Origin of the sequence: Chryseobacterium jejuense (genome assembly GCF_900100075.1) — a bacterium.
GTDB lineage: Bacteria > Bacteroidota > Bacteroidia > Flavobacteriales > Weeksellaceae > Chryseobacterium > Chryseobacterium jejuense.
In genome coordinates, this window is sequence record NZ_FNEG01000003.1 from 288,358 (window position 1) to 346,028 (window position 57,671).

The following is a 57,671-nucleotide window of genomic DNA, read 5'->3' on the forward strand; positions in this document are numbered from 1 at the left end:
GAAGAAGTAAATGAACTGGATAAAGTTCTGGATCAGAATGAAAGATTGATTGCTATTGCAGAATGTATCAATCTTCATAATAAAAGGGAAGGAATTATTTTTTCAACCCAATGGAGAGTAATTTTCATGGATAAAAAATTCCTCGGTGGAATGGTTAAAAATGAATATACCCATAAAGATATTACTTCTCTGGATCAGGTTGAAAATCTTTTATACTCCGTATTAAGAGTCAATACAAGAGGAGGAACTGTTGAGTTTAAACTGCATAATAAAAGTGATGGAAGAACATTCTGTGATACGGTGAACGGACAGATCAGAGAACCGGAAAGACCATCCCATCAGCAAGCCACGCAGCCACAATCATTCTTTCAAAATGTTCCGAGTCCGGCACCTCAAAGTATATCCAGCCAAAGTGCATCTAATACACCGAAAAGTTCCTCGGAAGATATTTTCGAGCAACTGGAAAAACTTGGAAAACTAAGACAGATGGGGGTTTTAAGTGAGGAAGAGTTCTCAATTCAGAAAGCGAAATTATTAGAAAGACTTTAAAAATGTAACAGACTCTGTAGGATTTTAATGATGATTTAAAATAAGTTAGTTAAAAATAGATCATGATTTAGAATCTGGATTGATACAAAACAGAACGGTAGTTGTTATCTTTTCTGATTTAAAAAACTTTTAAACATAAAACTAGAATGAACACAAGTTGTGCTCTTTGTGGAATACCTTTAACCCCTATGGATACCGTTTTGGGAGAAAATAAACTTTCAGATGGTGGAATATTATGCAATAAATGCCTGAATAAGGCAACGGCTGTTAATCAAGATCTGGTGAATGGTCTCATCAATTACAGCTTGACAGAAATAAGGGATTTAGTATGGAGTGAAAGTATTGAGGAAATAGAGGAAGTTGAAGAAGAGTCTATCGTAGAGACTTCAGTTTCCCGAACTACCATAACATTTTCTCATTCGGTTCGGTTTTCCATTGATAATGCCAAACCTAGAAGATCAGAAGAAATTAAAGATCAGATCTTTGATTTAGATGCTAAACTCAGTGCATCTGTGAACAACGAAGTGGATGAACTGGTGAATATTTTAAGTACATATGAAAAGCTTATTGCGATAGCTGATGCAAAGTATGTACATAACAAGATGAACGGCCTTCTGCTAGCAACACAGCATAGAGTGGTTTTTCTTAACAAAGGCTTTTTTGGAAATCTATATCAAAATGAATTTCAATATCAGGATATCAATTCTATTTTACATGACCCGGAAGAAAGTTCGAACCAGCTAAAGATGTTTATCAATGGATCTGAGGCTGATTTCATATTTAAAAATAAAAATAATGCCCAACTATTTTGTGATGCGATAAAAGATTATGCAAACAGTTCCAAAAACCAATTAAAACCAAGCGCAACACATCCGGAACCAAAATCTCCTATATTTAAACCAGAGCCACCACAAAAAGAAGACCCTTCAACAGTTTTTGATAAGCTCGAAAAATTAGGAAGATTGAAAGAAAGCGGAATCTTAACCGATGAAGAATTTGCAGAGCAGAAGAAAAAACTGCTGGATAAATTATAAAAAATAAAAAAATGAGTAATATTTGTTCATTGTGTACTACAGAATTAACCTCTATGGATAAGCTTTTAGGAGAAAATAAGCTTTCAGATGGCGGAGTATTATGCAATAAATGTTTAGATAAAATAAGTTACATCAATCAGGAAGTACTGTATAATCTTAATCAGTTCAATATTGATGATATCCATCGTATCGTTCAGAATAAAGATACAGAACAAAACTCCCTTGCAGTAACAACGCAGGAAAACCTTCCTATGGCTGTAGCTGAAGAACCTCAACATATTTCTAAGGAAGAATTTAAAAGGAGAAAACAAAAGATAATAGCTGAACTGGAAAAACTGAATGCCAACCTTTCCGTATTTACAAAAGGAGAGGTTAAAGAGTTGCCTTCTCTGATTCCCGAAGATGAGAAGATTTTAGGCATTACAGATGCTCAGTTTGTCAATACACTGGCTGCAGGAATACTGGTGGCAACCTCTAAAAGAATGATCTCTGTTTCAAAAGCAATGTTTGGAGCAGCTAAAATTAATGATTATTCTAATGAAATGATCAAGTCGGTAAGTTTTGTAACCAATCCGAGATCTCCAATCATTAAGCTACATCTTGACGAAAGAGTGGTAGAATTTGAATGTTTTATGGATAAAGAAGATGCTGAAAAGTTCTATGATATCATAAGACCTATTTATAATAATCCGGTACAGCAACCTCAGCAACAAACAGATCCTGTAAATACCAATACCAGTACAAATACAACCATAAATTCAACACTCTCACTTGATATTCTTGAACAGCTGGAAAAACTTGGAAAACTGAGAGAAAACGGAATCCTTACAGATGCTGAATTTACGGCGCAAAAAAAGAAACTGCTGGGATAATTAATATAAAACCTTTAACACCAAATCATGAAGGATAAAACGGAAATTGTAAAAAACTGGCTTAGAGGATGGTGCTTATCAAGAGAAGTATCCTTTCCTGTTCAGTATAAATCTGGATTTAATGTATTCGTGGGGGATGAAACACAGAAAGAACGATATGTTTTTCCTGAACTTAACGAAGATTTTTTTCAGCTTGCCCAGTCAATTAATGAACCCTGGGTCCATCTGAAAATAAGTACTTCTCCCGATCAGTTTATAGGAAGTATCCCTGAAAAATGGCAACTACAGGCTCAAGGATATCTGATGACTTGTTTTCACCCCATGATTTTCCCGGAAATCAGTCTGGCAGAAGGGTATCATTTGGAATTTTCAGAATACAATACAACTTTTGTGGTAAGAATTGTAGCAGAAAATGGTGAACAGGCTTCTATTGGTCGTGTTTCTCTGATAGATGATGTTGCCGTTTATGATAGGATTATTACCGAAATAAATCACCAAAGGAAAGGACTGGCCTCTTTTTTATTAAAAGAACTGGAGAAAATCGCCTTATCGAAAGGGTTTGCTAATAATCTTTTGGTAGCTACAGAAGAGGGGAAACTATTATATGAAAATTTAGGCTGGAAAGTGTATGCTTTGCATTCCTCTATTGTCATTCCGGCTTAAGGTGAATGTTTTTATTAAATTGAAAAGAAATAGTAATGTAAGCTCATAAACTATAACAATGGGATCAAGACTTAAAGAAATAAAAGAAGAACTCGAAAAACTGGATATCAATCCAACCATTTTTGCCAGAAAAGAGATTCATGCTCTGCCGGATATTCTTTCGGTAGATGAAAGAATCGCTTATCTTGTGGAAGGCAGAAATAAGACAACACAACACCATATTATCTTAGTGGCTACAGACAGAAGACTGATGTTTGTAGATAAAGAATTTATGTATGGATTAACGGTGGAGGATTATTCTTACACCAAAATAAGCTCAATACAATATGAAACAGCAATGATGCTGGCTTCTATAGATATTCAGGTGTCTGATGATCTGGTTGAGATTGATGGAGTAGGGAAATACGAAGCCAAACTTTTTTGCGAAAAAGTAAGAGACTTCATGTCCCGTCCTGAAGAATACATTAAACATACACCTGAGCCTAGTCATTTAGACCAGCTGGAGCAATTGGGAAGATTAAAAGAGAGCGGGATTTTAAGTGAAGAAGAATTTAATGAACAGAAGAAAAAAATTATAGACAAATTATGATAAAAGAAGTCGTTTTTAGAGCCTTAAACTGGAGGTGGTATTTTACCTCTTTAATTACATTATTTATAGGGATTTTTTGTTGGCTTCTGATCCTTATTTTACCAATTAGTAAGTTTACATGGAACTTTTTCTCGGTTACGCCATTTTTGGTGGCAGGTCTAAGTTTTATATTAGGAATTTCAAGGCTGTTTAAAAAAGATGAGTTTAAAAATGGCCTTTGGCAATGTCTTTTAAGCTTTATTATGTTTACCATCATTGGTGTACTGTTTGCTTTTTACCCGCCTAAAAGTCCTTATAAGCCTTATAATAATGATATTAAAAACCCAAAGAATGCAAAGTTTTCAATGCCTTTGAAGCAGTTTGTAGATGAGAAAGAACTTGTAGAGGTTACCCAGCCTGATATTCTTATTTATGATTACCTGCAGCCGGGATCTTATAAATACGATGTTTTCCTGAATAAAACAGAAAAAGGTAAGGTCTATTTAAAAGTGTATGATTTTAATACCAACAGGATTCTTTCTGAAAAAGAGATTAAAAAAGAATCGATGAGAAAGGTTTTTAATCCCAATGATGAACTGAAAGAATTTTCAAGTGGCAATGATGGTTTTACTGTTATAGAAGGAGATTGGGGAGACTATTATGGAAGCAGGATTGAAGTTTGGTTTCAGCCAGATGATTCCAGTGTACCCGAAAGAAAACTAATAGAAAAAAATTATATTATTCAGGGAAATTAAAGTATTACTATTTTCTGATTGATAAAAACAAAAAGTCATCGCAAACTACTACGATGACTTTTTTCTATATATGAATGTTAAAAAAAACTACTGTCTGTTTTTAGTTTAAAGAATCTTCGGCCTTTGTTTTTGCCTCATCTACTTTAGTTTGAACTTGGGAAGCAACATCGTTGGCTTTAGTCTTAATATCATTTCCCCATTTGTTAAGATTATCTTTTGCTGTATTAAGTTTATCCTTTACGGCTTGTTGATCTTCAGGACTTGAATTCTTATATTTCCAATAAGCCAAAGCACCTAATCCTAGTAAAGCTAATAAACCTTTTGTTTTGTTTCCCATGATTTCTATTTTTAAAAGATATTAATATTAAAATTTGTTATTAGTACATATGTAAAATACGTGCCAAAAAATTAGACAGAATTATAAAATAATGTTAAAATTAAGAAAAGATATCGAAATTTTCACCGTCAAAACTGGCGAAAACCATAGTAGGATAGGAGTCCTGGTGATAAACATTTCCGTCTTTATCAATGGCAATGGCGCCTGCAAATCCGTCAATTGTTTTAAGTTCATCAAAAGTCTTAGTGAAAGCTGTTTCAAGACTCATTCCATCTGTTACGCGGGTTACAATTTTTGTGGCAGTAGCATTGCTTACGATATCTTCTCCCACACCCGTGCAGCTTACTGCACAGAACGCATTGGCATAATTTCCAGCCACTGTGGCAGAATCTGAAATCCTTCCAGGGATCTCAAAGCCTTTTCCGCCTGTAGAAGTGGCAACAGCCAGTTTGCCATCCTTATCGATGGCTACACAGCCTACTGTTCCTTTTCCTCCATTACCAAGCTTGGCTTCATATTCCTTTCTCCTTTGTGGAATTTCTGTTGAGAAATTTTCAAATCCGTGCTCTGTAGCATAGCGTTTTGCTCCTTGTCCACCTAAGACCCGGTCATCTTCTCCAATAAGATTTTTTGCTACAAAAATGGGATTTTTTACATCCTGAATATTGATAACACCACTTAATTTTTGAGTTTCTCCATCCATAATAGCAGCACTCATACGGATCACACCATCACTTTGAATCTGTGAACCTATTCCGGCATTGTACAAAGGATCATCTTCCAATAAAGAAACGGCATAAGCCACCGCATCAAAGGCAGAATGAGTCTGAAGATAATGAAATGCCTTTTCAGCAATTTCTTTTAAAGAGTTTTGTTTTGCTGTTTTTACTTCATGGTTTTGGTCACTTTCTGAGAAAAAGCCTCCGTGAATGATGATTTTCATAGAATAAGAGTTGATGAATAATTTTTACGAAGGTAATTTATAAATAAAAGATAAAAGATAAAAGATAAAAGATAAAAGATAAAAGATAAAAGATAAAAGATAAAAGATAAAAGATAAAAGATAAAAGATAAAAGATAAAAGATCTTGTCGTTAAACAACTATTGCGTTTTTGCATATCCACACGGATACCAATATCAATAGGGTCGGGCTTTAGCCCGGCCGGCCAATAAATAAATTAATCATATTCCATTGGCTTTAGCCCAAACTTATTGTATCGTAAGCTGTGATCAAAGTGGTGAATTCAAAAAACAAAAAACGGAACCGAAGTTCCGTTTGTATAGTTGTGTTTGTTATTCTATTTATCCTGTGGAATAGGATTGAATTGTGAATTCTCAATGGTGAGAGTCTTAGTCGTAAGATCATAATGATCATTCATAGACATCACATGAACCGTTAAATTATCAATAGAAATAGGTTCTCCAAGATTGATATTTGTTAAATTAGTATCCTTAATAAACCTTCCATCTACCAGAATCACAAGTCCTGAGCCTACAGCTGTCATCACATCATTATGAATGAAAAGTCCGGTATCTTCTCCCAATCCGATTCCCAGCGTTCTAGGGTTATTTACCACCGCCTGGAAAAGACGACCGATTCTGCCTCTTTGTACAAAATGCGTATCAATGATAACGTTATCAATTAAACCTAGCCCTTGCGTTGTTTTAATTTCCCCTTTCAATAGAGCTTCAGAACTGCTTCCCTGATAAATCATATTTTCAGAGGCAGCAGCAGCACCGGCAGAAGTTCCGGAGTAAATAAAGTCCTGTTCCTGGTATTTTAATAGAATAGTATCGTGAAATCTTGTTCCCCCCAGAATAGAAGTCAGTCTCAGCTGGTCTCCACCGGTAAACATCATGACGTCTGCAGCATTTGCTCTTGCCACCATTGCATCAGAATTGGCTTCTTCACGGTTATGAATATCAAGAATATTTACGTTTTTTGCCCCTAGGAATTCGAAGGCTTTTTTATATTCTGTACCTACAATCTGAGGAATTTGAGAGGCTGTTGTTACAATTTCAATAACAGAATCTTCCTTATGCTTGGATTCGCTGATGATCTTTCGCAAAATTCCACGTTCAAAAAAGTTAAGATTCTTTTCAATATTCTGATCATAATCGGTTTCTGCAAAGCTTCCTTTGTTTACAGCGCCTCCGATAACAATTAATTTTCCTACAGGTTTACTCATGGTACAAAATTAAAAAATAATTAACATGTTTGGCGAAATTCGTGCCATCTTTAGTTGATTTTTAATGTTTTAGGAATGTTAATTAAATTTATTTTTTTTTTGATAAATCTTCATGCCTGCTATGGTTTTGTTTTGGGTTTTATATTATATTTGATTGTAAAATAAGTTATTGTTAACTGTTAAAATGCCAATAGACTATGAAAATCGAAAAGATTCAGGCACTGCGTGGTCCTAACATCTGGAGTATCAGAAGAAAAAAGCTGATACAGATGAGGTTAGACCTTGAAGAAATGGAGAATTATCCTACCAATAAAATTGATGGATTCAGAGAAAGAATTGAAAAACTGATCCCATCACTGATCACTCACAGGTGTTCAGAAGGAGTGGAAGGAGGCTTTTTCCATAGAGTGGAAACAGGAACCTGGATGGGGCATGTCATTGAGCATATTGCCTTGGAAATACAAACCCTGGCGGGGATGGATGTTGGCTTTGGAAGAACCCGGGAAACGAGAAGTCCGGGAGTGTATAATGTGGTATTCAATTATTTGGAAGAAAATGTAGGGATTTATGCTGCTGAAGAAGCGGTAAAGATCGCAGAAGCTTTAATTGAAGACAAAGAATATAATCTGAATGCCTGTATCCAGAAATTGAAAGAGATCAGAGAGCGGGTTCGTCTGGGACCATCTACCGGAAGTATTGTAGAAGAAGCTGTTTCCAGAAAAATACCATGGATCAGATTAGGAACAAATTCACTGGTACAGCTTGGATATGGGGTAAATCAACAACGTTTTCAGGCTACCATTACCGGAAAAACCAGCTCTATTGCTGTAGATATTGCCTGTAATAAAGAATTAACTAAAAGGATGCTTCACGATGCGGCTATTCCAGTACCTATAGGTGACTTGGTTGTTGATGAAGAGGATTTAGATAAGGTAATTAAAAAAATAGGCTATCCCATTGTTTTAAAACCTTTGGATGGAAATCATGGAAAAGGATCTTCCATTAATGTTAATGATTGGGAAGCAGCTAAAATAGGATTAGAACATGCTCAGAAATATTCAAGAAAAGTAATCGTTGAAAAATATATTACAGGATATGATTTTAGAGTGCTTGTAATTGATAATAAAATGGTTGCTGCAGCAAGAAGAGTTCCAGCTCATATTGTTGGCGATGGTGAACTAAATATTCAGCAGCTTATTGATAAAGAAAATAAAGATCCGCGAAGAGGGTATGGTCATGAGAATGTTCTTACGGAAATTGAAGTGGATAAAGATACTTTGGAACTGCTTGAAAAACTTCAATATACGCTTGGAACTGTTCCGCAAAAGGGAGAAATTGTTTATCTGAAGTCTACAGCCAATCTTTCTACAGGAGGAACGTCTATAGATGTTACGGATATGGTACATCCTGAAAATATTACCATGGCGGAAAGAATCTCCAAAATTATTGGATTAGATGTCTGCGGGATAGATATTATGGCGGAAAATCTTACACAACCATTAAAAGAAAGTGGCGGAGCGATCATTGAGGTTAATGCAGCACCCGGATTCAGAATGCACCTTGCCCCAAGTGAGGGGCTGCCAAGAAATGTTGCGGCTCCGGTTGTAGATATGTTGTATCCACAAGGAAAACCTTTTACCATTCCAATTATTGCAGTAACAGGTACCAACGGAAAGACCACCACCACAAGATTGATTTCCCATATTGTAAAAAGCAATGGCTATAGAGTAGGATTTACCACTTCAGACGGAATTTATATTCAAAATACAATGCTGTCAAAAGGAGATACTACAGGACCGATTTCAGCCGAATTCATTTTAAAGGACCCTACGGTAGAATTTGCTGTTCTTGAAACGGCAAGAGGGGGAATTCTCCGTTCAGGACTAGGATTCTCACAATGTGATATTGGGGTTTTAACCAATATTGAGGAAGATCATTTGGGAATGAATGATATTCACAATTTAAAGGATCTTACCAAAGTAAAACGCGTTGTTTTAGACAGTGTAAAGAAAACCGGCTGGAGCGTTTTGAATGCAGACAATGAATACTCCATGAAAATTGTGAAGGATCTTGACTCTAATGTTGCTATTTTCAGTATGGATGAGAATAATCCTCATATTGTAAAGTTTGCAAAAGAAGGAAGAATTACCTGCGTTTATGAAGAAGGTTTTGTCACCATTAAAAAAGGAGACTGGAAGATCAGAATTGGTAAGGCTAAAGACTTCCCGATTACCATGGAAGGGAAAGCCAGATTTATGATTGAAAATGTGTTAGCTGCTAGTTTGGCAAGTTATCTTCATGGATTTGGAATTGAGGATATTTCCAATTCACTACGAACGTTTATCCCAAGTGCACAGCTTACTCCGGGAAGATTGAATGTCTTTAAGTTTAAAAGCTTTAAAGTATTGATCGATTTTGCTCACAACCCGTCCGGATATGAAGCTATTGAAGATTATCTGAAAAACGTTGAAGCCACAAAGAAAATAGGTATTATTTCCGGTGTTGGAGACAGAAGAGATAATGATATCAGGGAATGTGGAAAAATTGCAGGAAGAATGTTCGATCATATCATCATCCGTAATGAAAAACACCTTCGGGGAAGAACCGAAGAAGAGATCAATGGATTGATTATTGATGGAATGCAGGCCTCAGGAAAAGATGTCAGCTACGAAATTATTCCTAAAGAAATAGAAGCATTAAAACACGCGATGGGAATGGCAGAAGACGGAACATTCATCACTGCTTTAAGTGACGTAATTTCCAATGCTATTGATCTTGTTCAGGAATATCAGGCAAGAGAATTGCTGGAAGACGATAAGAATGGATAAATAACACTTTATAAACTCATTAAAATTGCAATACGAAGTAAATAAAAACGTATTGCAATTTTTTTATACTCTTAGAACAGCAATTAATTTTAGAATATTTTTTTAATAATTGGATATAACATAAATATTTTTAACTTTTTTAAAAATGAAGAAAATAAAAAATTATTAACTTGCCATACGATCGGTTTTTATGAAAAAGGTACTATTTATTTTCTTCCTTTATGCTTCTGTACAGTCTTATTCTCAGAACTATACTCCGGCAAAGCTGGATAGTATTACGAGTATATATAAGAATAAAGGAGAATATGAGAAGGTTTTTCAATACAATATAGCCGCACTCCGATATTATAAAGAACAGGATAACCCTGAAGGTGAGGCTTTAGCCAATATCAATATTGCCAATGCACTTTCTACATTTGATGAGCATCAGAAAAGTCTACACTATCTGGATGAAGCCGGGAAAAAACTAAAATTGGTTAATAATAATGGATTGAATGCCAGATTGTGTAATGAAATTGCTAGAAATTATGCTTTCTTAGGTCTTTACAGTCAGGCCAATATTCAACTGAATAAATCTATAGAATATCTTAAGCATAGCCCTAATACAGAAGAGAACAGGAATTCCTTATTTTTTGTTTACATCTGGAAGTGGTCCAATTTTGAGGATTTAAAACTTCCCGATTCTATTAACGCTATGCGTAAAAAAGGATTAAAAGACTTCCCCAATGAACCTAAGATTTATGTAAGAATTGCAGAGCAGTTTTTGTCGAAAAAGCAACATCTTGATTCTGTAGAATATTACCTGAATAAAGCATCTGTACTGGCTGTAGAAAAAAACAGCTCACTCCACACGTATGGAGCTATTGCAACCAGACGTGGAAACCTGTACACTCTGAAAAAAGATTATCCAAAGGCTCTTGAATATTATCAGGAATCTTTACCCATTTATCTGAAAATAAATCGTGGGGCAGACATTATAGATACTTATAAAAAGATCTATCAAACTTATCTGGCTTTAAATGATATTCCAAAAGCAAATGAATATCTGGCAAAATATACCCAACTCAATGACAGCATTCATTCCGGAGAAAGAAAAGCTGTTGCTTCTGTTGTTAATAATCTTGCCATTGAACAGGAAAAAGAGAGAAAAAATCTTTATATCATGATTGTTGCTTTTGCTGGTATTGCTGTTGGATCTATTGTCACAATATTTATGATTCGTAAACGGAATAAAAGAAGAGATCGGTTGTTTGAAGAACAGAAGAAAATAATCGGAGAAAAAATAATGGAAGCGGACCAGTTGAAAAAGAAAGTAGATACTTCCATTAATGAATTGTCTAAAATGGCTACCTCCAATGATCCTTTTTTCATAAGCAAGTTTAAAGAAATGTATCCGGAATTTCATGAAAAGCTGATTTCTCAATATCCTGAGCTTACCAATCATGATATAAAATTTATTGCTTATTTGAGGCTTAATCTTACCAATAAAGAAATTGGACAATGTGGAAATGTAACAGTAAGAGCTGTGGAAACCAAGAAATACCGACTTAAAAAGAAACTCGAATTACCCTCTGATATGGATTTAGGAACCTGGGTATTAGAATTATGATGTAAATAAAAATGTCTCAGATATTTCTGAGACATTTCATTATTACTTATTATAATTTTTCAGACTTTTCCAAATAAGATAAGAGTTTATAAGCAATATCAATCCTTTCAGAGTTAGGATAGTTTTTATTGGCAAGAATTACGATACCAATTTTTTTCGAAGGAACATACATTACATAAGCTCCAAAACCATTTGTAGCCCCGGTTTTATTAATCAATACATCTGTTATCGGTTTTTGATGTGGTAGAATTTCCTTCACAGGATTGGGCTTAAAGGCCATGTCTGCCGAATTCCCTTTTTGAAGCTGTTCCAGTGTTACTGGGTAATGATATTGCTCCCAAATAAGATCCTGCGTCATTTCTGAAGTATTAAAGTAGCCCGTATGAGTATTTATTATTGCGGCAGATAATTTACTGTCAATGTTTCCTATTCCCATATTGGCATCCACAAACGTAATCATATCCTGTGTACATGATTTCACCCCATACGCTTCATTTGCCAAAACTCCGGGGGTTACACGTATTGGTTCATCATTTTTGTTATAACCGAATGCATATTGACCCACATTGGCTGCAGGTACCTCATAAAAAGTATTATTCAATCCCATTTTAGAAAATACATTTTCAGTCATTGCTTTTGTAAAGGGTTGTTGAAATGTTTTTCCTGCAATTACTCCTAATAGACCAATGCTTGGATTGGTGTATATCCTTTGGGTACTTGCCGAATAATCAGGTTTCCATGTTTTATAATAATGGATGAGCTGTTCATTATTCTTAATCTCCTCAGGCAATTGTAATGTAAATCCGCCTGCTGTGTGTGTACCCAGGTTGTAAAGTTTTATTTGATCAAAAGCTGTGTTCTTCAGTTCAGGCATGTATTTGCTTACGGGATCGGATAAATTAAGTGTTCCGTTAATTTGTGATAAACTGGCTAAAGTAGCCGTGAAGGTTTTGCTTACTGAACCAAGTTCAAATAACGTTGTATTGGTAACTTCTATCTGGTCTGCTTTTGAAGCCAGTCCGTAATTGAAAAAACGGTGTTTCCCATCTACTGTTATGGCAAGGCTCAACCCTGGAATTTCATTTTTTTCCATTATAGGTTTCACCAAAGCATCCAAATAATTATTAAGGTCTGATGTAGTCTCTTTCTTGGGACTATTACAGCTTGACAAAAAAGATAAACATAATACCCCAATAGATATGTTTTTTAAACTTCGCATAATTTTAAGATTTTATAATTGAATTTTTTACTATTAGAAATTTTCGAAAATTTTAAGCGAAAGTAAAAGGAATTTGTTGATAGTGTTGTACTACAATTGTACTACAATGATTTAATGTTTTGAATTTTAGGCTTTTGTAATTTTATTGAAGAGCTTTTGAAATAGCAATGAGTTTGTAGAAAAGAATTATCTGAAAGGAAATTATCTTTAAGAAAGAGCTGATGAATTGGTGTATGATGAATTGGCTATCTCAAAAGTATGATTCTGATGAAGGAAGAATCTCATGAGATAACATGAGATTTTTCACTACATTTCATTTCGTTCTGAATGACAGATGTCTAATGATTTCACTTTGAAACAATCTGTTTTATCTCAAATGATGATAATAAATGAATCTTAATCTTCAGCAAAAAACGCATTAGAACTCCCAATCCAAATCGCATCTTTTTTATTGAAATCCACATTTACCATGGCTGCTTTTGTCATTCTTCCCAGATTTTCCAGTAGAATAGGGCGGTCATCATTTTCTCGCCAAATATATAACAAACGGATTTCTGCTTTTGAAAATTCACCATTAATATCTTCAAATAAGGGTTCGTAGGTTACTTTTCTTTGCAGAATGTAATTTTCCTTATCTTCAATAGCCTCAGTGATTTCTTTCGTTGGATTTAAGTTAACACCACTTCCCGCAAATGAAAATAATGGTTTCAATACAAAATTTTCAAGGCTTTGGTTTTCCGGAAATTCATGAAGGAAGTAACTTTTAGGAACAAATTGATGTGTTAATAGCGGCAAAAGGAATTTTGAAATTTTAAAAAACCAGTTTGGATGAGTAATCCATTTTACATCTACTTCTTCACGGAAATCAAACTCTGTTTTAAGATCCTGAATTCTGTTTAGTTCATCAAATATGACACGATTATAGATTCTTTTGATCTCAATGAGTTTTCCATTGTTTTCGTAATAAAGCTTTTTCCCTTCCTTCTTTACTTTGGTCAGGCATACTGTTTTAATACCTAATAACTGTTCTGTCAAGGCAAAGTCAATAGCTGTTTTCTGTTTTTCAGGGAAGATCTCAAGAAGAATTACGTTTTCCGGATTTTCATCACCTACAATCAGATCTTTTAAATGCTGTTTAAAGTCTTCATGAGACATAGCGTTTTTGATGTCTGAAAGGAAAGGATATACTTCGCAGAACGTTTCTTCATAAATCTTTTGGAAGGCATATAGTGATGGGAAGGCCTGAAGTTCGATTAATTGCGGTTCAATGTCCCCGTTTTCATTTTTGCAGACTCCAAAATCAATGGTGAAAAAATGAGGCTGATCTGTATCGTTAGGAACTCTGCAATTATCAGGAATTGCATTCTGAAGGGTTTCCGCTGGAATCGCTTTAATTTGGTTAATGATACTTTCACTCGCGTCAAGCAATTTGCCTTCAAATTCTTTAGTAAGGAAAATTGGACTTTCTGAAATCCTGAAACCAGGCTCAATACCGCCTTTTTGTTTTAAAATTTCTTTAAGCTGTGTGTATTTTTCATCTGAAAACTCTTGATTGAACTGCTTTCTGTATTTTGGGATCATATTTTTTCTTTTGTGATGTTAAAAAAATCGAGCAGCAACGCCCGATTTGATATTATAAATGAATTTAACCACAAAAGTCACAAAAGCTATTATCTTTAAGAGCATAAAAAGAATGGACAATTATTTCACCTAAGATGAAAATCAAGATTTTCAAAAACGCTTACGTGTACTTTTAAAACAGTTAGTAGTAACTTAAAAAGAACTTAAGTGTCAAAACTTTTGTGACTTTTGTGGTTGATGTTAATCTTTTAAGCCAAAGACTCAACTTTCTTCAAAATGTTTTTTTTTGCGAACTGAAGAAATCTTGGAAGAATCTGGTGTCTGGTCAGGATGATTTTATCTTCATCATCTATTCTGTCCATCGTTTCGAGATACTTTTCCATGCCGAAGTTTTCAATCATGGCTTCTCTGTTCTTATCGTCTTTAAGATTTTCTATTAAAGCCTGAGGACTTGCTTCCGGATGAAACTGGGTTCCGAATATCTCATCAGAAAAACGAACAGCCATAACCGCTCTCTCCAGATTGATGTGTGGGCGGAACTTTTCAATAGCCATAACCGTCATTCCCAATTCCTCAAAACGATCATGATCCGGCTCAATGAACTGATAAGCTCTGGAATCTACCGCATAAAAAGGATTCTGAAGGTTTTTGAATAAAAATTCTTCTTTGCCTTCATCAGTTTTGTGTATTGGCATTACTCCAAAAGAATAGGATTTTCTTTTACAGATATTTCCTAATTTCCAGTGAATACTAGCCAATTGAAACGAATGACAGATCAGGAAAAGATATTTTTTATCTTCATTGTATTTATTATGTTCAAAAACGGAATCTAAAAAATAAGCAAACCTTTCTTCCCACTCAAAACCTTCGCGGTGTGGAGTACCTGGTCCACCTGAGGAAATAAAAATATCAAAGTCTCCAATCTCCGGCATTTCATCTTTAAACCTCACATCAAACGTCTTGATGATTACATTTTCTTCAGAGTTCTGCTGAAACGTTTCGGAAATTTCTTTAATGTTTCTAAAGCCTTGATTGACATGGTTGTTGTTCATATCCAGCAAAGCAATTCGAATATCTTTCATTACATCATATTTTTTGTAAAGTTACCAAAAATATTATGAAGCGGCTTCACCATGTGTTATACCGTACTCTGTTTCAGAGATCATATAATCCACAACCTTAGTAAGATCGCCGGTTTCCTTAAAGATCTGAAGTTGACGATCCGCACCCGTTCCGTTTTCAAGAATTTTCCAGGCATATTCAACCTCTTTTCGGCATCCTAAATCGTCTACCACATCATCAATAAATTCTAAAAGTTCTTTTAATAAAACAGGATAAGGAACAGATTCTTCTTTTCCAAAATCAATCAGATGAGCTTCAATACCACTTTTGGAAGCGCGCCACTTATTTTCATTTAATAAAAGTCTCCTGTAGCTTCTGAAACTTAGGTTTTGCTGATGAAGTTTGTAAATTTTAGCCACTAAACTCTGCATAATGGCAGCAAGACATACGGTTTCATCAATTCTTAATGGCATATCGCAAATCCTGAATTCAATAGTAGGGTAGAATGGATGGACTCTTAAATCCCACCATATTTTTTTAGCATTGTCGATGGTTCCTGTTTTTACAAGAAGATCAACATAGCTGTCAAACTCTGCTACTGAGTTGAAGTAGCTTGGAATACCGGTTCTGGGAAACTTAACGAAAATTTCCTGTCTGTAGGATTTAAAGCCTGTATACCTTCCAATCCAGAAAGGAGAATTGGTGGAAAGAGCATAGACGTGAGGCAGAAAGTAACGCATTACATTCTGAATTCTTACGCCTTCTTCACGGTTGGGAATTCCAATATGTACGTGAAGTCCGAAAATAAGATTTTCACGGGCAACATCACCCATATCATCTACAATTTTGATGTATCTTTCTCCTTGGGTAATACTATTGTCCGACCAATGTGAGAAAGGGTGAGTTCCGCCTCCGGAAACACGCAGTCCCTGTTCATGGGCTGTGTTGATGAGATGCCTTCTTAAATTGGTTAATTCCGCTCTGGCTTCCTGTATATTCTGACAGATTCCGGTTTCCATTTCAATCATGGATTCGTGCATTTCGTGCTTTAAATTTTCACTCAATACCGCTTTTCCACCTTCAATGATTTTTGATACGTGAGAAATCAGATCTCTGCTTTCAACATCAATGATCTGATATTCTTCTTCGATTCCAATAGTAAACTGATGATGCATTGTCTTGTGTTTTTTTATTCTTTTTCAATATTATTTTATGGAATCTTTCACGAAGGTTCCCCAAGTGATATTGGGTTTCCCAGGAACATATTCCTTGGCTTTTTCAATCGCCAGTTTAGCGGCATGTTCTATAATCCATGCAAAATTCTCTTCTCCTACTGAATTTCTGTCTGCATCGGGAGCAGGATTACAGAAATCGATAGCGTAAGGAATTCCGTCTCTTACAGCAAATTCTACGGTGTTAAAGTCATATCCTAAGGCCTCATTCATCTTAATCGTATAATCATGAATGGTTTTCAATAACTTTTCAAGTTCTTTACCTTGTGTCTGATGGGTAGTTGCATATCTCAGATGATGTGGATTTCTAGGCTCGTAAGGCATGATGTGAACATATTTTCGGCCTAAGCAATAGACTCTGTAGTAGTCGTCAAACACAATTTCTTCCTGAACCATCATCACCAGCTGTTCAGTTTCACTAAGCTTGTTCCAAAGGTCATCCGGATTCTCTACTCTGTATACACTTTTCCATCCGCCGCCATCATGAGGTTTCATATAAGCTGGAAATCCTACATAATTGAAAATATATTCCCAGTCATGAGGGAATTTAAGGTTCCTGAATGAGGTTTCCGAAGTGTCAGTGGGTCTTTCATGGGATGGAAGCAATACGGTTTTCGGCAACGGAATTCCTAATTTGCTCATGAGTGCATTATTGAAAAACTTTTCATCAGCACTCCACCAGAACGGATTGTTGATTACATAAGTGCCATTAAGTGCTGCATTTTTCAGATAAGCTCTGTAAAAAGGAACATCCTGCGAAATTCTGTCGATGATTACTGCGTATCCATAATCTGCACCCTGTTCAAGTTTGTCAATAGTAACAGGTTCAGCCACTATATCTCCACCACCCATTTCATTAACCTTGTCTATGAATGCCCAGGGAAATGTATCTTCCATACCGAATAGAATTCCTACTTTTTTTGTCATAATTGTTGTTTTTAATGGTATATATTTTTTTCTATTTTTCCTTTTTATGTGTATGATAAATGACTTTCAGTCTTATATTAACCACCCCGTCAAATCTTTGATTTGACACCCCTCCGGAGGGGGGAATATCACACCTTCAATGGTGATATTCGGCAAAATTGAAAATCTAAGATTTTCAAAAAGCTTAAGTGCACTTCTCAAACAGTTAGTAGTCCCTTAAATAACTTAAGTGTTAAAAACTTTTGTGCCTTTTGTGGTTATATTTCACCTAAGAGAAATAAGCTCCAATAAAGGTTGGGAAAACCATTCTCCACAATGGCCAATCATGACCAATCCATTTTCTTTCATCATACCAGAACTCAATGCCTTTTACCCTTAAGATTTCAGCCATTTCAATATTCTTGTCCTTACAGATATCCTGATCCGAAGTACTCAATACAATATGCATATGTTTGTATTTCCAGGCTTCGTCATTTCTTATAAATTCCCTTGGGCAGTTGAAATACACCAGATCATCGGAATAACCATCCATGAAATTCCTTATACTGAAAGCTCCCGAAAGACAAAACAGATGAGAAACCACATCCGGAAACCTAAAGGCAAAATTAGCAGCATGATAGCCTCCGAAACTGGCTCCGGCCACTGCTACACGATGGGTTTTATGAAGCTTTTGGATGTACGGAACAAATTCCAGTATCAAAAACTGTACATAGCGTTCATAGTTTTTAATTCTCTGCTGCGGAGAAATTTTTTCATCATAAAAGCTCCAGGCATCAATAGTCTGAATGTTATAAAGTTTTACTTTTCCCTGCTCGATAAACCAGTTGATACTCCCGTTAAGGTGGAAATCATGGTTTTGGGTATATTGCCCTTGGGAAGTGGGAAACATAATAATAGGATGGCCGTAATGTCCGGTCACTTCTACTTTAAGACTTGTCCCCAATATGTTGGAATAGTAATCTGTATGTTCTATATGAGGCATTTATATTTTTACTTTAGTGATTGTATATAGTTAACTGCTCAGTTTGCTGGCTTTAGGAGGTAGAATATTAAGCATTTCAGCATTAATCTTTTCCGCTGCGTTGTCTAGCCTTTCTTCTACTACAGAAGCCTCACTGGATTTGTAAACAATCCCGACATGATAATCTATGGGAAGAAACTTTACGGCTTCTTCACATTCAAATTTGCTGTAATCAGGTTCTTTATCCTTAATAAGAGCAACAATAAGTCCTGCATAATATCCTGTAGGAGGAGAAACATTATAGTTTTCATTCCTTAAAAGAGCATCTTCAATTTTAGCCCATTCTCTCCATATATTAATGTTGCTTGAAGCTTCTACTAAATCAGGAATATGAGCACCACCTACTCGTGAGGAAGTTTCCAGGAAATACCATTTTCCATCTTCTTTTCCGCGGATGAATTCTGTATGGGTAGCTCCGTTAAGAAGTCCGAAGTTAGAAAGTACTTTGGAATTGATTTCTTCCAGTGCTTTAAATTCCTCAGAATATCTTCCTAATGTTTTGGATCTGAAAACACCGCCTTCATGGGATACCTGCATCGGAGGAGCTAGATACTTTGATGCAGAAGTAAAGACAATTTCTTTGTTGAAGGTCAGGCTGTCCACATGATATACATCTCCCGGTTTAAAGCTTTCCAACAGGAAAAGATGACGTTCTTCACCAAGTACATCAAGTGCCTCATGAAGCTGTTCTTTGGTTGTAATCTTTTTGATTCCTGATGCAGATGCTTCTGAACGGGGTTTCAGTACCCAAGGTGCGGGAACTTTTTCTACAAATTCGTTCACTGTATCATCATTGAAAACGGCCGTAAATTCCGGAACATTAATGCCTGAATCTTTTGCTTTTTGGCGCATGGCCAGTTTATCTCTGAAATAACGGTGGGTAGTCTGTCCCATTCCCGGAATACGAAAGGTTTCCCGGATAAGGGCAGCCTTTTCCACATCGTAGTCATCAAGAGCGACTACAGCGTCTACTTTTCTGGTTTTCATCAGGTGTGAAAATCCCTGGATCAGATGTTCCAGATTCCATACCGATGGTTTGATTTCAGGCATATAAAATACCTCATCAATGGCATGCCAGGGCCAGTTTTTTTCTTTAAGATTTTCTGATGTTACTAAGATGATTTTATTACCGAGCTGCTTCATTTCATCCATGAAATCATAGCCCTTGTAATAGCACGAAATACATACTATAATTTTCTCCCCCATATAATGTTTTTTAAGTTTTAGTGAATTATCAAAAATAAAAGCAAATCTTTATTATTTGATTAATATCAAAAATTAAAATATGATATGCTTTTCTGAATCACTAATCAAGTATACAGAGAATTTTTGTAATAAACTAATTTTTAGTGATAATTTTCAATTAAATCCGTGAGCAATTGAACCCCATAACCAGTCGCTGCTTTTTCCTTAGCATACCCTACATTTCCAAAGGCTACTCCGGCAATATCTAAATGTGCCCATTTAGGGTGATTTTCAATAAAATGCTCTAAAAATTTGGCTGCAATAATACAGTCTCCAACAGGCTTTAGGGACATGTTTTTTAAGTCGGCTACATCAGATTGTATATCATCTTTCCAAACATCCCATAACGGTAGATTCCATAGTCTCTGGTTGGTGTGATCTCCGGTTTTTATCAAAAGGTTTTTAAGTTCCTCATTATTGGAAAATAGAGCTCCACAGGTATCTCCAAACATTCTTACTGAGCTTCCTGTTAAAGTTGCTAAATCAATCAGGAAATCTGTTTTGTAGTTTTTGGCTAAATAGGCGAGTCCATCAGCAAGAATCAGTCTGCCTTCTGCATCGGTATCCATCACTTCTATGGTTTTTCCGTTATAGGCAGTAATGACATCGCTTGGAAGCAAAGCTTTTTCAGAAATAGCATTGTCTGTAATAGGGAGAACAGCAACAATATTAACCGGCAGCTTCATTTCTGCCGCATAGATTAAAGTTCCTAAAACAGCAGTTGCCCCACCCATATCAGATTTCATATAATGCATATTGGTGAAGGGTTTCAGAGAAATTCCTCCAGTGTCAAACAAGACGCATTTTCCAACCAAACCGAATGTTTTGGCATTTTTAACCGTGGTTTTATATTCCAAAATGGTGAAAGCTGCATCATGAGCACTTCCTTGATTAACGGCAAGGTAAGCTCCAAGACCTAATTCTTCGCATTTCTTTCGGTTAAAAACAGTGTATTTTAATTCATATTTTTTAGACAGGTTTTTAAGATATAAACTGAAGGTATCCGGTCTTTTTAGATTGGCTGGCTTATTCATCCATTCCTGACAGGCAATTTGTCCGTTGCTTAAAGCATCAGCTCTCTGACTGATATCATCCTGCTTTTTCTGACTTAAATTTTCGAAATGAAGTTCAAACTTTGCATTCCAGAAAGGATGATTTTTTTCAAAAGGATAATTATAAGTCCCAATCAATAAACCTTTCACAAATTCTTCAAACTGTTTTTCATGGAGGAAATCTGCAAGTAATAAAGTAGGAACTGCTTGTAGTTTTTCCTTTTGAGTTTGAGAAAACTTCACAGCCACTTGCTGAAGCTCGAAATTCTGTAAAGTAGATTTTCCAAGTCCGATAAAGTAAGTGATTCCTTCTTCATGAGCATTGATGAAAACCTCATACTTTTTTCCTGTGAAGAAAGTGGCAATATTTTTATTGAAATTTTTACCGGTTTTGGTCCATTCCTCTTCTGTGAATAAATGGAAAATCTGAGTGTAGTTTTTATTTTTTTTGTTGATTAGTTTCATAAATTTAGTTCTTAATGCTTTGTTGTTGTGGTTTTACTTCTACGGGGTTTTCTGTGTTGTCATAGAACAGCCATTCAATAGCTCTGGGGAATTCCTGTGACCAGTAAAATTCACTGTGGGTTCCTTCAGGATTGATATTGGTTCTGAATTCAAAATCGAAAAGGTTCTTTTTCTCCCATCTTTTCAGATATTCTTCAAAAATATGAATTCTTTTGACCATTTTAGATCCTTCCTGACCGCCGCCATATAAGTATATTTTTGTTTTAAATGGAACCCGGAAGCTCATCATTGGAAAGTTATTGTTCGGTTCTACCCAAAGAGAAGGCGAGAATATTAATAATTTTGAATACACTTCAGGATAAAGAAATCCACTGTAGATACTGATTAATGCTCCTAGCGAGCTGCCGCCAATTCCGGTATTGTCGCGGTCTTTTTTAGTGCGGTAATTTTCATCCACGTAAGGCTTTAAAGTGTCGGTGATAAAGCGAATGTATTTCTTGCCTTCCGAGCCATTGGCCACATTGTCATTATCAAAGATGTATTCTTTAATCCGCTCTTCGCTCCCATGTTCTATAGCGATAACGATAACATCACCACGTCCATATTCTGCAAGAATAGAGAGTTTTTTATCAATTTCCCAGTTTCCGAAACCACTTCCCTCATTGAACAGGTTTTGAGCATCCTGAAGGTATAAAACAGGATAACTTTTATCCGAAGTATGATAATCATAAGGAAGCACTGCCCAGATTTTGCGGTAACGATCCAGTTGCGGGATGTAGAATTTTTCGGAAATCACTTCAGCTGTAGGGAAGAACTCTTTCTTAAAAGGTCCCCAGTTTAATCTCCATTTTTCTATGGTATCTGATGTTTTCTGTAGTGATTTTTTTGCTTTCCGGTTAGGGGTGATATTGCCATATTTATCCAGTTCTACGTTTTCCCAGCCTCCTTTGGTGAATTTGTACTCAATTTCATCACCAAGCTTTTCGTCTTCAATTTCTATGAAATAGTGACAGGAATCTGACTGTTGGAGCTGAAAACGATAGTCTTTGGGATTCCAATTATTGAAATTTCCAGTGATAAATACGGGTCTGTCATCTTTTTCATCAGTATAAAGTTCGAACCTCATCATAAGTGTTTAATAAATTGTTAGATTGCTAAATTTATAAAAAAAGATTGTTTGGGAATCATAAAAAAGTGAATTAAAAAATGATATATTTGATAGGAAACGAAAGAAGGAAACTAACTTGATAATTATTTGACGAATAATTAATCGCTAATGTCAGTATTTTTCGTAGTTTCAGACAAAATATAAATACAAACTGATCTTGATGAATTCTGTTAAAACCTATACGCTTTTCACCGATCATGATGTGTATCTTTTTAAAGAAGGTAGACATTATAAGCTGTATAGTAAATTTGGGACCCATTCTGTAGAAAAGGATGGTGTAAAAGGAGTTTATTTTTCAGTTTGGGCACCTCATGCTAAAAAAGTTTCTGTGATAGGAGACTTTAATAATTGGAATCATAAAGATCATATTCTGTTTCCAAGATGGGACGGATCCGGGATCTGGGAGGGCTTTATAGAAGACTTACCCTGGGGAACTTTATATAAATATGCTATTGAAACAGCAAGAGGAGAAATCTTAGAAAAAAGTGATCCTTATGCTTTAAGCTGGGAACAGAATATTCAGGCAGCGTCATTGGTTTCTACAACCTGGTATGAATGGAATGATAAGGATTGGATGGAGAACCGTGGAGGAAAAAACAGTCTGGATGCGCCGATATCTGTTTATGAATTGCATTTAGGTTCGTGGGTTAGAGAAGGTGATGATCCTGATAAGTTCTTGAATTATCGTGATATCGCAAAGAAACTCGTTCCTTACATAAAAGAAATGGAGTTTACCCATGTAGAATTTATGCCGGTGATGGAGTACCCCTATGATCCAAGCTGGGGATATCAGATCACGGGATTTTATGCGGCTACTTCACGTTTCGGTTCACCACAGGACCTGATGTTCCTGATTGATGAGCTTCATCAAAATAATATAGGCGTTATCCTGGATTGGGTACCATCCCATTTTCCGGGAGATGCCAATGGACTTCATCGTTTTGACGGTTCCTATTTATATGAACATGAAGATCCGAGAAAAGGATTTCATCCCGATTGGAAATCACATATTTTCAATTATGGAAGAAATGAAGTGAAATCTTTCCTGATTTCCAATGCGATGTTCTGGCTGGATCGTTATCATGCGGATGGCCTTCGTGTAGATGCGGTAACTTCAATGCTTCATCTGGATTATTCAAGAAATGAAGGTGAATGGGAACCTAATATATATGGTGACAATGTTAATCTTGAAGCGAAAGCCTTTCTACAGGAGTTTAATACAGCTGTTTACAAAGAATTCGGGAACAGTATTATAACGATTGCCGAAGAAAGTTCAGATTTTCCTATGCTTACCAAACCTGTTCATGATGGCGGAGTAGGCTTTGGAATGAAATGGATGATGGGCTGGATGCATGATACATTGGATTATTTCAAAGAAGACTTTGTCAACAGAAAGTTCCATCATCATAAACTTACATTTGCTTCCATGTATATGTATAATGAAAATTATATGATGCCTTTGTCTCATGATGAAGTGGTACACGGAAAAGCAAGTCTGATCTATAAAATGAAGGGTGATGAATGGCAGAAGTTCGCCAATCTTCGTACCTTGTATGTATATATGTATACCCATCCGGGCGCTAAATTGCTTTTTATGGGTGATGAATTCGGGCAAACCAGCGAATGGAATTTTACCCGAAGTCTTGATTGGCATTTGTTGGAATATCCCGTTCACAAAGGATTGCAGGATCTGGTAAAAGAGCTGAATCATTTATACAGAACTGAATCCGCTTTATATGAAAATCAGTTTGATAAACATGGATTTGAATGGATAGAAGCAGATGATCTGGAAAACTCAGTGTATGTTTATCTTAGGAAAGGAAAAAGAAAAGATGATGTCTTGATGACCATCTTAAATCTGGCTCCAAAAGTCTTGGATTACAAAATAAAGATTCCCAACGGAACCCACTGGGAAGTAATTTTTAACTCCGATGATGAAGTATACAGTGGAAGTGGAGTTATATCCGAGGTACTGGAAGAAAAATATGAAGACGGAACAGAGCATCAAAAGTTTATGACCATCAAATTACCGCCCCTGGCAGGAGTTATTTTGAGGCAGCAAAAAGATAAAAAATATAAATTACACAGAATTAAACACAGAAGATAAAAATGGTTATCTATCATTTAAGCACAGAATGTTATCCTATAGCAAAAGTGGGTGGACTGGCAGATGTTGTCGGGGCACTTCCGAAATATCAGAATAAAATAAAAGGAATAGATGCCAAGGTGGTAATGCCGTGGTATAACAAACCTTTTGTTCATGAACATGAATTCGAGGTCGTATTTGATGGATTTATTCATCAGGGATCCAATATGCTTCAGGTTCAGGTAATGAAGGAAAAGACCAATGTGCTGGGATTTGAACTGTATATGGTGAGAATTCCCGGGTTGTTGGATAGAGACAATCCTTATGGCTATCAGGATGAAAGTTTCCAGTTTTTGGCTTTTCAACAAGGTATTCTGCATTGGTTGTGTGCCATGGAATTAAAGCCTGATGTTCTTCATTGTCATGACTATCATACAGGGCTGGTTCCTTTTATGGTAGAACATTGTCCGGAATTTAGCTTTTTGCAGGGTGTAAAAACCATTGGAACTATTCATAACGGAGAATATCAGGGAATGATGAGCTGGAGTATGGCGAATTATATGCCTTCATTTGATGCCTATAAATGGGGATTAATGGATTGGAACGGTTTTATGAATCCATTGGCCAGTATGATTAAATGTTCCGATGCCTTTACTACTGTTTCTGAAGGATATCTGGAAGAACTTTTTATCAGCTTCCGCGGACTGGAAAGTCTAGTTCGCCAGGAATTTGGGAAAGCATATGGAATCATCAACGGAATTGATGCCGAAGTCTGGAATCCGGAAACCGATCCAATGCTGGATTTTAACTTTAACAGTAAAAATGCTGTAGCCCAAAAGAAGAAAAATAAAGAAAAGCTTTGTAAAGAATACGGCCTGAACCCAAAACTACCTCTGTTTGCATTCATTGGAAGGTTTGCTACAGAAAAAGGAGCAGATCTGTTACCGGATGTAGTATGGAAAAGCATAAAACAAAGCTATGGAGCTTTAAATATTATGATTCTTGGCTCAGGAAATACTTATATTGAGAATAAACTTAAGGAATACGACTATACCTATACCAACTTTGCTTTGGATTTAGGATATAAAGAACATCTTTCTCATAAGATCTATGCCTCGGCAGACTTTCTGTTGATGCCATCAAGAGTAGAGCCTTGTGGTTTAAATCAGATGTACTCTATGAGATACGGAACCGTTCCGGTAGTAAGGTATACTGGTGGATTGAAAGATACAGTAGAAGATATTTCAACCGGTGGAGCAGGACTGAATTTCACATATCCCGGTGTAGATGATATTGTACATGCGATGAACAGAGCACTTGGAATCTATAATCAGAAAGGAATCATGGAAGAACTTATTCATGCCAACATGAATTTTGATTTTGCATGGGAGAAATCTGCAGAAAAATATATAGCTTTATATAATAGCTGATATGACACGAGTTTTTTCTTTTTTATCAATCGTAATCCTGTTGTCTTCCTGTAAAAAGGAAGATGATGGACTTCGTAATGGCTACTTTTGGCTATATGGAGCAGGTCTTAAAGATATATATGAAGAAGAAGCAACGAGTGGTATCTCTGAAAAGTGGAAAATAAAATGGGTAGATGCCGGAGGCTGTACGATTGATTATGAAACTCTCAAAAAGATAACGGCAACCAATAAAAAAACTCGCGCAGCCATTGAAAATAAATATGGCAAAGGTTGGGATGTAAAATATAATAAAGATGTTGAGGATTTTATGATGAAGCGGGTGGATGTAATGGATGTACTTATTGTAAACAAACTCTTCAGAAGCAAGCTTAGAGATCATAATATTCCCATTGATGATGTAGATAAAGAAATAAAAGAGCTTAATGATAAGGGACAATATGAAGTAGCTGTAATTAATCCGAAACTGGAATATGAAAATAAAATATGTTTCAGAGTCAATGTAGATACCAACAACAGAACAGTAAACTTAATACAATAAAAAAACGCAATATATTTATGAACCGAAATGTAATCTCTATTGTACTGGGAGGAGGCAGAGGAACAAGATTATTCCCTTTAACGTATTCCAGATCAAAACCGGCAGTTCCTATTGCAGGAAAGTACAGGCTGGTAGATATCCCTATTTCAAACTGTCTCAATTCAGGATTGAATAAAATTCTGGTACTGACTCAGTTTAATTCAGCGTCTTTGAACTCGCATATTAAGAACTCTTATCACTTTGATATTTTCAGTCAGGGTTTTGTAGATATTCTGGCTGCTGAGCAAAATGTTGAAAATGACAGCTGGTACCAAGGAACCGCAGATGCCGTACGCCAATCCATGAAGCATCTTGAAAAATATAATTATGACTATATCTTAATTCTTTCCGGAGATCAGCTTTATCAGATGGATTTTCGTGAAATGCTAGATTTTCACATTGAAAGCGGAGGTGATCTTACCATTGCAACCATTCCGGTTAATGCGAAAGATGCCACTGGTTTCGGGATCTTAAAATCAGATGACGAAGGAAATATCACTTCTTTCTACGAAAAGCCGAATTATGATATGTTGGAAGGTCTGCAATCTGAAGTTTCAGAAGAAAATAAACACAGAGGTAAAGAATATCTGGCCTCTATGGGAATCTATATCTTCACCAAGACCATCCTTAAGAAAATGTTTGACGAAGGAGCAGGCGATGATTTCGGAAAAGATATTATTCCAAATTCTATTGGAAAATATAAGACATTAAGTTATCAATATGAAGGATACTGGACGGATATCGGAACTATAGAGTCGTTCTACGAGGCTAATCTGGACCTTTGTCTGGATCTTCCGCAATTCAACCTGTTTTCCTCTTCTCCAATCTATACAAGAGCGAGGATGCTTCCACCATCAAAAATCAATGGTTCTTATGTAAGTAAGGCTGTTTTCGGAGATGGATGTATCATCATGGCAGATAAAATTGAAAACTCCGTGATTGGAAACAGAACAAGAATAGATAAAGGGAGTACCATTGTTAATTCATACGTAATGGGAGCTGATTTCTATCAAAATACCACGGAAATCGTTCTGAACGACAGAGGTGGCCGCCCAAATATGGGAATCGGGAAATACTGCTATATTGAAAAAGCAATCCTTGATAAAAACTGCTACATTGGCGATAATGTAAAGATTATCGGTGGAAAACATATTCCGGATGGAGATTACGGAACCTATTCAGTACAGGATGGTATCGTAGTCGTGAAAAAAGGAGCAGTAATTGCACCAGGAACACATATTGGGTGATAAGTAAGGAAGAGGAGGCTGGAAGTTATTAAAGTCGAAGTGATAAATATATTTTTTCTTTATTGATAGCTTCGGAAATAATATTTTCAATCAAAGATTTATTAGTAATCATTTGAATAACAATAACTTCCAGCTTTCTGTACCCCGCTTCCAGTCTTTAACTAGGTTAATTATTGTTAAACCTACAACTAGAGTGATCGGCATATTGGTCACTTTTTTTATTTGTATTACTTTTGTGCGATGCGTATTTTTAAATATCTAACTGTACTTATTATTCTTTTGGGAGGGGCTTATGCCGCTTCCATGTATTATTTTGTGGATGAAAGTAAGAACTTTACCGTTGAAAAAGAGATTGATTATCCGGTAGATAAAGTTTTTGCTCAGTTTAATAATCTCCAGAGTTTTACAAGATGGAACAACTTTTTCACCAGTTCACAGTCTATGGATATAGATTATTATACGCCTTATGAAGGGCAGGGAAGTGCCATTAGCTATGTAGACAAGCAAAATGATACCGATGGTGAAATGTTCATCCGCTATGAGAATCTTAATAAGACTTTAAAATATCAGCTTTTTGAGGATGAAAATGAAAATCCAACATTGGTTGACGTTAAATTTAAGCCTGTTTCTGCAGAAAAGACCAAAATTACGTGGTACGTACATACTCCGAAACTTTCCGTTTGGAGAAGAGTGGAAAACTTCTGGACAGAGGATCGTTTTGCAGAAAATATCAGCAAAAGTATGATCAATCTTAAAAATTCACTAGGAAATAAGGTTGAAAAAGATAATCAGATGGCAGCCATCAAGTATGACAGTCTGATGGTGGAAAATGAAGAAGATAAACTGCTATTGGGGATCAATGTAAGTACAGCGAATAAAAAAGATGCGCTGTACAAAAATATCGTGATGAATTATAACAAAGTGTATAATTTCGTATCGATGGACCTTGGTAAAAAGGATGATGAATTTGGATATCCGGTTCTGATGACGGATGCAGATAATTACAAAGACAAAGAAGTTTCCTACTTCCTGGGAATTCCACTTTCCAAGAAAATCGGAGTGTCGGACAATAACTTTAATTTTAGGTCCGTAAATCCATCACAAAACTACGTAATGTACTACAAAGGGAGCTATGAAGGCCGAATTAAGGCAATTCAGCAGCTGATTCAGAAAGCCAAAAAAGACGAGATGCGCTTCGGAGATATCCGTCAGACCTTTATTGAACGCCCGATGGAAGGTCAGGACGTAAACATTAAGCTCTCATTATCAGTGTATAAGTAATTTTTTTAGAATAATTTTTTTCTTAAGTTTTTTTAACGGTTTCAGACTGTTCTAACTCGGTTTTTTTTATTAAATTTGAAGATTAATTCTACAAATAAATTTTAATAAATAGATAAACTGTAATAATGGACAGATTTTCATTCCTAAACGCAGCTCATTCTCAGTTAATTGAGGATTTATACCAACAGTACTTAAAATTCCCGGATTCTTTAGAGCCATCATGGAAAGCCTTCTTTCAAGGCTTCGATTTTGCTTTAGAGAACTACGGAGATGACGATAACATTCAATTTATTCAGGCTTCGGCCAACGCTGCTCCGGCAGTACAACAAATTTCTCAGGCGGTAACCAACGGAGAAGTTCCTGAACACATCAAGAAAGAATTTAAAGTAGTAAACCTTATCGAGGCTTACAGAACAAGAGGGCACTTGTTTACAAAGACAAACCCAGTTAGAGAAAGAAGACACTATACGCCTACTTTAGACATCGAGAACTTCGGTCTTTCTAATGCGGATTTAAATACAAAATTCAACTGTGCAGTTGAAACAGGGATGAAAGAGCCTGCTACTTTGGCAGATCTTATCAAGCACCTTGAAAATATTTACTGTGATTCTATCGGGGTTGAGTATACATACATCAACAACGTTGAAGAAAAAGATTTCATTAAAAAATGGCTTCAGGTAAACGAAAACCACCCAAGCCTTTCTGCGAATGAAAAAACAGAAATTTTATTAAAATTAAATCAGGCAGTAGCCTTTGAAAATTATCTTCATACAAAATTTGTAGGTCAGAAAAGATTCTCACTGGAAGGTGGTGAAACATTAATCCCGGCTTTAGATCAGTTGATCTCAAGATCTTCTCAGTTAGGAGTAGATGAAGTTGTTTTAGGGATGGCTCACAGAGGAAGATTAAATGTATTGTCAAACATCTTCGGAAAATCTTACAAGCAGATCTTCTCAGAATTCGAAGGAAAAGAATTCGAGGAAGATGTATTCTCTGGTGACGTTAAATATCACTTAGGATCATCTAAAAAGATCAAAACTGCTTCAGGAGAAGAAGTTTGCATCAACCTGACGCCAAACCCGTCTCACCTTGAAACTGTTGCCGCTCTAGTAGAAGGAATCTGCCGTGCAAAAGTAGACGATAAGTATAAAGACTATTCTAAAGTATTACCAATCATTATCCACGGTGATGGTGCTATTGCGGGACAGGGTATTGCTTATGAAGTAGCTCAGATGATGACGCTTGAAGGATACAGAACAGGAGGTACTGTTCATATCGTTGTAAACAACCAGGTATCTTTCACCACAAACTTCCTTGATGCAAGATCTTCAACATACTGTACAGACATCGCAAAAGTTACAGAATCTCCTGTAATGCACGTAAATGCTGATGATGCTGAAGCAGTAGTTCATGCAATCCATTTTGCTGCTGATTTCAGAGCGAAATTCGGAAAAGATGTTTACATTGATTTATTAGGATACAGAAAGTATGGTCACAATGAAGGGGATGAGCCAAGATTTACTCAGCCTAACCTTTATAAAGCGATCTCTAAGCACCCGAACCCAAGAGAAATCTATAAAGATAAATTAATCAACGACAGCGTTATTTCTAACGATATCATCAAAAAGATGGAGGTTGACTTCAAAGCACTTCTTGACAAAGATTTTGATGCTTCGAAAGAGATTGAGAAGAACGTAATGGATCTGTTCATGGCTGAAGACTGGACAAACTATCCGATTGGAAAGAGAGGATCTGTTCAGTTATCAGTTGATACAAAATATGATGTAGCAAAGCTGAAAGAATTAGCTCTTAAAATGTCAACACTTCCTGTTGATAAAAAATTCATCAATAAAATTACAAGACTTTTTGAAAACCGTATCAAAGCTATTGAAGGAAACTCATTAGATTGGGCAGTTGGAGAGTGGTTAGCTTATGCAACACTTCTTGTAGAAGGTCACAATGTAAGAATCTCTGGTGAAGATGTAGAAAGAGGAACATTCTCTCACAGACACGCTGTAGTAAAAACTGAAGATACAGAAGAAGAATATATCCCGTTAAGACACGTATCAGAAAGCAGATTTGATGTATTCAACTCTCACCTTTCAGAATATGGTGTTCTAGGTTTCGATTACGGATATGCAATGGCTTCTCCAAATACATTAACGATCTGGGAAGCTCAGTTCGGAGATTTCGTGAATGGTGCTCAAATCATCGTTGACCAGTACTTAGCTGCTGCAGAAGAAAAATGGAAACTTCAAAACGGATTGGTCATGTTATTGCCTCACGGTTCAGAAGGTCAGGGTGCAGAACACTCTTCAGCAAGATTGGAGAGATTCTTAACACTTTGTGCTAACGAAAACATGGTGGTAGCAAATATTACTTCACCTGCCAACTACTTCCATTTATTGAGAAGACAGTTGAAGTGGGCATTCAGAAAACCATTGATCGTAATGAGTCCTAAATCTTTATTGAGACACCCTAAGGTAGTTTCTCCACTTGAAGATTTTGCAACAGGTTCATTCCAGCCAATCTTAGACGACCCAACGGCAGATCCTAAAAAAGTAGAAAAATTAGTTCTTTGTTCAGGTAAACTATACTTCGAATTATTAGCGAAGAAAGAAGAATTGAACTGTGAAAATATTGCATTAGTAAGATTCGAGCAGTTATATCCGCTTCAAACGGATGCTATTGAAGCTATCTTCAACAAGTATGAGAACAGAACACAATTGGTATGGGCTCAGGAAGAACCAGAAAACATGGGAGCTTGGTCTTACATCCTAAGAAACTTCAGAGATACAGGAATCCAGGTAGTTTCTCCGGTACCAAGTGGTGCTCCGGCTCCAGGTAGCCACAAAATGTTTGAGAAAAACCAAAATGCAGTAATCAACAGAGTTTTCGATAGAGACGATGCTCCTGCAAAAAGACCCGTTACAGCTTAATTAAATAATAATCAATTAAAAAATAAAAAATACTCGATATGTCAGTTTTAGAAATGAAAGTTCCTTCACCGGGCGAATCAATCACAGAAGTTGAAATTGCAACTTGGCTTGTAAAAGATGGTGACTACGTAGAAAAAGATCAACCTATCGCTGAAGTAGACTCAGACAAAGCAACTCTTGAATTGCCAGCAGAACAAAGTGGTATTATCACTTTAAAAGCAGAAGAAGGTGATGTAGTACAAGTAGGTCAGGTAGTTTGTTTAATTGATATGGATGCTGCAAGACCAGAAGGTGCTGCACCTGCTGCTGAAGCTCCAAAACAGGAAGAAGCTCCAAAAGCTGCTGAACCTGCTAAACAAGAAGCTCCGAAACCAGCTGCTCCAGTTGCTGCGCCACAAACTTATGCCACAGGAGCTCCATCTCCAGCTGCTAAGAAAATCCTTGACGAAAAAGGAATGAATGCTGGCCAGGTTTCAGGAACAGGAAGAGACGGAAGAATCACTAAGACTGATGCTGAATTAGCGGCTGTTCCTGCATTAGGAGGAAGCCCTATGACTGCTACAGGTGCTAGAACAACTACAACAACTAAACTTTCAGTTTTAAGAAGAAAAATCGCTCAGAGATTAGTTTCTGTGAAGAATGAAACAGCGATGTTAACTACTTTCAACGAAGTTGACATGTCTGAAATCTTCAGATTAAGAAAGCTATATAAAGAAGAGTTTGCTCAAAAACACGGAGTAGGACTTGGTTTCATGTCTTTCTTTACAAAAGCCGTAACAAGAGCATTACAAATGTATCCGGATGTAAACGCATCTATTGACGGAGATTTCAAAATAAACTATGATTTCTGCGATATTTCAATTGCCGTTTCAGGTCCTAAAGGATTAATGGTTCCTGTATTGAGAAATGCAGAAAACATGTCTTTCAGCGGAGTTGAAGCAAACATCAAAGATCTTGCTACAAAAGTAAGAGACGGTAAAATTACTGTTGATGAAATGACTGGTGGTACGTTCACTATTACAAACGGTGGTACTTTCGGATCTATGTTATCTACACCAATCATCAACCCACCACAGTCTGCAATCTTAGGAATGCACAACATTATCCAGAGACCAGTTGCTGTTGACGGACAAGTGGTAATCAGACCAATGATGTATGTGGCTATGTCTTATGACCACAGAATTATCGACGGAAAAGAATCTGTAGGATTCCTTGTAGCGGTAAAAGAAGGTATCGACAATCCTGTTCAAGTATTAATGGGAGGTGACGAAAGAAAAGGCCTTGGATTATAGTTTTAAGTAAATTATAATGTAAATATATAATCTCGCCTTAAAAAAGGCGAGATTTTTGTATCTATTAAGAAAATACTACAATGATGTTTTCAAAAATGACTTCCAATATCAAAGTTTCAGTTATACCTGAATATGATAGTAAGAATAGTTATCCATCCGAAAACCGTTATGTTTTCAAGTACAATATCACTATAGAAAATGACGGAAGCTTTCCTATAAAAGTACTGAAAAGAAAATGGCTCATTTTTGATGTAGGATTTGGATACACAGAAATTATAGGCGATGGAATTATCGGCTTAACTCCAGAGATAGGAACCGGTGAAAATTTCGCTTATTTCTCTAATGTAATGCTTCGTTCCGGAGTAGGAAATATGAATGGAAAATACCTCGTTAAAAACCTGGAGACACAGGAGACTTTTGAGATTGATATCCCAAAATTCAACCTGCTCTCTGAAGTTTTAAGTAATTAAAATTATTGTTTAATAAATTGGTGTCTGCTAATACCACTTTGAGATTTTACTTCCATAAAGTAGCCCCCTTTTAGCAGGTTAGTGGCATTAATTTCAGGATCGGAAGAATGATTTTGAATAATTAATTTCCCTTCCGTATTATATACCTTTATCCATTCAATTCGCTCTGCATTTTTAAGATGAACAGATCCTTCTTTTACGGGATTAGGGTAAATGGTTATTGCTTTTTCTGATAGTGATGACTTGATTTCTTTTGTTTCCAAAAAACCAGATTGATAAAAAGCCTGATAACCGGAACTATTGGTGATAACAAGATTTCTCATTCCGCTTGCATTAGTGATTTGATAGCTGTAACTACCAGATGACATGATTGAATAATCGTGATACTGAGTCAAAAAAGCTATATTTTCTGGAAGTGTACAGGTGTTTGTATTTGAATCACCCATACTCCAAATATTAAAGCTGTTGTTCGTTATCTCAGCATCGAATAGCATTGCCCACATGCCGCTTCCACAAATATTGTTTATCATATTAGTAGTTGGCCCCGAAGGAGATTGAGTAAAAGTTAGAACAGGAGATCCAATTTCACTGTTTTGTGGAAGATTATACGTAATGTTGTTTCTTACTATTTTTTTTAAAGCCCAATCTGTACCGTGAAGTGCCGTTTGTGCATGGGAAAAAATACCGGCGATTGCGGTTAGAGATAGTAGAAGTTTTTTCATGGTTTTTGTTTTAAAATTACAGTTTTTTGATGTAATTTTTTAAAACAGACTCATTTATTTCCTCATTTCTGGTAATGAATAACCTTTCAAAAGCCAGTAAAGATATCTTTGCACAAACCTCTGCATCAGCTCCAGCTCTGTGGTGATTGAATTTAATATCGTGATATTCAGCCAGTGGTTTTAACCCATATTTAGGAAGATAATTCCAAGACTTTTTAGCGATCTGTATACTGCACAAATAGTTTAATTTGGGAGTAAACATTCCATAATGCTGAAGACAGCCTCTTAAAACTGAAGCATCAAAACTAGCATTGTGGGCAATCATTAATGAACCATACATCAAATCTTCAGCCTCATGCCAGATCTCATCAAAAGTAGGAGCATCCTGTACATCTTCAGGCTGTATCCCATGCACTGCAATATTAAACTTGTTAAAATAAGGAAAGCTAGGTGGTTTGATGAGCCAGGTTTTGGTTTCTACAATCTTGGAGTCCTGTACTACACAGATTCCCATCTCACAAGCAGAGCTTTTTTCATGAGTAGCTGTTTCAAAATCTATTGCGCAGAAATCCATTGAGATAATTTGATATTTAAAATTTGAAGTTTGATATTAGTGAAATTATAACATTTTCTGATTTAAAACTACTCTTAATACTGCGAATAAGAGAGCTTTTATAGTTTTTCTAACCTTTTTATTGTTTTTTATTGCCTCCCAAAAAATGCTTGAAAATTAACCATTCGGATTGATAGAATTGATCTTTCTGATGTTTCTGACGAAGTTTCCATGTTCCCGGAAGCTGTCCGTAAAAGCCGAAATGTGCTCTAACGACTGCCCAAAGATGAGGAAACCCATGTTTTAATCCAAAATAAATCCCTGCCACACCATCCAGACAAAGTCTGAAAAAAATAAGCCAGATCAACTTGGGAAACGGCAGGTTTTTAAGCATCATAGACAGGTTGTTTCTGATGTTTAAATAAGTCTTTTGAGCGCTTTGTTTATTCAAAGTTCCGCCACCTACATGATATACTTTGGATTTCCCGGTATAAAATATCTTCTTTCCGGAATTGATAAGTCTCCAGCAAAGATCAATCTCTTCCTGATGAGCAAAAAAACGTTCATCAAAGCCATTTTGTTCCCAAAAATCTTTAGAACGAATAAAAAGAGAACATCCCGATGCCCAGAAGATCTCCGTTTCATCATCATATTGTCCCTTATCTTCTTCGATATCATCAAAAACACGCCCTCTACAGTAAGGATAACCAAGATTGTCAATAAGACCGCCTCCAGCTCCCGCAAATTCAAAGGAATTTTTATGATCGTGGGATAAAATTTTAGGCTGAATGGCAGAAATTGCAGGATCCTTTTCAAACAGATGTAACACCGGTTCTATCCAGTTTTCAGTTACTTCTACATCAGAATTAAGAAGACAATAATATTCATTATTAATCTTTTTTAATCCTTCATTATAACCCCCTGCAAATCCGTAGTTTTTATCGTTTTTAATAATTTTTACCGTAGGAAAATGAGTGTTCAGAAATGCTAATGAATCATCAGTAGAAAGATTATCAATAACATAAATATCTGCATTTTGAGAAAACTGAACTACACTCGGAAGAAATTTTTCCAGCCAGTTTTTCCCATTCCAGTTTAAGATGGCAACAGCCAGTTTATTCTGCATGTACATCTAATTTTTTTCAGAATCAAAATTTTTGATGGAATCCTGATATTTCCACTTTCTGTGGGACCAAAGATAATTGTCCGGATGTTTGCGTAAGGTATTTTCCAACATTTTATGGAACTTCCTCACCACTTCATGTTCTACGAATTTTTCATTGTCCGGATAGATTCTGTAGTAATTCACTTGATAATACCCTCGTTTTACTTTTTTCATTTCACAATAAATAAAAGCAAGATCCATTCGGGTGGCTAGCTTATCATAGCCTATAAAAACAGGAGTCCTCTGGTTCAAAAATTCTAATCCATAAGTGACATGTGAAAAATGAGGAGTTTGATCTGCCACAAACATGTAGATAGAATCTCCGTCATTTTTACTTCGGAAAATATTAAGAATTACTTCATTAGCTTCCAGAGCTTCATTTCCGAATTTGTTTCGGACTTTTTTCATCTGGTTTTCCCAAAAATCACTGTTTACCTTTCTATATACTGGGTGGCAGTGCTTTTGAGGAACAATTCTCGCTAAAGCATTGATCCATTCCCAGTTAAAAACATGGCCGGCAAGAAGAATGATATTTTTACCCTCTTTTTGCACTTCATGAAATACATCCTGGTTAATGTGTTGCATTCTTACTCTGGACTCTGTTTCCGAGATACTGAATGACTTTATCGTTTCTACCAGATAATCTGAGAAATTGCGATAGAATTTTTTTCGAATTTTTTTAATCTCGTCTTCAGATTTCTCAGGGAAGGAATTTTTAAGATTTTGAGTAATTACCTCTTTTCTATAGCCTACCAGATAATAATTTAGGAAGAACATAACGTCCGAAAAAATATATAATATTCTAAGCGGAAGTTTTGAGATGAAATATAATATTTTAATTAAGAAGCTCATAAAACAGGCAAATTTAGTGATAATAAAATTATGGTTCTATTTTTGTAGGGAGATAAGTATTATTTTTTTATTTTTATGTTATGAAAAAATTGACATTGATCGCTGTTCTAGGATTAGGCACTTTAGCTTTCTCACAGGAAGTAAAGAACTTACCAGACAAAGGAAAGCAAAAAACGGCTCTTATTGTGCCTACTGAACAAAAAGAATTGGATGCGAAGAAGAAAGCTGCTGAAGAAAAAGCAAAACTTCCTAAGCCTTACAATCCGAAAGCTGATGCTCAGGCTGATATTAATAAATTAGTAGCGCAAGCTAAAAAAGAAGGAAAGAATATTATAATCCAGGCTGGTGGGAACTGGTGTATCTGGTGTCTAAGATTTAATAATTTCGTACAGGAAACTCCTGAATTGAAAACATTGGTAGACAAAAATTACTTGTATTATCACTTGAATTATTCTCCGGATAATAAAAATGAAAAGGTTTTTGCCCAGTATGATAATCCTGGTGAGAAGTATGGATATCCTGTGTTTATCGTTTTGGATAAAACCGGTAAAATGATTAAAGTTCAGCAGAGTGATGTATTTGAAGAAGGAAAAGGATATAGCAAGGATAAGGTAAAAGAGTTTTTCAATACCTGGAAGCCTAAAGCATAAAAATGAAAAGGTTGTTTCTATTGGAAGCAACCTTTTTTATTTTCTGTAAATAATCTGCGTAATTAACCAAATCTGTGAGAGAAATTATCAAATGTTTCTATTACAGTGTTTCAGAGGAATTTTTTAATCCAGCTTAGCTTTTTCTCGGAATAAGGCGGGTATTTGATATTAGGTTCGCCCCATGTCGCTTTTTCCAGTACTGCTTTTTGATGAGAGAATGCTTCGAAACCAAATTTCCCATGATAATTTCCTATTCCAGAATTTCCCACCCCACCAAACGGCAGGTTATCATTGCTTAAATGCATCACAACATCATTGATGCATCCGCCACCGAAAGACAATCTTTGTGTAAAGTTGTCCTTTTCTTCAGTATTATTAGTGAAGAGATAAGCAGCCAGTGGTTTTTCCTGTTCCAATACTGCATTCAGGGCCATGTTGTAATTTTTGAAACTGATTACGGGTAAGATGGGCCCAAAGATTTCTTCCTGCATGATGGGATCATTCCAATCCGAGTTGTGAAGAATGGTAGGTTCTATATATCGTTTTTCTTCATCAGAACTTCCTCCGAAGTAGATTTTTTCTTTATCAATAAGATGGACTAATCGTTGAAAGTTTCTTGGATTGATAATCTTTGTATACTGTTCCGAATCCGGGCTGTATTGAAACTCTTTAATATATTTTCTCAGCATTTCCAGAAACTGTTCTTGTATGGTTTCTTCTATCAATAAATAATCCGGAGCAACACAGGTTTGCCCGGCATTTAGGAATTTCCCCCAGACAATTCTCTTGGCGGCAATTTCAAGATTAGCATTTTTAGTAACAATGACAGGAGATTTCCCACCCAATTCAAGAACTACAGGTGTTAAATGTTCTGCAGCTGCTTTGTATATAATTTTTCCTACTTTGGTGCTTCCGGTGAAGAATATTTTATCAAATTTCAATTTCAGAAGTGCTGTAGTTTCATCAATTCCACCTTCATATACATACACATATGCTGAAGGAAAATTTTCATTGATGATTCTGGACATTGCCTTCATGGTATTTTCAGCAACTTCACTGGGCTTCAGAATACAGCAGTTTCCGGCAGCAATCGCTGCAATAACAGGAGAAAGTGACAATTGATAAGGATAGTTCCAGGCTCCAATAACCAGAATATTGCCCAAAGGTTCAGAATAGATTTTACTTTTTCCAAGCTGATTGACCAGATTGGTGCTTACTTTTTGAGGCTTGGCAAGAGACTTTAAATGTTTCAGATAATATTCAATATCATTCAGAATAAAAGAAATCTCTGTGGTGAAGGTGTCGAATTTAGATTTTCCAAAATCTTTATAGATCGCTTCGTAAAGCATGTTTTCGTTGGAAATGATAAGACTTCTGAGCTTTTCAAGATACATCTTTCTGAAGGCAAGACTTTTGGTTTGTTGCGTTTTGAAAAATTCTTTTTGCTCCAGTAAAATGTTTTGAATTTCCATCTCAAAATTTATATTTAAATGATTAATAACGAATGTTTTATTTTATAACAATAAGTTTACCATTGATTAAACTATGATGAAAATTTATTGTTTTAGTTGATTTTATTTATTCAATTCATTGTTTAGTGAGAAATATATTTGTAGTTTTAGGGGTAACAAAATTATGAAAATGAGAAAAATTCTAACTTTATTTTTCCTGTTAACATTTTATATTGCCAAATCTCAGTGTGCCAATTGTATGGTGACCAACCCCACAGATCCCAATTATCATTTTCCCAATAATACAACGGTTTGTTTTACTTCAAATACGACTTTTAATAATCCTACATTTGGTGAAAATGTAAAAGTCTGTATATCTGCGGGAGTAACAGTGGAATTTCAAAATAATATTTCCGGAGTTAATAATTCAATGACTTATTTTGATGTACATGGTGCACTTCATTTCAGCCAGGCTGTTACTACAGTGGCAGATCTTAATGTACATGTTTATAATGGAGGGGAAGTTTCTATAGCCTCAGGAAATGGTAATTTTACATTAGAAGGGCAGCAAAATAATATCCTTAATGAAGGACATATAGAATTAGGTGTTTTACAATTTGGTGATAATACCAATAATACGATTGATAATTACGGAAATTTAAATATTAATGGAAACCTTAATATGAGTAATTCTGCAGTTACAAAGTTTAAAAATGAAGGTGGCGGACTTATCTCTATTACTGGAAATTATAGCAATAATGAAAACAGTGTATATATAAATTGCGGGACTATCATTTCTTCAAGTGGTTTTAATATTAACGGTGGGGCTATTTATAATACCGGTTTCTTTACAGTAGGTGGTGACATTAATATGTCTGGAAACTCTAGTGAGATTTATAATTTTGGATTATTTACTTCTACAGGAAACATGAATAATGCCCCTTCGGATGCTATTATTTATAATGAAGGAAAGTTTTCAATTAATCAGTACCAGGGCGGAAATGCTGCATTTCACGGACCGTTATCATCTTCGAAAAAAGGATATATAGAAGTTCAAAATGCAATACAGGTAAATAATGCAGTGATAGGGCCTAATCTTGATTTTAAAATGGCTACAGGAGTCTCCGATCCAAGTACTGTTTTCGTTAACAGCAACCCTTCTTATCTTGCGAATGTTACTTTTGATTGTGCTTCAACCAACAGTTGCAGTGCTCCCCTTATATTTACTCCCGGATTCTGTCCAATGATTAACGGTGAACTACCTCCAATGGCCGTGGATGATTCTTATACTATTTCAGCAGGAAATACTTCTACAGGAATTGTTTTGGATAATGACTTTGAAACATATAACGGAGCCCAGGCAACTCTTACCAATGTTATGATGTCTCAGGTTTCAACATCAAACCCTAATATCAATTTAAATATTAATGATGGTCACATAGAAGTTCTGGCAGGAACTCCCCCAGGAACTTATACCTTGGATTATAAGATCTGTCAGCAAGCTAATCCTACAAATTGCGATACAGCTACGGTTACAATCATCATTCAAGGTACAGTGCCTTGTTATAAAACGGCTGCTACATCAGGAGTTGTACTCCCTGCAACTTTTGGCGTTACAGCTCTTGGAAGAGCTCAGAATGGTGATACGGTTTGGCCGGGCGTAAGAAAAGGAGCATGGACTGTACTTGAATCGAAGACAAAAGGTTTTGTTTTAAACAGATTGAATGATGCGCAAATTTCTGCAATACCAGCGGCCAATTTGAAGGAGGGAATGATGGTTTACAATACCACTCAAAATTGTCTGCAGATTAATATTGACGGAACTTCCACAGGATGGAAGTGTTTTAATACTCAAACCTGCCCAGATTAATTTTAAAATTAAGTTAAAATGAAAAAAGGATCTTTTTTATTCATATTACTATGTTCAGCCAGCTTATATTCTCAGGTTGCGATTGGAAAAACGACCTTAGAGTCAGCATCATCTTCATTGGAGTTTGGAACTGGAAATAAGGGAATTGTTTTGCCTTGGGTTACAACTACTTCAGGAGTGTTAAGTCCTGTAAATGGTACTCTGATATTTGATCTTTCGGATAAAAAAGTAAAAGTTTACCAAAATAATCTATGGAAAGATCTTTCAATAGATAACACAGGAATTGCTGACACGAGTTTACAGGATACCTTACAGGAAGATCTTACAGCAAAAATATCTATTGGAACCCCCACTGTAACTTCAGGACTTTTCGTTTTGGAAGACATTGACAAAGCTATGATTTTACCTAAAGTAGCAAGCCCTCATCTGAATATTATTTCTCCTTCAGCAGGAATGATGGTTTATGATACGGTAAAAAGACAACTTGCAGTCTTTAATGGATCAGTATGGACATTCTGGAGTGAATAATCTCGTTACATAATATTCCTCACCGCTATTTTCACCGGATGATAAAGCAGTAAAAGGAGAGCGGTAATCATAGCCAGCCAGAATAATCCTGTAAAGATTTCCATATTGGAAAGAAGGATAGATTGAGCCGTTATTTTAGCTTTAAAAGCTCCCGCCGTCATGGATAATGATTCATTAACCGGAAGTTTGGAGATGTTGGCTCCGAAAATTTGGTTCCATTGACTGTAGAAAACAGGATTAGTGTCTGTAAGGTTAAAACTTAGTGTATCAGCATGTTTTAGAGTTAAAAATAGCATTACATTTTGCATTAAGGCATATCCACTAGCTGTAGCCCAGAAGCGGGTAGTGGTTCCCATGGCGCTGGCATTGGCCACATATTCTTCCGGCATTCCCGAAATCAGAAAGAATACCAAAGGAGTAAATAATAAACCTTGCGCCACTCCCTGAAGGAATAGAGGTGGACAGATGGTTGTAAGTGTAGTATCCGGATAAAAGGTATAGGTAAACCAGGCACAGTCTATTGCCAGTAAAAAAAAGCCAGTAAAAAAGACAATTCTGGAAGAAACACCACGAACCAGGCAAACTCCTGATAAAATAACGCCGATAAGTGTTCCGGCAACATTCCAATACTGAATATTAACGATATAATCCCATGGCCATTTCCATACAGTAGCCATAATGCTGTATACATTATTTAACCCTGAACGAATAAGATAAAAAATGAAGAACAGGAACATTCCCACGATCACATTTTTAGAACTGAAAACTTCAAAATGAAATAAAGGACGTTTGGAATTCCTTTGTTTCAGCATAAATAATCCACCTGAAATCAAAAATATAAATAAACAGATAATGATAGAATCAGATTCAAACCACATAAGCCTTTTTCCGTAGACGATGGCATAAGCCCCGGACTGCAGACAGACCCAAAGCAAAAACCAACTCGGAATATCCATTTGATACAATGGTTTTTTAGGAAAGAAACGATTTTTGTTGAAAATAACAAATCCCAGAATCAAAACAAACATATGGAAATAAGCCATCATCAAAATCATATGTTGGTAATCATAATCCTGAATGCTTGATTTAAGTAAAGTGGTAGTTACTGTTCCTCCCGTCAGCATAAGTGCGTACATGAAAAGATAGGCAAGAACTTTAGCATGTCTTGTTTTTAATTCAGCAATGATTAATGGGAGAAAAATAGCCCCTTCAAGCAATCCAAAGAATCCTTCCAGAATCCGGATCACCAGAATCACATGATAATCATTGGTGACGGATAAGATATAAAGAAGAATCACTGAAACGGAAGACATCAGCAGAACATAATATTTTACACTGAAATAAGACATAAACCGCTGTAAAACAAAAAGTGTTACGACAAATGTTCCATACATCAGCATCATCAGATATTGAATATCATCAGAGTCCACATCCATGAAAGAAGAGGTAAAGGCACTATTGGAATGCAGTAATGACAACAACATGATGTGCGGAAATAATGCCAGTATAAGAAGAGGCAATTTCAGCCATTGTGGTAACCATTTATGATAAACTGTATTGTGTTGCATAGTTGTTTTGAAAGCTAATACAATCGGTGAATCCGCTTTTAGCTATTGATTATAATAAAAGTGCGAAAAGACAAAAGGGCAAAGGGGTAAAAGTAAAAGGTAAAATGACAAATATGCTTAAAGAAAAAATGATAGCAGATCTGTATTTTGCGGTTTTGCCTTTTCGCAGAAAAAATAATTTTAATTTGAAGATTTGAAAATGATAATAAAAACCGAATATTTTTGTACTCTAATACTCTAATACTCTAATACTCTAATACTCTAACACTCTCAAACCTAAATCTTCTTCGCGCTCACCAGAACATTCATTCCGGAAAGCAGTTTTTCGTTGTCTTTGTTGTTATCAAGAATAATTTTCACAGGAAACCTCTGTTCAATCTTTACAAAGTTTCCGGTTGCATTATCAGGTTTTACCAATGAAAACTGAGATCCTGATGCAGGAGAAACAGAAAGAATCTTTCCTTTAAACTCAACATCTGGATAAGCATCCGCAGTGATGATGACTTCTTTAGTCTGATCGATTTGGCCAAGCTGTGTTTCTTTGTAGTTAGCAATGATCCATTTTTCTTTGCTCACCATTTGCACCAATGCCTGCCCTTCCTTAATTAATTGTCCTTCCTGAATCGTTTTTTTTCCTACCCATCCGTCATAAGGAGCTGTAACTACAGTGTATGAAAGAAATAATTTGGCATTATTCAGGCTCGCTGAGCTTTGCTGAATCTGGCTCTTGGCTGGAGCTACTTTAGTCTGTTGCTCGCTGGCCCCTGCTTTTACTGCATTTTTTTGCTGTTCCAGGGCTAAAAGATTCGCTTTTGATTGCTCATAAGAAGCTTTTACGTTTTCAAATTCCTGTTCTGTGGCTGCGTCTTCTGCCAATAGGTTTTTATATCTTTTGTAATCCTGTTCTGTCCTCCAGATATCAATTCTTGCAGAAGCAATTTTAGCATCAATAATTTTCGTATCGCTAGCCTTCGTATTAACACTGCTTTGAATGGTGGTAATATTTTCCGTATTGGCATTAAGATTGGCTTCAGCCATATGAACCTGGTTAACAAATTCCCTGTTGTCAATCACAATGAGTGTATCTCCTTTGTGTACGAACTGATTTTCGTTAAACTTTATAGATTTGATGAATCCTGAAACCTTGCTGGAAACGGGAGTAATATATTGTTCAATCTGTGCATCGTTGGTAGTAACATTTTTTCTCGAAAAAAGATAGAAACTTACCATTCCCGTGACTCCGCTGATGATAAGAATCCAGGCTAGTAAAGTAATCGTCTTATTGATTCTTTTTTCCTTTTGTGTCAGTTGTTTCTGTGCCATAGTTTTTATAAGTTTCCAATCGTATATTGGAGTTGATAGTATTTGAGTTGTCTGTTAATTTTTACGGAAATAAGATTAGATTCTGCTTCCAGATAAGTATTGTCTGCATCAATCAGTTCAGTGATAAGGCTTAGCTTATTCGCATATTTTGTTCTTACAATGCGGTAGTTTTCCTTAGCCTGATCAATAGCTTCCTCTGCAATTTTTACCTTTTGGTCGGTTTCTTCAAACTTTTTATAGGCTTCATACACATTATGTCTTACCTTTTCTTCGTTTTCTTCAATCTGAAGTTTAGCCAAATCAATATTTTCTCTAGCTTCCTGCATTTTATATTTGTTTTTATACAGGTTTTCGATAGGATAGGTAAGATTCAGACCAATCATTCCCAAACGGTAAGCGTAAGGTTCAGGCGGAAAGAACATCATATTCGGATATTTTAAGAAATATTCCCCACCAGCAGTTATTTTGGGTAAATAATTAGCCTTAGTAAGCTTCTGATCCAATTCTTTTAATGAAAGGTTTTTGTGGGTAATTTCAACAGATTCGTTCTTGGTTAAAGCGGTTTCTGTTAATTCTTCAATATAAGGGATTGCTGCTTTATCAGAGATCAGATCTTCTGTGTCCACATGCATTTCCTGCTGTTCTGGAAGAGAAAGAATGGTTTTAAGCTTATGTTCTGCGATCTGTATATCATTATCCAGCTCTGTCCAGCTCATTTTGTGGTTGGAAAGCTGTAGTGATGTTCTCAGGACTTCATTCACGGTAACTACACCATTTGCTTTCAAGGCTTTTACCTGTTTGATGTTCACAGAATCCTCTCTCATCTTATCATTAATGAGAAACTGTTGCTCTTTTAAATGATGAATTTGAAGGAAAGCGGTAATTACTTCCATTTTAAGCTGTCTTTCATCCAGATGCGTTCTTAAAGCTGAAATATCAGTATCAATGGCTGCTTTTTTTTCTGTATTCTTTATTTTTCCACCCATATAAACAGGAATGGAAGCTGATAGCGTAAAGTCATACATTCCGTTGATGGCATCGTATTTTGTAGGTTTATTGAATACACCATCCTGGTATTGAAAAAGATTGGTAACCTGATTATAGCTGGTATGAAACTCAATATCCGGAAGTTTTTCCATTTTCAGGTCTTTCTCCTTTGTAACGGACATTTCCTGTTTTAAATGGCTGATCTGGATGTTTTTGTTGTTTTTTAAACCAATTTCTATAGCCTGTTGCAGGCCAAGATGCTGGTAATCTATCATCTGTGTATGGAAAAGGTTGCTCAATAATAGGCACAACGCTATGCACTGATATCGGCATGCGCTAAATATCATATTCATAAATTAATTAAAGGATTTTTGCTAGAATGATTTTGATACTGCAAATTTACGACGTGATGTATCCGACACTATTTGTGAAAACAGAAAAAGATTTGTTCATTTACGCCATTTTGAAAATTATACCTATCTTTATTTCATGGATGATAGTCATTTTAAGGCCGTAGAGGATGAAGATGCCGAATTTTACGTGTATCATGTCCTTACCGGAAATATTACAACAGATATTCATTATCACAGTTCTGCTCAATTGGTGTATGCAGAAGGCGGTATTGTACACGTTTTTACAGATCTGAAACACTGGTATCTTCCTGCAAGATGCTTTATGTGGATTCCTGCCGGAACGCCACATTATCTTTTTTCTACCAGTCCCAAAGTAGATTTGTATAATTTTTACTTCAAAAAGGAAGTAGATGAAAATGGCTTTTTTGATGAAATTAATATTTATTCAGTCAATGAGTTACTCAGAGAGATGATTTTATACACCAAAGACTGGAATGGGAAAATCACAAAAAATGATGGATCAAAATATTATTTTCTCAAAGCTTTAAAAGGGGTTTTACCAGAAAAAAGAGACAAAAAGATGGCCTTTCCTGTTCAACATCCCTTTCCCAAAGATGAAACCTTACTGAAGATAGCAAGATACATTCATGCTAACCTTGAAAAGCCTTTAACGATTGAATCTACCGCCAAAGAGTTCGGAATGAGTACTAGAACTCTTTCCAGGAAATTTAAAGAGATTTTGGGTATGAATTACGTTCGTTTTCTGAGAGCTTTAAGAATCACACGCTCCTTGGAGCTAATGCTGGAAGGAAAATACAATATGTATGAGATTGCGATGATGGTAGGCTACAATAGCCTGTCTTCTTTCAGCAATATTTTCAAGAAAATAATTGGAGTAGCGCCAACGGAATATCAGCAGAAATTGAGAGGGGATAGATAAGTGAGTAGGAGGGGTTGAGAGTATTAGAGTATAAGACGTGTTTTGGGTTTGTAATACATGATGGTGAAGAATGTATTTTTCAGTTTATTAAAACCATTACAAGTAAATAGAAATATTTCAACTAATATATCTTAGAATGTCTTACATTCCCCTTCTCTGAAGGGGTGGCTTTTTGCTCTGCAAAAAGACGGGGTAGTAAAAAATTTCAATCAAAAACAGGAACTACAATCTTTCGCAAACACAGCCTGTCTCCAATCTATTAGCCTTGTGGTCTAATTAATAAAAAAACCACTTCAAATAAATGAAGTGGTCTTGTATTGTGAGAAAATCTCAGTCGCTTATTAAGCTTCTTCAGATTTAACTTCTTCTTTTTTAGCAGCAGGAGCAGCTACAACTGGAGCGTCAGATACGATATCGAATTCGAAATTGTACTCAACGTTTCTGTGTAATCTGATGTTTGCAACTACTTTACCAGTTCTCTTGATAGTGTTACCTGGGATTTTGATGTATTTCTTCTCTACAGAAACTCCAGCTTTAGCAAGAGCAGCAGAAAGATCTGCATTGTTGATAGATCCGAATAATTTATCACCAGAACCTACTTTTGCAGGGATAGTAATAGAAGTTTTCTTCAATTGCTCAACTACAGCGTTAGCAGCAGCAATTAATTTAGCTTCTTCTTCTTTTCTAGCTTCTAAAGTAGCTTCTAAAGCTGCTTTGTTTTTAGGTGTAGCTAAAAGTGCAATTCCTTTAGGTAGTAAGAAGTTTCTTGCATAACCTGGCTTTACGCTTACTGTATCAAACTCAAGTCCTAAGTTTTCTACGTCTTGTTTTAGGATGATATCCATTGTTGTTGTCCTTTTTTTAGATTTTAGAGTGATCCAAAATCAAGTTAGAATTAATTATTTATTCAGCAACAAAAGAAGAGATTACTCTCTTCTTTTATTTATTTTTTTGTCTTATTTCAATAAGTCAGCTACGTAAGGTAGTAAAGAAAGGTGTCTTGCTCTTTTGATAGCAGCAGAAACTTTTCTTTGGTATTTTAAAGAAGTTCCAGTATATCTTCTTGGTAAGATTTTACCTTGCTCGTTAACGAACTGTAATAAGAAATCAGCATCTTTGTAATCAACGTGCTTAATTCCGTATTTTTTGAATCTACAATATTTCTTTTCAGATTTTGTATTGATATCAAGTGGAGTAAGGAATTTTACTTCTGATTCTCCTCCAGCTGAGGCTTGTTTAGCCATTTCATCTATTGCCATGTCTTGTCTTTTTTAAAAAATAGGGTTAATTAATTAAGCTTTAGCTGCTTTTACTTTAGCTCTTCTTGTTACAGCATACTCAACAGCGTGCTTGTCAAGTTTTGTAGTAAGGTAACGGATAACTCTCTCGTCACGTTTGAATGCTAATTCTAAGTCAGCTACTACAGAACCTTCTCCTTTAAATTCGATTAAAGTATAGAACCCATTCTTTTTCAATTGGATTGGGTAAGCTAATTTTTTTAATCCCCAGTTTTCTTTAGCAACGATTTCGCAGTTCTTTTCTTTGATAAGATCTACATACTTGTTCACTGCTTCCTCTACCTGTGACTCAGATAGAACGGGAGTTAAAATGAAAACAGTTTCGTAATTGTTCATAATGTTAAATGAATTTGTTAATTATTTCGAGGTGCAAAATTAGAAATTATATTTGTAATATGCAAGAGTATTTATGAAATAATTGAGTGTTAATCGTTGAAATTTGAGTATTGATGGTGTTTTTTGTATCTTTGTTGAAAGAATTTTTTATTTCATGAAAACTAAAATTTATACGCTGCCGTTGTTGCTGATGGGAATTATCTGCTATTCACAAGATAAAATTACCAAGAAGAATGGAACTTCTTTTGATGCTAAAATTATAGAAGTTGGAGCTTCAAATATTACTTATAAAGAGTTGGATTATCCGGACGGACCTACTCATTCATTAAACAAATCAGAAATTTATAAAATCATTTATGGTAATGGAAAGGAAGACCTTTTGGGAAAATATCATAATGTGGAGGAAGTGAAGGTTTTTATTGCTGATAAAATCAAAGAATTTGGGGCAGATAGGGATAATGGAATGCTAAGACTTGCTGTTGAATTTGAAGGAAATAATATTAGAATAAACTCAGTAGACAAAAATGGAAAACTCTATTACGAAGGAGATTTGTGGGATTTGAGCAAAGTTGTAGAGTTTCATAAAGTATCCAAAAGGAAAAATGGGGATGCATTTTTGAATATAGTAACCTACAAAGTGAAAAGGTCGAGTGAAAAACTGGATAAGTTGGTGATTAGAGTTATTAATTATGGTATAGCTGAAGAACTCTCGGAAGCCTTTAAAGATCTAAATATAATGCTAAAAAAAGACCTGTAAACAACAGGTCTTTTTTATTATTAGGAAGTCTAGTCTTTTCTGAGTTCCGTTAAAAAATTTACTTTCAATACATCATACAAAGAATGTCTGCTTACTAAGATAGAAGCAATGGAAGAAACCATGCCGGCAAGCATCAGATGAAAAATCAATGAATGTCTGTCAGTCATTTCCAGCACAATAATGGCTGATGTAAATGGAGCACGCGTAATTCCGGTAAGAAAAGCAACCATTCCACCTAAAACAACTACGTTGGTCTCATTGGGCGTTAAATGAATCACTCCTGAAATAACAGATCCGATACTTGCCCCTGCGGATAAAGCCGGAGCGAAAATACCACCGGCACCACCGGAAGTAAAAGATAGGGCAGGACCTAGCATTCTTAAAATAGGAACATACCAATCTTCGTGTTTATCCTTTGTAAAAAGCACCCTTTCCATTATTTCCTTTCCTGAACCCAAAATTTCACGATTAATGAAATAGGCGATAGAGGCAATAATTAAAGCACATACAACCAGAAATACAACATTTGCTCTGTCTGTTTTCAGGGTTTTCTTTTTCCAGCCATTGATCTTAAGCATCATTACGGAAAGTTGGCTCGCCATAATTCCGGCAGTAGCTGCTACCAGTACGATAGGAAACATCACCATCAGAGAAACATCATTTGTTTTTGGATATCCTAAATACAAATAAGATCCAGCTAAAGTTTGGGCCGTAAGACCTGCGATGATAACAGCCGTAAATAAAGCCGTTTTAAAGTAGTTGATATGTGTTTTGGACAATTCCTCTACTGCAAACACAATTCCGCCAAGAGGAGTGTTAAAAGCTGCTGCAAGTCCAGCTGCAGCCCCAGTCATAATCATATTCTTTTTTGAAATTTTAGGCCACCAATCCGGAAGATATTCATTTACTTTTCTGAAAACAGAGCCTGCAATCTGAATGGTAGGACCTTCACGGCCCACAGCACCACCTCCAATAACCAGGATGACAGATGAAACAATTTTAAAGATAATAATTTTAAGGCTTAAAAGGCTTCTGATCTTTTTATGCTCTTTCGGATTAGCAAGTTCTACCGCTGCCATTACCTGTGGAATCCCGCTTCCTTTGGCATTCGGGGCAAATTCCTTTACCAACCACCACGAAAGCACAAATCCTATGGGGGCAATGATAAAAATCATCCACGCATGCCAGTCAAAAATAAAGTTCATGAGATGTTCACCCCAGGCAAAAACCTGTGCATACAATACCGCAAAAAAACCGGTAATCACAGATCCAATCCAAAAGGGAATAGCCTGCAAAAGATTGTGCTTCAGCTGTTCATTCCGGATGTTGTCAAAGGATTTTTTTATAGATCGGCGAATAAGGATAAAGACTTTCAGCATTTGTTGGTTTTGAGGGATGAAATTACGGCAAAATTTTGAGAATTATATTGTATTCATAAAATTAGGGGCAAGTCTTACATGGTCTGAATGGAAAGCTTGGACAGCCGCAAATTGATGTTTTTTATCTCAAGTTGCAAATCTTCTTTGTGAATAAATTATATGCTTTCTTTTCTTTCCGGATTTAAAAAAAATGAGGCTGTTTTAGCCTATTCGCTGCCGATATGTTAACCAGCGTTTCCTCAGTTTCGAGTAAATATTCTGCTGTTATACAATAGATGGAATAAAAAAATCTCACTCGTTATTGAGTGAGATTCTAATATTTTAATTTTTAATAAACTTGGCGTTTAAATCTCCAATCTTATAAAAATAAGTTCCTTTTATCAGATTTTCGACGTCAATAGAAACTGTATTATCACTGGTTCCAAAAGTTTTATTTATAACAATTTTTCCCGTCATGTCATAGACTTCCACTTTATTGCTTCCGTTTCCGGGGTTTGAAATAGTAAGGGTCTTACTTGTAGGAATTGGGAAAGCTGCCAGCTTAGCTGTATTTTGGATTTCCTTTGTTGCCAGTACGGAGGTCGGTAAACCAAATACTGTATAAATCGATTGGTCACTGGTGGTCTCATTCTCTATCATGATTTTATTAGTATTTGAAACTGCATCATGAAATACAGCGTATTCTCCTGAGTAGGAAACAGTAATGTCCGGATTGAAATCTTTGATAAGAAGGCCATCTTCGTTCATAAGAATCAATTTTCTATGCGTGGTTGTAGAATATTTTCCAGCGGCTACTAAAAACTCTAATTTATCATCAGTATTGAAAATGTTTTTAGAAATAGGGTAACTATCCTGGCCACTATCATACCATAAACTGGCAATGTAGTCTGTAGGTATGGGAATATTTACGGTTTTAATCAATGCAAAGGATGAATTATAAATTTTCAGTGTATTGGTGCCACTTACTAAATTTACATATACCATATCAGTGCCTTTAGCAAAAGCAAATGCTCTTTCTCCCGTTGCAAAAGTATTCTGTAATGTAATTTGCTGTCCGAACATCAGACCTGTTACTGCGAATGCAGCAGAAAATAATAATTTTTTCATGTTATAGTTTATTTTTAATCCTTCTCTTAGTGAAGATTGTTATTAAGTGCAACCCGATCCATTATCAGAAAGTAATTTCCTTGTAGGGATGGATTTGACACCATCTCGGTGTTTTATTTTGATTCGAGTGCAAAATAAGATAATTTTCTAAAAAAACAGTAATCATAGATGCAATCCAAAAGGGAATAGCCTGCAAAAGATTGTTTTTCAGTTGTTGATTCCGGATGTTATCAAATGATTTTTTAAGGATTAACGAAAAAGGATGTGGATTTTCAGCATTTGTTGGGCTTGAGGGATGAAATTACGGCAAAAAATATGAATTTTAAATTTCTTCTAAAAATTTTGAAACTGTTACAGCATGTTCAACGTTTAGTGCATTAGGTATTCTCAAGCCTGTAATATTGTTTTTAACTTCAATTTTGAAATTTTCATAAGGAATAAACTTAATAGCTTCTTTTCTTTCTGAATTTAAAAATGTCATTGTTTTGTATGGATCACTGCCCAGAACATAATAATCTTTAAAGTCTTTGTTTTCTTTAAAATTGATATTAAAATTACTGAATATTCCGGCGATCCTGTCTGCCAGATTTTTCCTGTTGATAGAAATAAAGGCAAAATCTTCCTTCATTTCCTTTAATCCCCAAATCTCCAATGAGTCATATTTATCTGTGTTACGGGCTCCTCTGAATGAAGTTTCTATCAGATTAACGATGAAAAGATAAAAAGTGCTTGTTTTACTTTTGGTGGTAATATGATAACAGAGCTTGGGTTCTTCTAAAAAATCTATATTTTGAGATTTGAATTGATGGTATGGAGAATCTTCAATATCTACCACTGTAACGTCATAAATTGCAGATAATTGGTTGTGAATTTCTAAGATTAACTCTTCATCTTCTTTGGAAAAGTCAAATAATTTAGTCACATATAGTTTTCTGAAATCTAGCTCCATTTTGTGTGTTATTTTTGTTTTAAAGATAAATCAGAGTGTCTACTCCGGAATATAAAAATACATGATTTTTTATAAAGTTTATCATTACGGAAAAAGTTTGGAAAATTGAAAATTCTAACTCTTAATCAAGGTTCTTTATTTTTAAACACAATATTTCATAGCAAAAACTATTTCTTTTTCATTAGATCTTCTATCTTCTGGATCATTTTTGAAGCATTAGTGTTTTCCGGATTTAATACTAATGATTCTTTATAATTCTCTAACGCTAAAACATAATTTTGATCTGAAAAATAACCTTCACCCAGGCTGTCAAAAGAATTTGCTGATTGTGGGTTTTCCTTAACGTTGATTGTGAAAACTTTAATAGCTTCGTCAGTTCTTGAATTTCTCAACAAAATATAACCTATGTCGTTCAATGTATTTTCAAAGTTCCATTTTGGATTTTTTGCTTTTAGGGAATAATAGATTTTCTCAGCACCAGGATTATTTTTTTTAGAAAATTCAGAGATGATGGTTTCTTCTGCTATTGAATAGTCGTCTGTTAAAGTTTTATCAATCATAGCAGCGATATGATTAACAACGCGATATTGAATAGGGAATAGGCTATACCCGTTAGACATCATAACGATGGCCATCTTATTTTGAGGATAAATTTTATAGGAACTTACATTTCCACCAGAAAAATTGTAAGAGGTTATATTATTCACTTTACTGATGTCCCATCCGTAAGCAAAAACATCTTTTTTATTACCAAAGTCAAAGGGCTGCCACATCATTTCTTTTGTTTTTTGATGAAGTAAATTATTTTTACTAAGGTGGCTGCTCCATTTTAAAAATGCCGTAAGAGTTATGGCTATACCGTTGGCAGAATGTGCTCTTGTTCCACTAATGTCTGTGGATTTTTCATATTGTTTTCTTTCAGAATTATAATTGTATTTTACAACACGATGTGGGATTTTTTCGATAGCATTTGAAGAAAATACAACTTGATTTTTAGTATCGGAAAACTGATTGTTCAGGATGAAATTTTCAAAAGACTGCCCCGTTACTTTTTCAATAATCATGGTAAGAAGAAAATAGTTCGTTTGATTATAACTGAATTGCTGTCCTGTTTTAAAATCCATTTTTTCCTTAGAAAGGCGTTCAATAACCTGAGCATTAGAATCATTTGCAGAAATATCATTAAAGGCTATGAGATTAGGGATTCCCGAAGAATGGGTTAATAGGTTTTTTACTTGAACCTCCTGCCATTCTTTAGGCAGGTTTTCAAGATATTTTGAAATCTTGTCTTCCAAAGATAGTTGACCTTTTTCAATCAATTGAAAAGCGGCAATATTTGACATTAATTTTGAGGTTGAATAGATCCTGAACATTGAATTAGAATCAACCTTTTTATCATTTTCCAGAGTTTCTTTACCATAATACTGTTGAAAAATAATCTGGTCATCTTTGATAATTCCAATAGCTAAACCTGGGATCTGATTGATTGCCATCACTTCTTTCACATACTGATCAATTAATGCTGATTGGTCAGTTTTCTGAGCGTAGGCCACAATAGAAACACTTAAAGCTAGTGCGGTTACAATGAATTGTTTCATATAATTGGTTCTGTTTTATAAAAGACAATTTAAACCCTGGCTATATTACTTTTCATTCAAAAATATATCAGATTGTGGCATAAAAAAACCTCCGATTAAAAATCGAAGGTTTTGTATTTTAGATAATCAGCAGGAAGTAAATTACGCATTGCTGATTACTTATTACTTATATTTCTGTATTCAGATCCCAGTTTTCAAGGTAGTCATGAACATGCTTAAGCATCATTCCACCTAGAGAACCATCTACTACTCTGTGGTCATAAGAGTGAGACATGAACATTAAGTTTCTGATTGCAATTACATCACCGTCAGCTGTTTCAAGAACTGCTGGTTTCTTAACGATGGCTCCGATGGCAAGGATTGCAACCTGTGGCTGAGGAATGATTGGTGTTCCCATAAGGTTTCCAAAGCTTCCAACGTTAGAGATTGTATAAGTAGCTCCTTGAGTATCTTCCGGTCTTAATTTCTTGTTTCTTGCTCTGTAAGCTAAGTCATTGATGGCTTTAGCAAGACCTGAAAGAGATAACTGGTCCGCATTTTTAATTACTGGAACAATAAGGTTTCCGTCTGGTAGAGCAGTGGCCATACCGATGTTGATGTTTTTCTTTTTAATGATGTTTTCACCACTTATAGAAACATTAATCATTGGGAAATCCTGAATTGCTTTTACTACAGCTTTCACAAAAATAGGCATGAAAGTTAGTTTTTCTCCTTCACGTTTTTCGAAGACTGCTTTGTTTTTGTTTCTCCATTTTACAACGTTGGTAACATCTGTTTCAATGAAAGAAGTTACGTGTGGAGCAATTTGTTTTGCTTTCACCATGTTTTCAGCGATGATCTTTCTCATTCTATCCATTGGAATGATTTCGTCACCTGCAGCGGCAGTAATGGTTGCTGCCGGAGCTGAAACTGCTGGCTTAGGACTAGATGCTACAGGGGCAGCAGCAGTTTGTGCAGGCTGGTTTCCTCTGTTAGCCACGTAAGCTAAAATATCTTCTTTAGTAATTCTTCCTTCTAAACCGCTTCCTTTGATAGATTTCAGTTCAGCTTCAGAAATATTTTCCTGTTGTGCAATTGATTTTACAAGCGGAGATAAATAAAGATCTCCTGAGAATTCTACATTAGATGCAGCTACAGTTTGTAAAGGCTGCTCAATAGTTGTTAAAGTTTCAGTATCCGGAGCAGCTGCTGGTGTTTCAGAGGTTACTTCCTCAGAAGCAGAACCTTCTCCTTCAATTTCTAAAATAGCAATGGCCTCACCTACTTTTGCAACTTCATCTTTTTGCTTTAAAATTTTTACGATTTTCCCCGAAACTGGTGTCGGAACGTCTGAATCTACTTTATCTGTTGCAATTTCTACTACAGAGTCATCCTCTTTTACGTTATCACCTTCATTGAATAACCAAGTGATAATTGTCGCTTCCATAACCCCTTCTCCCATGGAAGGAAGCAATAATTTGTATTCTGCCATTTTTGATTTTTAGATTTTGACAAATATATAAAAAAAATCGGTTTTTTTATGAAATATATAATTTTACGTGAATTCAATGTAGATATTTTCTCCTACATTCAATCCAAACAGGCTTTTAGCTCCGTTTTTCTTGCTGCCTTTATAGATGGTAAGCTCCAATAACTGACTGTCATTGAAGATTGCTGCGGACTGTCCATGAAATTCTGTCTCTCTTTCCCAGTCTGAAACTACTTCCGTATGGCTGGAAAAGATCCTTGAAAGACTCAGGTTTCTGAATTTTATGGTAAATCCATTGTATCCTTTGCTGATATTTTCAAAGAAATCTTGATTGATATTTGAGATTATATTTCCGAAATTATCAATATAAGTAACTTCACCAATAATCATTCCTTCAGACTCATTATAAACCGCTCTTGGAAACATGAGCTGCTTACCAGTATCTATTTTTCTTCCGATCACTTCCGGAAGGCCCCCGTTCGCAAGATGCACTGCTGCAGGAACAAAAATATCCGTAGAAGTGAAATTAATCACATCATCAAAACGATTGTTGAGTGTGAGTTCATAGATCGCTTCCGGTTTAATATCAAAGAAGATCAGACTTAAAAGACCGTTATCTGCGGCCAGAAAGTAAGAGCCATCAGCTTTATAAAGTATATTTTTTCTCGATTTATGGTAAAAACTGTCCACAGAAATAATGTGGATACTTCCTTTTGGGAAATATTTATAAGCGTTTCTTACAATATAAGAGGTTTGTATAAGGTTGAATGCCTGGATATCGTGGGTTATATCAATAATATTAACCTCAGGATTTAGAGACAGAATTTTGCCTTTCACAGCGGCAACTCTGTAATCTAAATTTCCGAAATCCGAAGTAAGGGTAATAATTGACATGAGCAATTTATAGAATAGTGTAGTCTTGCAAAGTTATTTAAAATAAAAAGAAAGCCCGAAAGATTGTTGAAAAGAATTTGATATAAATTTGAAAAAAAGCTTTAATTTTAAAATCTAAAATAAAAATACTGCATGTTTGAATTGACCTATGATCTGGAAGATATCGATGCGAAAATCTTCTATGGAGTTAATAACCAATATTTCAACTTAATAAAATCAAGCTTTCCTACCATTAAAATTACTGGAAGAGACCATTATATTTTTGCAATGGGAAATCAGGAAGCCTTAGATATACTGAAACAAAAACTGGATGACATTGTAAAATTTATCTCAAAAAACAATTCAATTGGCCTGAAAGACGTTGAAAATATCCTGAATATTAAAGATGAAAACGAAAAACAACTGATCTTTGACCAGGACATCATCGTAAAAGGAGTCAACGGAAAAGTTATTAAGGCTAAAACAACCAATCTTAAAAAGTTGGTAAAGGAAACCGAGAAAAAAGATATGGTATTTGCCATTGGCCCTGCAGGAACCGGAAAAACATATACCAGTGTTGCATTGGCAGCAAGAGCTTTAAGAGATAAAGAGGTGAAAAGGATTGTTTTGACAAGACCGGCGGTAGAAGCAGGGGAGAGCCTTGGATTCTTACCGGGAGACCTTAAGGAAAAGCTGGATCCGTACTTGCAGCCATTGTATGACGCGCTTCGTGATATGATCCCGCATGAAAAACTGGAAGGGTTTATGGAAAAAAAGGTTATTGAAGTAGCTCCGTTAGCTTTTATGAGAGGTCGTACCCTTGATGATGCTTTTGTAATTCTTGATGAAGCGCAGAATACAACCCATGCCCAGATGAAAATGTTCCTGACGAGAATGGGAATGAATGCAAAGTTTATTATTACGGGAGATCCAAGTCAGATTGACCTTCCAAAAAACCAGCAATCCGGATTGAAAGAAGCGATGAGAATCTTGCATGGAGTGAAGGAGGTTGGTTTCGTGCATCTTACAGAGGAAGATGTAGTGAGACACCCTGTCGTAAGAAAAATTATCTTAGCTTATAATGATGAAGAAAAACGACTGAGAAATGAATAATCCTGAATGGATAAAATTTCCGTTAACCTTTTATTAACCTTAAGTTTTCTCTTAAAATTTGTTAATTTGAAAAAAATAATTAGTTTTGCAAACCTTAATTAAAAACTAATTAACAATGAAAAAACTTTTACTA

Annotated in this window: 52 protein-coding genes (2 of these 52 only partly in view); 23 read left to right on the forward strand and 29 right to left on the reverse strand. The window is 35.6% G+C overall.

The annotated features are described in order from the left end of the window. The 6 genes from BLS98_RS10450 to BLS98_RS10480 form a co-directional block, all read left to right on the forward strand. Positions 1 to 549, forward strand: partial view of a PH domain-containing protein gene (locus BLS98_RS10450; protein ID WP_089736232.1) — the 3' portion only. 330 nt of this gene lie to the left of the window's left edge; only the last 549 of its 879 coding nucleotides appear in the window; its start codon lies beyond the left edge, outside the window; its stop codon occupies positions 547 to 549. A gap of 146 nt (positions 550 to 695) precedes the next feature. Beyond that, complete coding sequence (locus tag BLS98_RS10455) at positions 696 to 1,583, forward strand: PH domain-containing protein (RefSeq protein WP_089736234.1); 888 nt, start codon at positions 696 to 698, stop codon at positions 1,581 to 1,583. 11 nt (positions 1,584 to 1,594) lie between these two features. Next, positions 1,595 to 2,455 (forward strand): SHOCT domain-containing protein, encoded by an 861-nt coding sequence (locus BLS98_RS10460; RefSeq protein WP_089736236.1) that lies wholly within the window; start codon positions 1,595 to 1,597, stop codon positions 2,453 to 2,455. Between the two features lie 27 nt (positions 2,456 to 2,482). Next, positions 2,483 to 3,118 carry a GNAT family N-acetyltransferase gene (locus BLS98_RS10465; protein WP_089736238.1) on the forward strand — a complete coding sequence of 212 codons (636 nt, stop codon included), beginning with the start codon at positions 2,483 to 2,485 and terminating at the stop codon, positions 3,116 to 3,118. A gap of 58 nt (positions 3,119 to 3,176) precedes the next feature. Then, complete coding sequence (locus BLS98_RS10470) at positions 3,177 to 3,707, forward strand: PH domain-containing protein (protein WP_089736240.1); 531 nt, start codon at positions 3,177 to 3,179, stop codon at positions 3,705 to 3,707. Next, the gene (locus BLS98_RS10480) at positions 3,704 to 4,441 is read left to right on the forward strand and encodes a hypothetical protein (RefSeq protein WP_139166101.1); all 738 of its coding nucleotides are present in this window, start codon (positions 3,704 to 3,706) and stop codon (positions 4,439 to 4,441) included. The genes BLS98_RS10470 and BLS98_RS10480 overlap by 4 nt, the downstream gene beginning before the upstream one ends. A 100-nt stretch (positions 4,442 to 4,541) precedes the next feature. Here BLS98_RS10480 and BLS98_RS10485 read toward each other — a convergent pair whose 3' ends face one another. The 3 genes from BLS98_RS10485 to BLS98_RS10495 all read right to left on the reverse strand — a co-directional run bounded on the left by BLS98_RS10485 (position 4,542) and on the right by BLS98_RS10495 (position 6,967). Then, positions 4,542 to 4,778, reverse strand: a complete 237-nt coding sequence (locus BLS98_RS10485) for a YtxH domain-containing protein (RefSeq protein WP_089736245.1) — start codon at positions 4,776 to 4,778, stop codon at positions 4,542 to 4,544. A 100-nt stretch (positions 4,779 to 4,878) separates the two neighbouring features. Further along, positions 4,879 to 5,721 (reverse strand): isoaspartyl peptidase/L-asparaginase, encoded by an 843-nt coding sequence (locus BLS98_RS10490; protein ID WP_089736247.1) that lies wholly within the window; start codon positions 5,719 to 5,721, stop codon positions 4,879 to 4,881. Between the two features lie 355 nt (positions 5,722 to 6,076). Continuing rightward, on the reverse strand, positions 6,077 to 6,967 hold the full coding sequence (locus BLS98_RS10495; protein ID WP_089736249.1) for a cyanophycinase: 891 nt from the start codon (positions 6,965 to 6,967) through the stop codon (positions 6,077 to 6,079). 197 nt (positions 6,968 to 7,164) lie between these two features. Here BLS98_RS10495 and cphA point away from each other — a divergent pair, with 197 nt between their 5' ends. Together cphA and BLS98_RS10505 are read left to right on the forward strand one after the other, a co-directional pair. Then, positions 7,165 to 9,795, forward strand: coding sequence for a cyanophycin synthetase (gene cphA, locus BLS98_RS10500; protein ID WP_089736251.1), 2,631 nt, complete (start codon positions 7,165 to 7,167; stop codon positions 9,793 to 9,795). Between the two features lie 190 nt (positions 9,796 to 9,985). Then, entirely contained in the window at positions 9,986 to 11,404 is a 1,419-nt protein-coding gene (locus BLS98_RS10505; protein WP_089736253.1) for a tetratricopeptide repeat protein, read from the forward strand. 49 nt (positions 11,405 to 11,453) lie between these two features. On the opposite strand, the gene ampC is transcribed toward BLS98_RS10505, so the two are convergent. The 9 genes from ampC to BLS98_RS10550 form a co-directional block, all read right to left on the reverse strand. Beyond that, a complete protein-coding gene (gene ampC, locus BLS98_RS10510) occupies positions 11,454 to 12,623 on the reverse strand; it encodes a class C beta-lactamase (protein WP_089736255.1) in 1,170 nt (389 codons plus the stop codon). A gap of 396 nt (positions 12,624 to 13,019) precedes the next feature. Further along, the gene (locus BLS98_RS10515; protein ID WP_089736257.1) at positions 13,020 to 14,204 is read right to left on the reverse strand and encodes a hypothetical protein; all 1,185 of its coding nucleotides are present in this window, start codon (positions 14,202 to 14,204) and stop codon (positions 13,020 to 13,022) included. A 248-nt stretch (positions 14,205 to 14,452) separates the two neighbouring features. Further along, positions 14,453 to 15,286 carry a type 1 glutamine amidotransferase gene (locus BLS98_RS10520; protein ID WP_089736258.1) on the reverse strand — a complete coding sequence of 278 codons (834 nt, stop codon included), beginning with the start codon at positions 15,284 to 15,286 and terminating at the stop codon, positions 14,453 to 14,455. A 33-nt stretch (positions 15,287 to 15,319) separates the two neighbouring features. Beyond that, positions 15,320 to 16,441 carry a carboxylate-amine ligase gene (locus tag BLS98_RS10525; RefSeq protein ID WP_089736260.1) on the reverse strand — a complete coding sequence of 374 codons (1,122 nt, stop codon included), beginning with the start codon at positions 16,439 to 16,441 and terminating at the stop codon, positions 15,320 to 15,322. Positions 16,442 to 16,471: 30 nt separating this feature from the next. Further along, positions 16,472 to 17,425, reverse strand: a complete 954-nt coding sequence (locus BLS98_RS10530) for an ATP-grasp domain-containing protein (RefSeq protein ID WP_089736262.1) — start codon at positions 17,423 to 17,425, stop codon at positions 16,472 to 16,474. A gap of 268 nt (positions 17,426 to 17,693) precedes the next feature. Next, positions 17,694 to 18,407, reverse strand: coding sequence for an alpha/beta hydrolase-fold protein (locus tag BLS98_RS10535; protein WP_089736264.1), 714 nt, complete (start codon positions 18,405 to 18,407; stop codon positions 17,694 to 17,696). A 30-nt stretch (positions 18,408 to 18,437) separates the two neighbouring features. Next, positions 18,438 to 19,652: an ATP-grasp domain-containing protein gene (locus tag BLS98_RS10540; protein WP_089736266.1), complete on the reverse strand. Its 1,215-nt coding sequence runs from the start codon at positions 19,650 to 19,652 to the stop codon at positions 18,438 to 18,440. A gap of 140 nt (positions 19,653 to 19,792) precedes the next feature. Continuing rightward, on the reverse strand, positions 19,793 to 21,208 hold the full coding sequence (locus BLS98_RS10545; RefSeq protein WP_089736268.1) for a M17 family metallopeptidase: 1,416 nt from the start codon (positions 21,206 to 21,208) through the stop codon (positions 19,793 to 19,795). A gap of 4 nt (positions 21,209 to 21,212) precedes the next feature. Next, a complete protein-coding gene (locus BLS98_RS10550; RefSeq protein ID WP_089736816.1) occupies positions 21,213 to 22,334 on the reverse strand; it encodes an alpha/beta hydrolase-fold protein in 1,122 nt (373 codons plus the stop codon). A gap of 202 nt (positions 22,335 to 22,536) precedes the next feature. Between BLS98_RS10550 and glgB the strand changes: the two genes are divergently transcribed. The 8 genes from glgB (at position 22,537) to apaG (ending at position 33,698) form a co-directional block, all read left to right on the forward strand. Beyond that, positions 22,537 to 24,483 (forward strand): 1,4-alpha-glucan branching protein GlgB, encoded by a 1,947-nt coding sequence (gene glgB / locus BLS98_RS10555; RefSeq protein ID WP_181575084.1) that lies wholly within the window; start codon positions 22,537 to 22,539, stop codon positions 24,481 to 24,483. Positions 24,484 to 24,485: 2 nt separating this feature from the next. Continuing rightward, positions 24,486 to 25,892, forward strand: coding sequence for a glycogen synthase (locus tag BLS98_RS10560; RefSeq protein WP_089736272.1), 1,407 nt, complete (start codon positions 24,486 to 24,488; stop codon positions 25,890 to 25,892). Position 25,893: 1 nt separating this feature from the next. Further along, on the forward strand, positions 25,894 to 26,430 hold the full coding sequence (locus BLS98_RS10565; protein ID WP_089736273.1) for an FEKKY domain-containing protein: 537 nt from the start codon (positions 25,894 to 25,896) through the stop codon (positions 26,428 to 26,430). Positions 26,431 to 26,447: 17 nt separating this feature from the next. Further along, positions 26,448 to 27,716 (forward strand): glucose-1-phosphate adenylyltransferase, encoded by a 1,269-nt coding sequence (locus BLS98_RS10570; RefSeq protein ID WP_089736276.1) that lies wholly within the window; start codon positions 26,448 to 26,450, stop codon positions 27,714 to 27,716. Between the two features lie 240 nt (positions 27,717 to 27,956). Then, complete coding sequence (locus BLS98_RS10575) at positions 27,957 to 28,997, forward strand: SRPBCC domain-containing protein (protein WP_089736278.1); 1,041 nt, start codon at positions 27,957 to 27,959, stop codon at positions 28,995 to 28,997. A 125-nt stretch (positions 28,998 to 29,122) separates the two neighbouring features. Beyond that, complete coding sequence (locus BLS98_RS10580; protein ID WP_089736280.1) at positions 29,123 to 31,936, forward strand: 2-oxoglutarate dehydrogenase E1 component; 2,814 nt, start codon at positions 29,123 to 29,125, stop codon at positions 31,934 to 31,936. A gap of 38 nt (positions 31,937 to 31,974) precedes the next feature. Continuing rightward, complete coding sequence (odhB, locus tag BLS98_RS10585; protein ID WP_089736282.1) at positions 31,975 to 33,228, forward strand: 2-oxoglutarate dehydrogenase complex dihydrolipoyllysine-residue succinyltransferase; 1,254 nt, start codon at positions 31,975 to 31,977, stop codon at positions 33,226 to 33,228. Between the two features lie 80 nt (positions 33,229 to 33,308). Further along, positions 33,309 to 33,698 carry a Co2+/Mg2+ efflux protein ApaG gene (gene apaG, locus BLS98_RS10590; protein ID WP_089736284.1) on the forward strand — a complete coding sequence of 130 codons (390 nt, stop codon included), beginning with the start codon at positions 33,309 to 33,311 and terminating at the stop codon, positions 33,696 to 33,698. Positions 33,699 to 33,700: 2 nt separating this feature from the next. Here the strand turns inward: apaG and BLS98_RS10595 are convergent, their stop codons facing one another. From BLS98_RS10595 to BLS98_RS10610, 4 genes are all read right to left on the reverse strand, one after another. Further along, positions 33,701 to 34,420, reverse strand: coding sequence for a T9SS type A sorting domain-containing protein (locus tag BLS98_RS10595; protein ID WP_089736286.1), 720 nt, complete (start codon positions 34,418 to 34,420; stop codon positions 33,701 to 33,703). 16 nt (positions 34,421 to 34,436) lie between these two features. After that, positions 34,437 to 34,994, reverse strand: coding sequence for a 3'-5' exonuclease (locus BLS98_RS10600; protein ID WP_089736288.1), 558 nt, complete (start codon positions 34,992 to 34,994; stop codon positions 34,437 to 34,439). A 118-nt stretch (positions 34,995 to 35,112) separates the two neighbouring features. Then, positions 35,113 to 36,099, reverse strand: coding sequence for a glycosyltransferase family 2 protein (locus tag BLS98_RS10605; protein ID WP_089736817.1), 987 nt, complete (start codon positions 36,097 to 36,099; stop codon positions 35,113 to 35,115). A 6-nt stretch (positions 36,100 to 36,105) separates the two neighbouring features. Next, positions 36,106 to 36,990, reverse strand: a complete 885-nt coding sequence (locus BLS98_RS10610) for a lysophospholipid acyltransferase family protein (RefSeq protein ID WP_089736290.1) — start codon at positions 36,988 to 36,990, stop codon at positions 36,106 to 36,108. Between the two features lie 80 nt (positions 36,991 to 37,070). On the opposite strand from BLS98_RS10610, the gene BLS98_RS10615 reads away from it, so the two are divergent. Beyond that, entirely contained in the window at positions 37,071 to 37,640 is a 570-nt protein-coding gene (locus BLS98_RS10615) for a thioredoxin family protein (protein ID WP_089736292.1), read from the forward strand. Positions 37,641 to 37,750: 110 nt separating this feature from the next. On the opposite strand, the gene BLS98_RS10620 is transcribed toward BLS98_RS10615, so the two are convergent. Continuing rightward, positions 37,751 to 39,112 (reverse strand): aldehyde dehydrogenase, encoded by a 1,362-nt coding sequence (locus BLS98_RS10620; protein WP_089736294.1) that lies wholly within the window; start codon positions 39,110 to 39,112, stop codon positions 37,751 to 37,753. 169 nt (positions 39,113 to 39,281) lie between these two features. On the opposite strand from BLS98_RS10620, the gene BLS98_RS10625 reads away from it, so the two are divergent. Together BLS98_RS10625 and BLS98_RS10630 are read left to right on the forward strand one after the other, a co-directional pair. After that, the gene (locus BLS98_RS10625; RefSeq protein ID WP_139166102.1) at positions 39,282 to 40,961 is read left to right on the forward strand and encodes a hypothetical protein; all 1,680 of its coding nucleotides are present in this window, start codon (positions 39,282 to 39,284) and stop codon (positions 40,959 to 40,961) included. Positions 40,962 to 40,979: 18 nt separating this feature from the next. Beyond that, complete coding sequence (locus tag BLS98_RS10630) at positions 40,980 to 41,489, forward strand: hypothetical protein (RefSeq protein WP_089736298.1); 510 nt, start codon at positions 40,980 to 40,982, stop codon at positions 41,487 to 41,489. Positions 41,490 to 41,494: 5 nt separating this feature from the next. On the opposite strand, the gene BLS98_RS10635 is transcribed toward BLS98_RS10630, so the two are convergent. The 3 genes from BLS98_RS10635 to BLS98_RS10645 all read right to left on the reverse strand — a co-directional run bounded on the left by BLS98_RS10635 (position 41,495) and on the right by BLS98_RS10645 (position 45,642). Further along, a complete protein-coding gene (locus tag BLS98_RS10635; protein ID WP_111994747.1) occupies positions 41,495 to 43,057 on the reverse strand; it encodes an MFS transporter in 1,563 nt (520 codons plus the stop codon). Positions 43,058 to 43,333: 276 nt separating this feature from the next. Then, positions 43,334 to 44,380, reverse strand: a complete 1,047-nt coding sequence (locus tag BLS98_RS10640) for an HlyD family secretion protein (RefSeq protein WP_089736302.1) — start codon at positions 44,378 to 44,380, stop codon at positions 43,334 to 43,336. A gap of 5 nt (positions 44,381 to 44,385) precedes the next feature. Continuing rightward, entirely contained in the window at positions 44,386 to 45,642 is a 1,257-nt protein-coding gene (locus tag BLS98_RS10645; RefSeq protein ID WP_089736304.1) for a TolC family protein, read from the reverse strand. Between the two features lie 214 nt (positions 45,643 to 45,856). Here BLS98_RS10645 and BLS98_RS10650 point away from each other — a divergent pair, with 214 nt between their 5' ends. After that, complete coding sequence (locus tag BLS98_RS10650; RefSeq protein ID WP_089736306.1) at positions 45,857 to 46,660, forward strand: helix-turn-helix domain-containing protein; 804 nt, start codon at positions 45,857 to 45,859, stop codon at positions 46,658 to 46,660. Between the two features lie 341 nt (positions 46,661 to 47,001). Here the strand turns inward: BLS98_RS10650 and rplI are convergent, their stop codons facing one another. From rplI to rpsF, 3 genes are all read right to left on the reverse strand, one after another. Beyond that, positions 47,002 to 47,505, reverse strand: coding sequence for a 50S ribosomal protein L9 (gene rplI, locus BLS98_RS10655; protein WP_089736308.1), 504 nt, complete (start codon positions 47,503 to 47,505; stop codon positions 47,002 to 47,004). 111 nt (positions 47,506 to 47,616) lie between these two features. Further along, positions 47,617 to 47,919 (reverse strand): 30S ribosomal protein S18, encoded by a 303-nt coding sequence (gene rpsR, locus BLS98_RS10660; protein WP_034706728.1) that lies wholly within the window; start codon positions 47,917 to 47,919, stop codon positions 47,617 to 47,619. Positions 47,920 to 47,952: 33 nt separating this feature from the next. Beyond that, entirely contained in the window at positions 47,953 to 48,294 is a 342-nt protein-coding gene (rpsF, locus tag BLS98_RS10665; protein ID WP_047095723.1) for a 30S ribosomal protein S6, read from the reverse strand. A gap of 154 nt (positions 48,295 to 48,448) precedes the next feature. Here rpsF and BLS98_RS10670 point away from each other — a divergent pair, with 154 nt between their 5' ends. Further along, entirely contained in the window at positions 48,449 to 49,051 is a 603-nt protein-coding gene (locus BLS98_RS10670) for a hypothetical protein (protein WP_089736310.1), read from the forward strand. Positions 49,052 to 49,080: 29 nt separating this feature from the next. Here BLS98_RS10670 and BLS98_RS10675 read toward each other — a convergent pair whose 3' ends face one another. The 6 genes from BLS98_RS10675 to BLS98_RS10700 form a co-directional block, all read right to left on the reverse strand. Beyond that, positions 49,081 to 50,430, reverse strand: a complete 1,350-nt coding sequence (locus tag BLS98_RS10675) for a chloride channel protein (RefSeq protein WP_089736312.1) — start codon at positions 50,428 to 50,430, stop codon at positions 49,081 to 49,083. Positions 50,431 to 50,751: 321 nt separating this feature from the next. Further along, entirely contained in the window at positions 50,752 to 51,537 is a 786-nt protein-coding gene (locus tag BLS98_RS10680; RefSeq protein WP_089736314.1) for a T9SS type A sorting domain-containing protein, read from the reverse strand. A gap of 322 nt (positions 51,538 to 51,859) precedes the next feature. Continuing rightward, positions 51,860 to 52,486: a hypothetical protein gene (locus tag BLS98_RS10685; RefSeq protein ID WP_089736316.1), complete on the reverse strand. Its 627-nt coding sequence runs from the start codon at positions 52,484 to 52,486 to the stop codon at positions 51,860 to 51,862. A 167-nt stretch (positions 52,487 to 52,653) separates the two neighbouring features. Further along, the gene (locus BLS98_RS10690; RefSeq protein WP_089736318.1) at positions 52,654 to 54,084 is read right to left on the reverse strand and encodes a serine hydrolase domain-containing protein; all 1,431 of its coding nucleotides are present in this window, start codon (positions 54,082 to 54,084) and stop codon (positions 52,654 to 52,656) included. A gap of 166 nt (positions 54,085 to 54,250) precedes the next feature. Next, entirely contained in the window at positions 54,251 to 55,555 is a 1,305-nt protein-coding gene (locus BLS98_RS10695; RefSeq protein WP_089736321.1) for a dihydrolipoamide acetyltransferase family protein, read from the reverse strand. A gap of 63 nt (positions 55,556 to 55,618) precedes the next feature. Next, positions 55,619 to 56,446, reverse strand: a complete 828-nt coding sequence (locus BLS98_RS10700; RefSeq protein ID WP_089736323.1) for an SAM hydrolase/SAM-dependent halogenase family protein — start codon at positions 56,444 to 56,446, stop codon at positions 55,619 to 55,621. A gap of 132 nt (positions 56,447 to 56,578) precedes the next feature. On the opposite strand from BLS98_RS10700, the gene BLS98_RS10705 reads away from it, so the two are divergent. Both BLS98_RS10705 and BLS98_RS10710 read left to right on the forward strand, forming a co-directional pair. Next, positions 56,579 to 57,538 (forward strand): PhoH family protein, encoded by a 960-nt coding sequence (locus tag BLS98_RS10705; protein WP_089736325.1) that lies wholly within the window; start codon positions 56,579 to 56,581, stop codon positions 57,536 to 57,538. A 115-nt stretch (positions 57,539 to 57,653) separates the two neighbouring features. Then, positions 57,654 to 57,671: the 5' portion of a porin family protein gene (locus BLS98_RS10710; protein ID WP_089736327.1), read on the forward strand. Its footprint extends 654 nt past the window's final position; the window shows 18 of its 672 coding nt (coding positions 1-18); the start codon lies at positions 57,654 to 57,656; its stop codon lies off the right edge, out of view.

Coding starts and splice junctions, on each gene's coding strand:
- BLS98_RS10455 (WP_089736234.1), top strand. CDS start 696: ATGAACACAAGTTGTGCTCTTTGTGGAATACCTTTAACCCCTATGGAT.
- BLS98_RS10460 (WP_089736236.1), top strand. CDS start 1,595: ATGAGTAATATTTGTTCATTGTGTACTACAGAATTAACCTCTATGGAT.
- BLS98_RS10465 (WP_089736238.1), top strand. CDS start 2,483: ATGAAGGATAAAACGGAAATTGTAAAAAACTGGCTTAGAGGATGGTGC.
- BLS98_RS10470 (WP_089736240.1), top strand. CDS start 3,177: ATGGGATCAAGACTTAAAGAAATAAAAGAAGAACTCGAAAAACTGGAT.
- BLS98_RS10480 (WP_139166101.1), top strand. CDS start 3,704: ATGATAAAAGAAGTCGTTTTTAGAGCCTTAAACTGGAGGTGGTATTTT.
- BLS98_RS10485 (WP_089736245.1), bottom strand. CDS start 4,778: ATGGGAAACAAAACAAAAGGTTTATTAGCTTTACTAGGATTAGGTGCT.
- BLS98_RS10490 (WP_089736247.1), bottom strand. CDS start 5,721: ATGAAAATCATCATTCACGGAGGCTTTTTCTCAGAAAGTGACCAAAAC.
- BLS98_RS10495 (WP_089736249.1), bottom strand. CDS start 6,967: ATGAGTAAACCTGTAGGAAAATTAATTGTTATCGGAGGCGCTGTAAAC.
- cphA (WP_089736251.1), top strand. CDS start 7,165: ATGAAAATCGAAAAGATTCAGGCACTGCGTGGTCCTAACATCTGGAGT.
- BLS98_RS10505 (WP_089736253.1), top strand. CDS start 9,986: ATGAAAAAGGTACTATTTATTTTCTTCCTTTATGCTTCTGTACAGTCT.
- ampC (WP_089736255.1), bottom strand. CDS start 12,623: ATGCGAAGTTTAAAAAACATATCTATTGGGGTATTATGTTTATCTTTT.
- BLS98_RS10515 (WP_089736257.1), bottom strand. CDS start 14,204: ATGATCCCAAAATACAGAAAGCAGTTCAATCAAGAGTTTTCAGATGAA.
- BLS98_RS10520 (WP_089736258.1), bottom strand. CDS start 15,286: ATGAAAGATATTCGAATTGCTTTGCTGGATATGAACAACAACCATGTC.
- BLS98_RS10525 (WP_089736260.1), bottom strand. CDS start 16,441: ATGCATCATCAGTTTACTATTGGAATCGAAGAAGAATATCAGATCATT.
- BLS98_RS10530 (WP_089736262.1), bottom strand. CDS start 17,425: ATGACAAAAAAAGTAGGAATTCTATTCGGTATGGAAGATACATTTCCC.
- BLS98_RS10535 (WP_089736264.1), bottom strand. CDS start 18,407: ATGCCTCATATAGAACATACAGATTACTATTCCAACATATTGGGGACA.
- BLS98_RS10540 (WP_089736266.1), bottom strand. CDS start 19,652: ATGGGGGAGAAAATTATAGTATGTATTTCGTGCTATTACAAGGGCTAT.
- BLS98_RS10545 (WP_089736268.1), bottom strand. CDS start 21,208: ATGAAACTAATCAACAAAAAAAATAAAAACTACACTCAGATTTTCCAT.
- BLS98_RS10550 (WP_089736816.1), bottom strand. CDS start 22,334: ATGAGGTTCGAACTTTATACTGATGAAAAAGATGACAGACCCGTATTT.
- glgB (WP_181575084.1), top strand. CDS start 22,537: ATGAATTCTGTTAAAACCTATACGCTTTTCACCGATCATGATGTGTAT.
- BLS98_RS10560 (WP_089736272.1), top strand. CDS start 24,486: ATGGTTATCTATCATTTAAGCACAGAATGTTATCCTATAGCAAAAGTG.
- BLS98_RS10565 (WP_089736273.1), top strand. CDS start 25,894: ATGACACGAGTTTTTTCTTTTTTATCAATCGTAATCCTGTTGTCTTCC.
- BLS98_RS10570 (WP_089736276.1), top strand. CDS start 26,448: ATGAACCGAAATGTAATCTCTATTGTACTGGGAGGAGGCAGAGGAACA.
- BLS98_RS10575 (WP_089736278.1), top strand. CDS start 27,957: ATGCGTATTTTTAAATATCTAACTGTACTTATTATTCTTTTGGGAGGG.
- BLS98_RS10580 (WP_089736280.1), top strand. CDS start 29,123: ATGGACAGATTTTCATTCCTAAACGCAGCTCATTCTCAGTTAATTGAG.
- odhB (WP_089736282.1), top strand. CDS start 31,975: ATGTCAGTTTTAGAAATGAAAGTTCCTTCACCGGGCGAATCAATCACA.
- apaG (WP_089736284.1), top strand. CDS start 33,309: ATGATGTTTTCAAAAATGACTTCCAATATCAAAGTTTCAGTTATACCT.
- BLS98_RS10595 (WP_089736286.1), bottom strand. CDS start 34,420: ATGAAAAAACTTCTACTATCTCTAACCGCAATCGCCGGTATTTTTTCC.
- BLS98_RS10600 (WP_089736288.1), bottom strand. CDS start 34,994: ATGGATTTCTGCGCAATAGATTTTGAAACAGCTACTCATGAAAAAAGC.
- BLS98_RS10605 (WP_089736817.1), bottom strand. CDS start 36,099: ATGCAGAATAAACTGGCTGTTGCCATCTTAAACTGGAATGGGAAAAAC.
- BLS98_RS10610 (WP_089736290.1), bottom strand. CDS start 36,990: ATGAGCTTCTTAATTAAAATATTATATTTCATCTCAAAACTTCCGCTT.
- BLS98_RS10615 (WP_089736292.1), top strand. CDS start 37,071: ATGAAAAAATTGACATTGATCGCTGTTCTAGGATTAGGCACTTTAGCT.
- BLS98_RS10620 (WP_089736294.1), bottom strand. CDS start 39,112: ATGGAAATTCAAAACATTTTACTGGAGCAAAAAGAATTTTTCAAAACG.
- BLS98_RS10625 (WP_139166102.1), top strand. CDS start 39,282: ATGAGAAAAATTCTAACTTTATTTTTCCTGTTAACATTTTATATTGCC.
- BLS98_RS10630 (WP_089736298.1), top strand. CDS start 40,980: ATGAAAAAAGGATCTTTTTTATTCATATTACTATGTTCAGCCAGCTTA.
- BLS98_RS10635 (WP_111994747.1), bottom strand. CDS start 43,057: ATGCAACACAATACAGTTTATCATAAATGGTTACCACAATGGCTGAAA.
- BLS98_RS10640 (WP_089736302.1), bottom strand. CDS start 44,380: ATGGCACAGAAACAACTGACACAAAAGGAAAAAAGAATCAATAAGACG.
- BLS98_RS10645 (WP_089736304.1), bottom strand. CDS start 45,642: ATGATAGATTACCAGCATCTTGGCCTGCAACAGGCTATAGAAATTGGT.
- BLS98_RS10650 (WP_089736306.1), top strand. CDS start 45,857: ATGGATGATAGTCATTTTAAGGCCGTAGAGGATGAAGATGCCGAATTT.
- rplI (WP_089736308.1), bottom strand. CDS start 47,505: ATGGATATCATCCTAAAACAAGACGTAGAAAACTTAGGACTTGAGTTT.
- rpsR (WP_034706728.1), bottom strand. CDS start 47,919: ATGGCAATAGATGAAATGGCTAAACAAGCCTCAGCTGGAGGAGAATCA.
- rpsF (WP_047095723.1), bottom strand. CDS start 48,294: ATGAACAATTACGAAACTGTTTTCATTTTAACTCCCGTTCTATCTGAG.
- BLS98_RS10670 (WP_089736310.1), top strand. CDS start 48,449: ATGAAAACTAAAATTTATACGCTGCCGTTGTTGCTGATGGGAATTATC.
- BLS98_RS10675 (WP_089736312.1), bottom strand. CDS start 50,430: ATGCTGAAAGTCTTTATCCTTATTCGCCGATCTATAAAAAAATCCTTT.
- BLS98_RS10680 (WP_089736314.1), bottom strand. CDS start 51,537: ATGAAAAAATTATTATTTTCTGCTGCATTCGCAGTAACAGGTCTGATG.
- BLS98_RS10685 (WP_089736316.1), bottom strand. CDS start 52,486: ATGGAGCTAGATTTCAGAAAACTATATGTGACTAAATTATTTGACTTT.
- BLS98_RS10690 (WP_089736318.1), bottom strand. CDS start 54,084: ATGAAACAATTCATTGTAACCGCACTAGCTTTAAGTGTTTCTATTGTG.
- BLS98_RS10695 (WP_089736321.1), bottom strand. CDS start 55,555: ATGGCAGAATACAAATTATTGCTTCCTTCCATGGGAGAAGGGGTTATG.
- BLS98_RS10700 (WP_089736323.1), bottom strand. CDS start 56,446: ATGTCAATTATTACCCTTACTTCGGATTTCGGAAATTTAGATTACAGA.
- BLS98_RS10705 (WP_089736325.1), top strand. CDS start 56,579: ATGTTTGAATTGACCTATGATCTGGAAGATATCGATGCGAAAATCTTC.